Source organism: Bradyrhizobium australafricanum (assembly GCF_020329495.1).
Lineage (GTDB): Bacteria > Pseudomonadota > Alphaproteobacteria > Rhizobiales > Xanthobacteraceae > Bradyrhizobium > Bradyrhizobium australafricanum.
This window is the reverse complement of sequence record NZ_JAGKJL010000046.1, coordinates 1-54,991: the sequence shown is the minus strand read 5'-3', so window position 1 is coordinate 54,991 and position 54,991 is coordinate 1. Positions and strand designations below refer to the sequence as shown.

57 protein-coding genes and 2 tRNA genes (1 of these 59 cut by a window edge) are annotated in these 54,991 nt (G+C 64.8%); 37 read left to right on the top strand and 22 right to left on the bottom strand.

Annotated features, from left to right (window positions below; genetic code table 11):
- On the bottom strand, positions 1-494 hold the 5' end (the start) of the coding sequence (gene livM / locus J6525_RS32270; protein ID WP_092088592.1) for a high-affinity branched-chain amino acid ABC transporter permease LivM. It extends 832 nt beyond the left edge of the window; 494 of the gene's 1,326 nt are visible here — the first part of the coding sequence; its start codon is at positions 492-494; its stop codon lies beyond the left edge, outside the window.
- 10 nt (positions 495-504) lie between these two features.
- The gene (locus J6525_RS32265) at positions 505-1,422 is read right to left on the bottom strand and encodes an ABC transporter permease subunit (protein ID WP_028339921.1); all 918 of its coding nucleotides are present in this window, start codon (positions 1,420-1,422) and stop codon (positions 505-507) included.
- 369 nt (positions 1,423-1,791) lie between these two features.
- Between J6525_RS32265 and J6525_RS32260 the strand changes: the two genes are divergently transcribed.
- Positions 1,792-1,938: a hypothetical protein gene (locus J6525_RS32260; protein WP_162832451.1), complete on the top strand. Its 147-nt coding sequence runs from the start codon at positions 1,792-1,794 to the stop codon at positions 1,936-1,938.
- Between the two features lie 94 nt (positions 1,939-2,032).
- Here J6525_RS32260 and J6525_RS32255 read toward each other — a convergent pair whose 3' ends face one another.
- Complete coding sequence (locus J6525_RS32255; protein WP_225647752.1) at positions 2,033-2,467, bottom strand: hypothetical protein; 435 nt, start codon at positions 2,465-2,467, stop codon at positions 2,033-2,035.
- Positions 2,468-2,513: 46 nt separating this feature from the next.
- Complete coding sequence (locus tag J6525_RS32250; protein WP_225647751.1) at positions 2,514-2,735, bottom strand: hypothetical protein; 222 nt, start codon at positions 2,733-2,735, stop codon at positions 2,514-2,516.
- Positions 2,736-2,984: 249 nt separating this feature from the next.
- Here J6525_RS32250 and J6525_RS32245 point away from each other — a divergent pair, with 249 nt between their 5' ends.
- On the top strand, positions 2,985-3,518 hold the full coding sequence (locus J6525_RS32245; RefSeq protein ID WP_092090101.1) for a hypothetical protein: 534 nt from the start codon (positions 2,985-2,987) through the stop codon (positions 3,516-3,518).
- A gap of 74 nt (positions 3,519-3,592) precedes the next feature.
- On the opposite strand, the gene J6525_RS32240 is transcribed toward J6525_RS32245, so the two are convergent.
- From J6525_RS32240 to J6525_RS32230, 3 genes are all read right to left on the bottom strand, one after another.
- Positions 3,593-3,976: a carboxymuconolactone decarboxylase family protein gene (locus tag J6525_RS32240; protein ID WP_092090102.1), complete on the bottom strand. Its 384-nt coding sequence runs from the start codon at positions 3,974-3,976 to the stop codon at positions 3,593-3,595.
- A 110-nt stretch (positions 3,977-4,086) separates the two neighbouring features.
- Positions 4,087-4,869, bottom strand: a complete 783-nt coding sequence (gene pcaD / locus J6525_RS32235; RefSeq protein ID WP_092090128.1) for a 3-oxoadipate enol-lactonase — start codon at positions 4,867-4,869, stop codon at positions 4,087-4,089.
- Between the two features lie 83 nt (positions 4,870-4,952).
- On the bottom strand, positions 4,953-6,308 hold the full coding sequence (locus J6525_RS32230) for a 3-carboxy-cis,cis-muconate cycloisomerase (RefSeq protein WP_225647750.1): 1,356 nt from the start codon (positions 6,306-6,308) through the stop codon (positions 4,953-4,955).
- Between the two features lie 210 nt (positions 6,309-6,518).
- Between J6525_RS32230 and J6525_RS32225 the strand changes: the two genes are divergently transcribed.
- The 9 genes from J6525_RS32225 to J6525_RS32185 all read left to right on the top strand — a co-directional run bounded on the left by J6525_RS32225 (position 6,519) and on the right by J6525_RS32185 (position 14,010).
- The gene (locus J6525_RS32225) at positions 6,519-6,965 is read left to right on the top strand and encodes an SRPBCC family protein (protein ID WP_016840413.1); all 447 of its coding nucleotides are present in this window, start codon (positions 6,519-6,521) and stop codon (positions 6,963-6,965) included.
- A gap of 155 nt (positions 6,966-7,120) precedes the next feature.
- Complete coding sequence (locus J6525_RS32220; RefSeq protein WP_028336799.1) at positions 7,121-7,606, top strand: (2Fe-2S)-binding protein; 486 nt, start codon at positions 7,121-7,123, stop codon at positions 7,604-7,606.
- Positions 7,607-7,642: 36 nt separating this feature from the next.
- On the top strand, positions 7,643-8,449 hold the full coding sequence (locus J6525_RS32215; protein WP_050383296.1) for an FAD binding domain-containing protein: 807 nt from the start codon (positions 7,643-7,645) through the stop codon (positions 8,447-8,449).
- 48 nt (positions 8,450-8,497) lie between these two features.
- Complete coding sequence (locus J6525_RS32210) at positions 8,498-9,403, top strand: AAA family ATPase (RefSeq protein ID WP_225647749.1); 906 nt, start codon at positions 8,498-8,500, stop codon at positions 9,401-9,403.
- Positions 9,404-9,508: 105 nt separating this feature from the next.
- Positions 9,509-10,711 (top strand): vWA domain-containing protein, encoded by a 1,203-nt coding sequence (locus J6525_RS32205; RefSeq protein WP_225163162.1) that lies wholly within the window; start codon positions 9,509-9,511, stop codon positions 10,709-10,711.
- 28 nt (positions 10,712-10,739) lie between these two features.
- Positions 10,740-11,063, top strand: a complete 324-nt coding sequence (locus J6525_RS32200; RefSeq protein ID WP_018272401.1) for an XdhC family protein — start codon at positions 10,740-10,742, stop codon at positions 11,061-11,063.
- Positions 11,064-11,065: 2 nt separating this feature from the next.
- Positions 11,066-11,767, top strand: coding sequence for an XdhC family protein (locus J6525_RS32195; protein WP_225163161.1), 702 nt, complete (start codon positions 11,066-11,068; stop codon positions 11,765-11,767).
- Entirely contained in the window at positions 11,764-13,368 is a 1,605-nt protein-coding gene (locus tag J6525_RS32190) for an NTP transferase domain-containing protein (protein ID WP_018272400.1), read from the top strand. The genes J6525_RS32195 and J6525_RS32190 overlap by 4 nt, the downstream gene beginning before the upstream one ends.
- 285 nt (positions 13,369-13,653) lie before the next feature.
- The gene (locus tag J6525_RS32185; protein ID WP_225647761.1) at positions 13,654-14,010 is read left to right on the top strand and encodes a DUF4189 domain-containing protein; all 357 of its coding nucleotides are present in this window, start codon (positions 13,654-13,656) and stop codon (positions 14,008-14,010) included.
- A gap of 45 nt (positions 14,011-14,055) precedes the next feature.
- Here J6525_RS32185 and J6525_RS32180 read toward each other — a convergent pair whose 3' ends face one another.
- On the bottom strand, positions 14,056-15,273 hold the full coding sequence (locus J6525_RS32180; protein WP_225647748.1) for an NAD(P)/FAD-dependent oxidoreductase: 1,218 nt from the start codon (positions 15,271-15,273) through the stop codon (positions 14,056-14,058).
- Positions 15,274-15,566: 293 nt separating this feature from the next.
- On the opposite strand from J6525_RS32180, the gene J6525_RS32175 reads away from it, so the two are divergent.
- The gene (locus tag J6525_RS32175; RefSeq protein ID WP_225647747.1) at positions 15,567-15,977 is read left to right on the top strand and encodes a DUF2000 family protein; all 411 of its coding nucleotides are present in this window, start codon (positions 15,567-15,569) and stop codon (positions 15,975-15,977) included.
- 29 nt (positions 15,978-16,006) lie between these two features.
- Here the strand turns inward: J6525_RS32175 and J6525_RS32170 are convergent, their stop codons facing one another.
- A complete protein-coding gene (locus J6525_RS32170; protein WP_225647746.1) occupies positions 16,007-17,026 on the bottom strand; it encodes a bestrophin-like domain in 1,020 nt (339 codons plus the stop codon).
- 122 nt (positions 17,027-17,148) lie between these two features.
- Between J6525_RS32170 and J6525_RS32165 the strand changes: the two genes are divergently transcribed.
- The 6 genes from J6525_RS32165 (at position 17,149) to J6525_RS32140 (ending at position 23,311) form a co-directional block, all read left to right on the top strand.
- Positions 17,149-17,883 (top strand): TetR/AcrR family transcriptional regulator, encoded by a 735-nt coding sequence (locus tag J6525_RS32165; protein ID WP_225647745.1) that lies wholly within the window; start codon positions 17,149-17,151, stop codon positions 17,881-17,883.
- Complete coding sequence (locus tag J6525_RS32160) at positions 17,880-18,665, top strand: HlyD family secretion protein (protein WP_225647744.1); 786 nt, start codon at positions 17,880-17,882, stop codon at positions 18,663-18,665. The genes J6525_RS32165 and J6525_RS32160 overlap by 4 nt, the downstream gene beginning before the upstream one ends.
- The gene (locus J6525_RS32155; RefSeq protein ID WP_225647743.1) at positions 18,662-19,621 is read left to right on the top strand and encodes an ABC transporter ATP-binding protein; all 960 of its coding nucleotides are present in this window, start codon (positions 18,662-18,664) and stop codon (positions 19,619-19,621) included. The genes J6525_RS32160 and J6525_RS32155 overlap by 4 nt, the downstream gene beginning before the upstream one ends.
- Positions 19,622-19,639: 18 nt before the next feature.
- A complete protein-coding gene (locus tag J6525_RS32150) occupies positions 19,640-20,803 on the top strand; it encodes an ABC transporter permease (protein ID WP_141339985.1) in 1,164 nt (387 codons plus the stop codon).
- Positions 20,804-20,915: 112 nt separating this feature from the next.
- Positions 20,916-22,229 carry an adenylate/guanylate cyclase domain-containing protein gene (locus J6525_RS32145; protein ID WP_225647742.1) on the top strand — a complete coding sequence of 438 codons (1,314 nt, stop codon included), beginning with the start codon at positions 20,916-20,918 and terminating at the stop codon, positions 22,227-22,229.
- Positions 22,230-22,393: 164 nt separating this feature from the next.
- Complete coding sequence (locus tag J6525_RS32140; protein ID WP_225647741.1) at positions 22,394-23,311, top strand: PhzF family protein; 918 nt, start codon at positions 22,394-22,396, stop codon at positions 23,309-23,311.
- Here J6525_RS32140 and J6525_RS32135 read toward each other — a convergent pair.
- Together J6525_RS32135 and J6525_RS32130 are read right to left on the bottom strand one after the other, a co-directional pair.
- Positions 23,308-23,769: a DUF488 domain-containing protein gene (locus tag J6525_RS32135; protein ID WP_225647740.1), complete on the bottom strand. Its 462-nt coding sequence runs from the start codon at positions 23,767-23,769 to the stop codon at positions 23,308-23,310. The genes J6525_RS32140 and J6525_RS32135 overlap by 4 nt on opposite strands.
- A 10-nt stretch (positions 23,770-23,779) precedes the next feature.
- Complete coding sequence (locus J6525_RS32130) at positions 23,780-24,628, bottom strand: DUF72 domain-containing protein (RefSeq protein ID WP_225163757.1); 849 nt, start codon at positions 24,626-24,628, stop codon at positions 23,780-23,782.
- Positions 24,629-24,767: 139 nt separating this feature from the next.
- On the opposite strand from J6525_RS32130, the gene J6525_RS32125 reads away from it, so the two are divergent.
- From J6525_RS32125 to J6525_RS32095, 7 genes are all read left to right on the top strand, one after another.
- Positions 24,768-25,139: a hypothetical protein gene (locus tag J6525_RS32125; RefSeq protein ID WP_028339943.1), complete on the top strand. Its 372-nt coding sequence runs from the start codon at positions 24,768-24,770 to the stop codon at positions 25,137-25,139.
- A gap of 66 nt (positions 25,140-25,205) precedes the next feature.
- A complete protein-coding gene (locus J6525_RS32120; protein ID WP_028336817.1) occupies positions 25,206-25,412 on the top strand; it encodes a hypothetical protein in 207 nt (68 codons plus the stop codon).
- Positions 25,413-25,660: 248 nt separating this feature from the next.
- Entirely contained in the window at positions 25,661-26,794 is a 1,134-nt protein-coding gene (locus tag J6525_RS32115) for a glycosyltransferase (RefSeq protein WP_225647739.1), read from the top strand.
- Between the two features lie 7 nt (positions 26,795-26,801).
- Positions 26,802-28,304 (top strand): glycosyltransferase family 39 protein, encoded by a 1,503-nt coding sequence (locus tag J6525_RS32110; protein WP_225647738.1) that lies wholly within the window; start codon positions 26,802-26,804, stop codon positions 28,302-28,304.
- Positions 28,305-28,383: 79 nt separating this feature from the next.
- Positions 28,384-29,079 (top strand): DUF899 family protein, encoded by a 696-nt coding sequence (locus J6525_RS32105; protein ID WP_225647737.1) that lies wholly within the window; start codon positions 28,384-28,386, stop codon positions 29,077-29,079.
- Between the two features lie 329 nt (positions 29,080-29,408).
- Positions 29,409-30,647, top strand: a complete 1,239-nt coding sequence (locus tag J6525_RS32100; RefSeq protein WP_249796243.1) for a tlde1 domain-containing protein — start codon at positions 29,409-29,411, stop codon at positions 30,645-30,647.
- A gap of 123 nt (positions 30,648-30,770) precedes the next feature.
- Complete coding sequence (locus J6525_RS32095; RefSeq protein WP_225647736.1) at positions 30,771-32,267, top strand: AMP nucleosidase; 1,497 nt, start codon at positions 30,771-30,773, stop codon at positions 32,265-32,267.
- 23 nt (positions 32,268-32,290) lie between these two features.
- On the opposite strand, the gene J6525_RS32090 is transcribed toward J6525_RS32095, so the two are convergent.
- A complete protein-coding gene (locus tag J6525_RS32090; RefSeq protein WP_225647735.1) occupies positions 32,291-32,884 on the bottom strand; it encodes a cysteine hydrolase family protein in 594 nt (197 codons plus the stop codon).
- Between the two features lie 123 nt (positions 32,885-33,007).
- On the opposite strand from J6525_RS32090, the gene J6525_RS32085 reads away from it, so the two are divergent.
- From J6525_RS32085 to J6525_RS32060, 6 genes are all read left to right on the top strand, one after another.
- The gene (locus J6525_RS32085; protein WP_225647734.1) at positions 33,008-33,847 is read left to right on the top strand and encodes a LysR family transcriptional regulator; all 840 of its coding nucleotides are present in this window, start codon (positions 33,008-33,010) and stop codon (positions 33,845-33,847) included.
- 204 nt (positions 33,848-34,051) lie between these two features.
- Positions 34,052-34,123 (top strand) — tRNA-Phe (locus J6525_RS32080).
- Positions 34,124-34,125: 2 nt separating this feature from the next.
- Positions 34,126-34,192, top strand: a tRNA-Ile gene (locus J6525_RS32075).
- 337 nt (positions 34,193-34,529) lie between these two features.
- Complete coding sequence (locus J6525_RS32070; RefSeq protein WP_225647733.1) at positions 34,530-35,681, top strand: slipin family protein; 1,152 nt, start codon at positions 34,530-34,532, stop codon at positions 35,679-35,681.
- 225 nt (positions 35,682-35,906) lie between these two features.
- Positions 35,907-39,269 carry an adenylate/guanylate cyclase domain-containing protein gene (locus J6525_RS32065; RefSeq protein ID WP_225647732.1) on the top strand — a complete coding sequence of 1,121 codons (3,363 nt, stop codon included), beginning with the start codon at positions 35,907-35,909 and terminating at the stop codon, positions 39,267-39,269.
- A gap of 281 nt (positions 39,270-39,550) precedes the next feature.
- On the top strand, positions 39,551-40,345 hold the full coding sequence (locus J6525_RS32060) for a Crp/Fnr family transcriptional regulator (protein ID WP_225647759.1): 795 nt from the start codon (positions 39,551-39,553) through the stop codon (positions 40,343-40,345).
- Between the two features lie 18 nt (positions 40,346-40,363).
- Here the strand turns inward: J6525_RS32060 and J6525_RS32055 are convergent, their stop codons facing one another.
- The 4 genes from J6525_RS32055 to J6525_RS32040 form a co-directional block, all read right to left on the bottom strand.
- Positions 40,364-40,561 carry a hypothetical protein gene (locus J6525_RS32055; protein WP_092090126.1) on the bottom strand — a complete coding sequence of 66 codons (198 nt, stop codon included), beginning with the start codon at positions 40,559-40,561 and terminating at the stop codon, positions 40,364-40,366.
- 40 nt (positions 40,562-40,601) lie between these two features.
- Positions 40,602-40,817, bottom strand: coding sequence for a hypothetical protein (locus J6525_RS32050; protein ID WP_092090127.1), 216 nt, complete (start codon positions 40,815-40,817; stop codon positions 40,602-40,604).
- A 724-nt stretch (positions 40,818-41,541) separates the two neighbouring features.
- A complete protein-coding gene (gene groL, locus J6525_RS32045) occupies positions 41,542-43,182 on the bottom strand; it encodes a chaperonin GroEL (protein WP_157343304.1) in 1,641 nt (546 codons plus the stop codon).
- Between the two features lie 44 nt (positions 43,183-43,226).
- Positions 43,227-43,541 (bottom strand): co-chaperone GroES, encoded by a 315-nt coding sequence (locus J6525_RS32040; RefSeq protein WP_018272373.1) that lies wholly within the window; start codon positions 43,539-43,541, stop codon positions 43,227-43,229.
- Between the two features lie 394 nt (positions 43,542-43,935).
- On the opposite strand from J6525_RS32040, the gene J6525_RS32035 reads away from it, so the two are divergent.
- On the top strand, positions 43,936-44,226 hold the full coding sequence (locus J6525_RS32035) for an usg protein (RefSeq protein ID WP_026192965.1): 291 nt from the start codon (positions 43,936-43,938) through the stop codon (positions 44,224-44,226).
- Between the two features lie 99 nt (positions 44,227-44,325).
- A complete protein-coding gene (locus J6525_RS32030) occupies positions 44,326-44,892 on the top strand; it encodes a cupin domain-containing protein (RefSeq protein WP_225163768.1) in 567 nt (188 codons plus the stop codon).
- Between the two features lie 685 nt (positions 44,893-45,577).
- Here J6525_RS32030 and J6525_RS32025 read toward each other — a convergent pair.
- Together J6525_RS32025 and J6525_RS32020 are read right to left on the bottom strand one after the other, a co-directional pair.
- Positions 45,578-45,754, bottom strand: a complete 177-nt coding sequence (locus J6525_RS32025; protein WP_225163769.1) for a hypothetical protein — start codon at positions 45,752-45,754, stop codon at positions 45,578-45,580.
- Between the two features lie 201 nt (positions 45,755-45,955).
- Complete coding sequence (locus tag J6525_RS32020; protein ID WP_092089695.1) at positions 45,956-46,192, bottom strand: DUF6894 family protein; 237 nt, start codon at positions 46,190-46,192, stop codon at positions 45,956-45,958.
- Positions 46,193-47,221: 1,029 nt separating this feature from the next.
- On the opposite strand from J6525_RS32020, the gene J6525_RS47555 reads away from it, so the two are divergent.
- Complete coding sequence (locus J6525_RS47555) at positions 47,222-47,452, top strand: MGMT family protein (RefSeq protein ID WP_225647730.1); 231 nt, start codon at positions 47,222-47,224, stop codon at positions 47,450-47,452.
- A gap of 107 nt (positions 47,453-47,559) precedes the next feature.
- On the opposite strand, the gene J6525_RS32005 is transcribed toward J6525_RS47555, so the two are convergent.
- Positions 47,560-48,816, bottom strand: coding sequence for a NupC/NupG family nucleoside CNT transporter (locus J6525_RS32005; protein ID WP_092089685.1), 1,257 nt, complete (start codon positions 48,814-48,816; stop codon positions 47,560-47,562).
- A gap of 116 nt (positions 48,817-48,932) precedes the next feature.
- Here J6525_RS32005 and J6525_RS32000 point away from each other — a divergent pair, with 116 nt between their 5' ends.
- On the top strand, positions 48,933-50,156 hold the full coding sequence (locus J6525_RS32000) for an MFS transporter (protein ID WP_092089684.1): 1,224 nt from the start codon (positions 48,933-48,935) through the stop codon (positions 50,154-50,156).
- Between the two features lie 371 nt (positions 50,157-50,527).
- Here the strand turns inward: J6525_RS32000 and J6525_RS31995 are convergent, their stop codons facing one another.
- Positions 50,528-51,289, bottom strand: a complete 762-nt coding sequence (locus J6525_RS31995; protein ID WP_225647729.1) for an SDR family oxidoreductase — start codon at positions 51,287-51,289, stop codon at positions 50,528-50,530.
- Positions 51,290-51,301: 12 nt separating this feature from the next.
- Positions 51,302-52,063, bottom strand: coding sequence for a proteasome-type protease (locus J6525_RS31990; protein ID WP_057019101.1), 762 nt, complete (start codon positions 52,061-52,063; stop codon positions 51,302-51,304).
- Between the two features lie 286 nt (positions 52,064-52,349).
- Here J6525_RS31990 and J6525_RS31985 point away from each other — a divergent pair, with 286 nt between their 5' ends.
- A complete protein-coding gene (locus J6525_RS31985) occupies positions 52,350-53,945 on the top strand; it encodes an ABC transporter substrate-binding protein (protein WP_225647728.1) in 1,596 nt (531 codons plus the stop codon).
- Positions 53,946-54,134: 189 nt separating this feature from the next.
- Here the strand turns inward: J6525_RS31985 and J6525_RS31980 are convergent, their stop codons facing one another.
- Positions 54,135-54,428, bottom strand: a complete 294-nt coding sequence (locus J6525_RS31980) for a GYD domain-containing protein (protein WP_026192964.1) — start codon at positions 54,426-54,428, stop codon at positions 54,135-54,137.
- Positions 54,429-54,773: 345 nt separating this feature from the next.
- Between J6525_RS31980 and J6525_RS31975 the strand changes: the two genes are divergently transcribed.
- Positions 54,774-54,991: helix-turn-helix domain-containing protein (locus J6525_RS31975; protein WP_225647727.1), on the top strand; the 218-nt coding region annotated here is incomplete at its 3' end.

The following is a 54,991-nucleotide window of genomic DNA, read 5'->3' as shown; positions in this document are numbered from 1 at the left end:
GCGCCGACCGCGTAGAAGGCGACATAGCCGAGGTCGAGCAGGCCGGCGAGGCCGACCACGACGTTCAATCCCCATCCCAGCATCACATAGGTCAGGACCAGGATCGACAGGTCGAGAATATAGCGCTGGTTGTAGAAGATCACAGGCACGAGGAAGGTGAACACCAGGAGCGCCGGCGCCAGCCAGCGGCCGGCGAACGACATCGCCGATTGCACCGGCTTCGGCACGATGCGGTCCTTGTCGACCGGCCCCCACCATTGCCGCAGCAACTCGACGACGATGCTGCCGCCGAACACCGCGCCGACAAGGGCGGCGAGATCGCCGAACCGCGTCCAGTAGATCAGGCCGCCCTGCGGCCCGGCTTCGGTGCGAATGCCGATCATCAGCGAGAACAGCACCAGCGCGACAAGGGCGCTGATCAGGGCTTTCTTGAGAATGAAGGCGCTGCCCGAGGGCTGCGCGGCGTGCGAGGGGCGGGCTGAGGTCGCGCTCACGAAGTGCCTGTCAGACTTTTTCGACTTCGGGACGGCCGAGCAGGCCGGTCGGCATGAAGATCAGCACCACGATCAGGATCGAGAACGCGGCGACGTCCTTGTACTCCACCGAGAAATAGGCCGACCAGAACGTCTCGATCAGGCCGATCGCGAGCCCGCCGAGCATCGCGCCCGGCAGCGAGCCGATGCCGCCGAGCACAGCGGCGGTGAACGCCTTGATGCCGGCGACGAAGCCCATGAAGAAATCGACCAGGCCGTAATACAAGAGATACATCATGCCTGCGACCGCGGCGAGCGCGGCGCCGATCACGAAGGTCATCGAGATGGTGCGGTCGACGTCGACGCCGAGCAGCGCGGCCATGGTCTGGTCCTGCTCGCAGGCGCGCATGTCGCGTCCGAGCCGGGTGCGCGAGACCAGCCAGGTGAACAGCGCCAGCACGACGATGGTGGCCAGCACGACCATGATCTGGATGTTGGAGAGCTGCACGGCGAAGCCCGACGAGCCTTCATGCAGCGTGTAGCCGCCGGTGATGATCGGCGGCACCGGCTTCACCCGCGCGCCCTGCGACACCTGTGAGAAATTGGTCAGCACGAACGACATGCCGATCGCCGAGAGCATCGGCGCCAGGCGGAACGAATGTCGCAGCGGCCGGTAGGCGATGCGCTCGATGGTCCAGCCGTAGAGCGCGGTGATCGCCATCGAGACCAGCAGCACGATCAGCAGGATCAGGGGGATCGCGGTGAGGCCGAGCGACACCAGCACCAGGAACGAGATCAGCGCGATGAAGCCGCCGATCATGAAGATGTCGCCATGGGCGAAGTTGATCATGCCGACGATGCCGTAGACCATCGTGTAGCCGATGGCGATCAGGCCGTAGATCGAACCGAGCACGAGGCCGTTGATCAGTTGCTGGGCGAAATAATCCATGCGCTGCCGTCAGAGCCCGTTCGGTTGAGAACCGACAAGGCTCTCGTGTTGATCTGGACGCGCTTTCTTCACGCGAACCGGTTCCCACTTCGCTCGAAAACGCTACGTCGAGGGTGACGCGGCGAGGGCCCCGGCAGCCTGATCCGTCGCGTCGTGTCGTTTTCTAACAGTGGAACCCCGGGCGCGGCAACAGCGTGGCAGCAGTAGAAAGGGCTTGTACATAACTAGTTTGGCGGATGCGGTTCCGATGTCACAGGGCCGACATGGCCTTGCCTTGCAATGATCACGCCGGAACCCGTGTTCCCCGAGCAACCGCGCTTCCGACGCACGCGTTGTCCCCAGCTTGATGAAAGCAAAGGGAGTAGCTGAATGAGCAACCCAAATCAGAATCCGGGACAGCCGAACCAGAACCCCAATCAGAAGCCCGGCCAGCAGCAGCAGGGCGGCGGCCAGAAGCCCGGCCAGCAACAGCAGGATCCGGGCCGGCAGGGCCAGAAGCCCAATCCGGAGCGCTAATTCGGACAATTGAGCCGAACTAGCAGGGAGGCCTCGCCGAAAGGCGAGGCCTCCCTTGTTCAGGCTTAGACCCTTTTCGCTTGGGCTGTCTTGTTCAGGCCAACTGGTCGGCGAAGCGGCCGCGGAAGGCGTACGAACCGAAATGCGTGAGCTCGCTTCGAAGGTCGAGCCAGATTTCGCCACCGAGATCGATCCAGCGTCGGCAGAACGCGTAATCTTCGGACAAATACTCGCCGGTCGTCTTGTCGATCATGCATTCGAACAGCGACACGCGGTCGAGGTCGGCGCGGACCAGGTCGCCGGTGTTCAAGTCGTTGGACTTGTGGTTCGCCCGATATTTGAGTTCGGGATGGGCGTCGCACAGCCTGACGAGGGCGGATCGCTTCATCATGAGAAAGCCGGTTCCGGCATATCGGACCTTGGCGAAGCCGTCGCCGCGAGATGTGATCTGGTCGCCCTCCCATGTGACGACATAGTCCAGCGAGGATGACGCGAGGTTCTTGCGCTTGGCGTCCGCAGCCCGCTGCACCTTTGCCCAATCGATGTGCTTGAGCGGATAGGCCGCGGCCGAAACATCAGTGCCGCAATCCAGCAACCGGAAGACGGACTCGGGTTCGAACCCCGATATCGGCATCGATGAACAGGAGATGGCTGGCGCCGGATGCAAGGAATTGGTGGGCCAGTTCGTTCCGGGCGCGGACGATCAGCGATTCGTTTCCGATCAGATGAAACTGGATGTCGATGCCCCGGGCGGTGGCCGCAGCCTGAAGCTTCAGGGCGGACAACACATAGGCCATCTTCAGATCGCCGCCGTAGCAGGGCGTTGCGACGAAAACGCGCGTTCTTTCGGTCATTTTACCCCCTTTATCCCCGGCCGGCGCCGATCTTGCGCAGATCCCGGCCGGGCCCGATCGCATCGATCCGGAACCATCGCATCGCGCTTAACCCTAACAAAGGGTTTAAATTGCTGTCGGCAATTGATCGGCGTTAGCTCGCGCCCTGAACCGTCGCCGGTCTGAAAGGCGCGGGATGCACGGGAAGCGGCAATGTCGAACAACTGGCGGATCAGCTCCTTCAACGGCGCGCTGCTTGCGGCCTATTTCATTCCGGTCTGGACCATCATCGCCTTCAGCATCATGGTGTCGCCGATCCACGGCCTCTATGAGCGGCCGAGCGTATCGATCGCGTTCTATGCCAGCGACTATCTGCACCTCGGCAAGATGGCGACTGTGCGCCTCGCGTGGCTGCTCGCGCTGGCGCGGATCACCGTGGTGGCGTTCTTCACAGTCTTCCTCGCGATGGCCGCCTTCTCGCCGCTGCGCAGGAGCAGCAGTGGCGCCGACGAGGCACTTGCGGTGGCGCTCTGCCTTGGCAGTGTGCTGAGCTTCGCTAGCATGATGATGGCCTCCAAGGTCGGCGAGGTCGAAGCGATGCGCATGCATGCGTCCGAGCTCCTGATGCTGCTCGGGACCGCGATCGTGATGCTGTTCGAGACCTCGCCGAAGCGAGCTCAACCGTCTGCCAATGCAGCAACGACCACCGAAACGCCCGCAGGCCAGCTATCCGTTCAGCAGCCCTAAAGCGCGATAGTCTTCGCGCTTTAGTCGTTTTTTGCGCATGATCTTTTCGGAAAACCGCTTCGCACTTTTCCGGATCATGCTCCTAGCTCGGCAATGATCGCGCCGGCTTCCTTGACGGCGTGGTTGGCCGCTGGCACGCCGCAATAGATCGCCTGCTGCAGCAGGATCTCCTTGATGTCGTCGGGCGTGAAGCCGCCCTCGGCGAGCGCGGCGCGCACATGCAGACGGAATTCGTCCCACTGGCCGAGCGCGACCATGGTGCCGATCACAAGCACGCGGCGGGTGCGGTGATCGAAATGCGGCCGGGTCCAGATGTCGCCCCACGCATAGCGCGTGATCAGGTCCTGGAAGTCGGTGTTGAACGCGTTGCGGTTCTTGATCGACTTGTCGACCCATTCATTGCCGAGCACCTTGCGGCGCTGCGTCATGCCGTCGTCGCGGCGCTGATTGTCGTCCATGGATGTCTCCTTCCGTCATTGCGAGCGAAGCGAAGCAATCCATCTCACCGATTGCCGAGGCATGGATTGCTTCGTCGCTTTGCTCCTCGCAATGACGTCTGTGGTTGTGATTACCGCTGCGTCAGGAAGCCGACCACGGCTTCGGTGAAGGCGTGCGACTGCTCGACATTGGAAATGTGCGCGGCATCGAGCAGCGTCATGCTGGCGCCGGGAATGCCGCTGCGGATCATTTCGCCTGCCGACACCGGCGTTGCCATGTCCTGCTTTCCCGCGATCACCAGGGTCGGGCTCTTTATCTTCGGCAGCAGGGCGCGTTGGTCGAGTGTCGACAGCGCCTCGCAGCAGGCGAGATAGCCTTCGACCGGCGAGGCAATCAGCATCGCCTTCATGCGCGCCGCGGTCTCCGGCTCGCGCTCGCGGAAATCTGCGGTCAGCCAGCCGGCGATCACGGCGTCGGCGACCGCGGCGATGCCGCCTTCCTTCACCGCCTTGATGCGGTTCAGCCAGTTGGTCGGATCGGGATAGTAGCAGGCGGTGTTGGCGAGGATGATCTTGCCGAATCTCTCGGGGGCATTCGCTCCCAGCCACTGTCCGACCATGCCGCCCATCGACAGCCCGCACCAGTGCACCTTCTCGATGTTGAGGTCGTCGAGGATCGCCAGCACGTCGCGGCCGAACCGCTCCATGGAGTAGGGGCCCGCCGGCACGCCGGATTTGCCGTGACCGCGGCGGTCGTAGCGGATGACGCGGAACAGCTGCGTTAGTGCCCGCATCTGCGGCTCCCACATCTGCAAGGTGCAGCCGAGCGAGTTCGACAGCATCAAGGTCGGCCCGCCGTCGCGGCCGTCCACCTGGACGTTGAGCAGGCACCCGTCGGCGTTGATCATCGGCATCGTCTTGTCCCTCCCGTTATGCGCTTGCCGGGTCACCTGCGCGAAGACGCGCTTCGCGCTTTTGCCCGGCAATGACGTCGTCGCTATTTGTCATCCAGTGAAGCCAGCAGGCGGTCGATCAGCGCTTGCGAGGCGCCCTGATAGGCCATCGGCTCGAACAGCTCCGCGATTCGTTTCGCGTCGAGATGCGCGGTGACCTTGGCATCCGCCGACAGCACCTCGCGCAGATGCTTCTTCTCCGCGACCGCGCGCTTGCTGGCGGCTTCGATCAGATGATGGGCGTCGCTCTTGCCGATCTTGTCGGCGAGGGCAACGGTGACGGCTTCCGCCATGATCAACCCCTGAGTCGCATCGAGATTGACGCGCATCCGCGCCGGATCGACCTCGAGCCCTTCGGCGAGATCGACGATGGCGGCAAGCGCGCCCGAGGTCACCAGCATCAGGCCCGGCAAGGTCGGCCATTCCGCATGCCACGGACCGGCGCTTCGCTCATGGTCCTGCACCTGCGCGGCGAAGATCGTGGCGGCAAGATTCGGCGCCATGGTCGCAGCCCCCAGCGCGCTCGCGGCAGCGACCGGATTGCGCTTGTGCGGCATGGTGGAGGAGCCGCCGCGGCCGGCGCCGGCCGGCTCGAAGGCCTCGCCGACATCGGTCTGCATCATCAGCGACACGTCGCGCGCGATCTTGCCGCAGCTGCCGGCGAGGATGGCGAACACCGACGCGGCCTCGGCGATGCGGTCGCGATGGGTATGCCAGGGCGCATCCGGCAGCGGCAGATTGAGCTCTCGCGCAAGGGCGGCGGCGACCGCCAGCCCCTTATCGCCGAGCGCGGCGAGCGTCCCGGCGGCGCCGCCGAATTGCAGCGCCAGCGTCTCGCGGCGCAGGCGCAGCAAGCGCTTGCGGGAGCGATGCAGCGCCGCGGCATATTCGGCGAGTTTCAGGGCGAACGGCATCGGCAGCGCATGCTGCAGCCAGGTCCGCGCCACCACGGCGGTGTCGCGATGGGCGCGCGCAAGCTTGGCGAAGCCGGCGACGGCGCGGTCGAGGTCGGTCAGCAGCGCGTCGATCCCCGCGCGCAGCGACAGCATGGTCGCGGTGTCGATGACGTCCTGGCTGGTCGCGCCCCAATGCACGTAGCGCGCCGCCTCGGCGTCCGCCTTGGCGACATTGGCGGTCAGGGCCTTCACCAGCGGGATCGCCAGATTGCCGGACCGCGTCGCGGCGTCGGCCAGCGCGGCCAGGTCGAATGATTCGGCCTTGCAGGCGGCGCCGATTGGTCCTGCGCCAGCTGCGGGAATCACCCCGCAGGCCACCTCGGCGCGGGCCAGCGCGGCCTCGAAATCCAGCATGTTCTGCAGCGTGGCGGCGTCGTCGCACACCGTGCGCATCGCGGCGCTCGACAGCATCGGCGCAAGCAGGGGAGAGAGGGCTGTGCTCATGGCCGGCGACCTAACCACTGTCGCGCGTCGATGCCAATGCCCCGGGGCTGCCTGCATTTTCAACAACGGGGATTGCGCGATTTCGTGAACGATCGGCTTGGCTTGCTGCGGTTGCGAATATGCATCGCTCATCCTCCGAAGGTGCCCTTTCCTTTGTGTCCCGGCTGCTTTACTTGGGGGAAAAGGTTCTAGCGATCGAGGAGGTCCCCCATGGCCATGACAATGACCGGCGAAGTCCAGCTTGCAGCGCCGCGCCAGGCTGTGTGGGACAAGCTCAACGATCCCGAAGTGTTGAAGGCCTGCATTCCCGGCTGCGAAGAGCTGGAGAAGACCGACGAGGGCGGCTTCCGCGCCACCGCCAAGATGAAGGTCGGCCCGGTCTCCGCCCGCTTCAAGGGCAAGGTCACATTGAGCGATCTCGACCCGCCGAACGGCTACAAGATCTCAGGCGAAGGCGAGGGCGGGGTCGCCGGCTTCGCCAAGGGCGGCGCCACAGTTGGCCTTGCAGACAAGGATGGCGGCACGCTTCTGAGCTACAATGTGGAGGCGCAGATCGGCGGCAAGCTCGCCCAGCTCGGCCAGCGCCTGATCAACGGCGCCGCCAAGAAGCTGGCCGATGAATTCTTTGCAAATTTCGCCAAGGCGGTGCAGGGTTAGCCCCGCCTTTCGGCTGGATTATTCAGGTCCGGCCATGTCCTGGATGGGTGGCTCGAAAGGTTGCCCATCGCGGGGCGCGCCCATATTATGCCGTCTGGAATGATTTAAAACCGCCTGCTTCGCCGATATGCGGTGGCGCAGATAAGAGAGTGCTGATGGCCAAGATTTCAATGATCGTGAACGGCAACCCCGTGAACGCGAATGTCGACCCCCGTACCCTTCTGGTCCAGTTTCTGCGCGAAAACCTGCGGCTGACAGGCACCCATGTCGGCTGCGACACCTCGCAGTGCGGCGCCTGCGTCGTGCATCTGGACGGCAGGGCGGTGAAGTCCTGCACGACGCTTGCGGTGATGGCCGACGGTCATGAGGTCAAGACCATCGAGGGGCTGGCGGCCGATGGCGCGCCGCTGCATCCGATGCAGGAGGCCTTCCGCGAGCATCACGGCCTGCAGTGCGGCTTCTGCACGCCGGGCATGATCATGACCGCGGTCGATCTGGTCCATCGCAAGGGCCACGAGCTCTCCGACGAGGTGATCCGCGAGGAGCTGGAAGGCAATCTGTGCCGCTGCACCGGCTACCAGAATATCGTTGCTTCGATCGCCGCCGGCGCCAAGGCGATGGCGAAGTCGGACCTCGCTTAATCCGCAATTCATCGCGAGCGCGATCAGGACATTCCAATGTACGAATTCAAATATCACCGTCCCGGCACCGTGCGGCAGGCCGCCAACCTCCTGGTGAAGAACGAGGACGCCAAGCTGATCGCCGGCGGTCACACGCTGGTGCCGGTCATGAAGCAACGGCTCGCCAGCCCGCCGCATCTGGTTGACCTCTCCCACATCGAAGGTCTCGACACGATCGAGATGAAAGGCCGCTCGCTGGTGATCGGCGCCACCGCAAAGCATGCCGAAGTCGCGAACTCCGCAGTCGTGGGCGAGGCGATCCCGGCGCTGGCCGAGCTTGCCGGCCTGATCGGCGATCCCGCCGTGCGCCACCGCGGCACCATCGGCGGCTCGCTCGCCAACAACGACCCGACCGCCGACTATCCGGCCGCGGTGCTGGCGCTGGGCGCGACCATCGTCACCAACAAGCGCCGCCTCAAGGCCGAGGAGTATTTCCAGGGCCTGTTCTCGACCGCGCTGGAGGCCGACGAGATCATCACCAAGGTGATGTTCCCGGTGCCGAAGAAGGCGGCCTACGTCAAGTTCCGCAACCAGGCCTCGCGTTATGCGTTGGTCGGGGTGTTCGTGGCCAAGCGTCCGTCCGACGTGCGCGTCGCGGTCACCGGTGCGGGCTCCGACGGCGTCTTCCGCGTCACCGCGTTCGAGGACGCCCTGAAGAAGCGCTTCTCGCACAAGGTGCTCGACGGCATCGCGGTTTCGGCCGACGGGCTGAATAGCGACCTGCACGGCAGTGCGGAATACCGCGCGCATTTGATCGGCGTTTTGACGCGCCGGGCGGTGGAAGCCGCGAACGCCAAGGACTAAGTACCAGGGCGTGACTTTGCTGACCTCTGTTCGAAGACTGGCTGTTCCATGAGTGCATCGGCGTTACCCACTTCCGTCGATGCGCTCGAGGATCTCCTGACCTCGCGCGGCTACCTCGCCGAGCGGTCGCTCGCGACCGTGACCTATCTCGCGCTGCGGATGGGCCGGCCGCTGTTCCTCGAAGGCGAGGCCGGTGTCGGCAAGACCGAGATCGCAAAGGTGTTGTCGGCGGCGCTCGGGCGTAAGCTGATCCGCCTGCAATGTTATGAAGGCCTCGATGTCGCCTCCGCGGTCTACGAGTGGAGCAGTGCGGCGCAGATGATCGCGATCCGCCTGGCGGAGGCTTCCGGCGATACCGATCGCGACCAGCTCGCCAGCGACATTTTCGCCGAACGCTTCCTGATCAAGCGGCCGCTGCTGCAGGCGCTCGAGCCCGATGTCGCGGGCCCTCCGGTGCTGCTGATCGACGAGCTCGACCGCGCCGACGAGGCGTTCGAGGCGTATCTGCTGGAAATCCTCAGCGACTTCCAGGTCACGATTCCCGAGCTCGGCACCGTGAAGGCGCCGGCGTCGCCGATTGTGATCATCACCTCGAACCGCACCCGCGAGATCCACGACGCGCTGAAGCGGCGCTGTCTCTATCACTGGGTGGATTATCCCACAGCCGAGCGCGAGCTCGCGATCGTCAAATCGCGGGTGCCAAACATTTCCGCAAAGCTGTCGCAGCAGGTCGTCCGCTTCGTGCAGGCGCTGCGCAACCAGGATTTCTACAAGTCGCCGGGCGTCGCCGAGACCATCGACTGGGCGACCGCGCTGTCCGAGCTCGACGCCCGCTCGCTGACGCCGCAGGTCGTCGGCGACACGCTGGGCGCGCTCTTGAAGTATCAGGACGACATCGCGCGCATGCAGGGCGATGCGCTGCAGAAGACATTGAAGGAAGCGACGAGCGACTAGCCGTCATTCCGGGGCACGCGATGCGTGAACCCGGAATCTCGCGCCGCAATCTCCAGATTCCGGATCCGCACTTCGTGCGGTCCGGAATGACGAGGCTAAACAACAATGGCGATCAACCACCTCGCGCCTCCGACCGGCCACATGGCCGACAACGTGATCGGCTTTGCCCGCGCGCTGCGGGCGGCCGGACTCCCGGTCGGGCCGGGCTCGGTGATCGATGCGCTGGATGCGCTGCAGCTGATCGAGGTCGGCCATCGCGCCGATTTCTACGCCACGCTGGAAGCGATCTTCGTCAAGCGCCACGAGCACGCGCTGATCTTCCGCCAGGCCTTTATGCTGTTCTTCCGCGCCGCCGAGGAGTGGAAGAGCATGCTGGATTCGGTGCCGCTGCCGGATCACGCCAGAAAGAAGCCGCCGCCGGCCTCGCGCCGCGTCCAGGAGGCGATGGCGCAGCCGGCGCGGAGCGAGGAGCGGCCGCAGGCCCAGGAGCAGGAGCTGAAGCTCTCGGTCTCCGACAAGGAGATCCTGCAGAAGAAGGATTTTGCGCAGATGACCGCGGCGGAGATCGCCGAGGTGACGCGCGAGATCGCCAAGATGCGGCTGCCGCAGGCCGAGCTCGTGACCCGCCGCTATCAGCCGGATGCGCGCGGCTTGCGGCTCGACATGCGCCGCACCGTGCGCAACTCGCTGCGCACCGGCGGCGAGATCATCGACATCCGAAAGCTCGGCCGGATCGAGAAGCCGGCGCCGATCGTGGCGCTGCTCGATATCTCCGGCTCGATGAGCGAGTACACCCGCCTGTTCCTGCATTTCCTGCATGCCATCACCGACTACCGCAAGCGGGTCTCGGTATTCCTGTTCGGCACCCGCCTGACCAATGTGACGCGGGCGTTACGGGCCCGTGACCCCGACGAGGCGCTGGCGAGCTGCTCGTCCTCGGTCGAGGACTGGGCCGGCGGGACGCGGATCGCGACCTCGCTGCACAGCTTCAACCAGCTCTGGGCCCGCCGGGTGCTCGGGCAGGGCGCCATCGTCCTCCTTATATCCGATGGACTAGAACGGGAGGCGGATGCCAAACTGGCCTTCGAGATGGACCGATTGCACCGTTCCTGCCGCCGCCTGATCTGGCTCAATCCGCTGCTGCGCTACTCCGGCTTCGAGGCCAAGGCGCAGGGCATCAAAATGATGTTGCCCCACGTTGACGAATTTCGCCCGGTGCATAACTTGACGTCCATCAAGGGCTTGATCGGGGCGCTGTCATCCCCGCCGCCGGCGCACCACCGCAGCCTGATCCGCTCTGTAGCCTAAGAAGCATCCGATTTCACAGGAGGCCGCCATGCTGAACCGCGACGAAGACATCCTGCAGGCCGCCGAGACCTGGCAGAAAGAGGGCCATGGCGTGGCGCTTGCCACCGTGGTCGAGACCTGGGGCTCGGCGCCGCGCCCGGCCGGCTCGAGCCTCGTCATCAATGACGACGGCACGTTCCTCGGCTCGGTCTCCGGCGGTTGCGTCGAGGGCGCTGTGGTGACGGAAGCGCTCGACGTCATCGCCAGCGGCCAGCCAAAAATGCTCGAATTCGGCGTTGCCGACGAGACCGCCTGGAATGTCGGCCTGTCCTGCGGCGGCACCATCCGCGTGTTCGTCGAGAAGGTTGGTTAGCCGTGAAGCTCGAGATCCTGAAAGAGCTGAACGCCGAGCGCGCCGCGCGCCGCCCGGTCATCATCGTCACCGACACCGCCAATGGCGATCAGCGCCTGGTCAAGGCCGCAGACATCGCCGCCGATCCGCTGCGCGCCGAGCTCGCAAAGCAGCTCAGGATGGGCAAGAGCGGCAATGTCGAGGTATCAGGCAAAAAACTGTTCCTCAACGTCTACGCGCCGACCGCAAAGCTCGTGATCATCGGCGCGGTCCATATCAGCCAGGCGCTGGCGCCGCTGGCGCGCTCGCTCGACTATGACGTCACGGTGGTCGATCCGCGCACCGCGTTTGCGAGCCCGGAGCGCTTCCCCGACGTGCCGCTGGTCGCCGAATGGCCCGACGTCGCGCTGCCGCCGCTCAACGTCGATCACTACACCGCCTTCGTCGCGGTGACGCATGATCCGAAGATCGACGATCCGGCGCTGCTGCACGCCTTCGACCGCGACTGCTTCTATATCGGCGCGCTGGGCTCGCGGAAGACCCACGCCAAGCGCGCCGAGCGGCTACGCGCGCAGGGCGCCAAAGACAGCGACATCGCGCGCATCCACGCGCCGATCGGTCTCGACATTGGCGCGGTGTCGCCGTCGGAGATCGCGGTCGCGATCATGGCCGAGATCACCGCGCAGCTGCGCCTGCCTCCCAAGCAAAAAGAAGAAGCGGCATGAAATTCGGTCCCGCCAGTCCGGCCGACGCGATTGGCGGCGTCACCGTGCATACCCTCCGCCAGGGTGCGCTGGTGCTCAAGAAGGGCACCACGATCGGCCCCGCCGAGGTCGAGGCGCTGACCAAGGCCGGCGTCGACGAGATCGTCGTGGTGCGGCTCGACGAGGGCGACGTCTCCGAGGACGCCGCGGCGGCCAGCATCGCGCAGGCGGTGGCCGGCGAGGGCGTCAATGTCGAGCGCGCCTTCACCGGTCGCGCCAATCTGTTCGCGGCGCGCCCCGGCGTGCTGGTGATCGATCGCGCCGCGGTCGACCGCATCAACGACGTCGACGAGGCCATCACCTTCGCAACCCTCGCCGCGTTCAAGCCGGTGGTCGAAGGCGAGATGATCGCGACCGTCAAGCTGATCCCGTTCGGCGTCGAGGGGCGCTTGCGCGATGCCGCCGTCGCGGTTGCCGGCAAGGATACGCTGCGGATCGCGCCCTATGTGATCCGGAAGGTCGGCGTGGTCTCGACGCTGCTGCCGGGCCTCGCGCCGAAGGTGATCGACAAGACGCTGCGCGTCACCGCCGAACGGCTCGCGCCGGCCGGCGCCACCATCATCGCCGAGCGCCGCGTGCCGCATGACGAGACGGTGCTCGCCGCCTCGATCAAGGAATTGCTCGGCTTAGGGGCCGAGCTCGTCATCGTGTTCGGGGCGTCCGCGATCGCCGACCGCCGCGATGTCATTCCCGCTGCGATCACCGAGATCGGCGGCGCCGTCGAGCATTTCGGCATGCCGGTCGATCCGGGCAATCTGCTGCTGATCGGCAGCGCCGGCGGCGTGCCGGTGCTGGGCGCGCCGGGCTGCGCGCGCTCGCCGGTCGAGAACGGCTTTGACTGGGTCTTGATGCGGCTGCTCGCCGGCATCAAGGTGAAGCGGTCGGATCTCACCGGCATGGGCGTCGGCGGCCTGTTGATGGAGATCGTGACGCGGCCGCAGCCGCGCACGGTGCCGGACACCGAAGGCAATCGCAACGTCGCCGCGATCGTGCTTGCCGCCGGTCGCTCGACCCGGATGGGCGGCCCGAACAAGCTGCTCGCCGAGCTCGACGGCAAGAAGCTCGCGCGCATCGTCGCCGAGCAGGCGCTGGCGTCGAAGGCTTCCGAGGTGATCGTCGTCACCGGGCATCAGGCCGAGCTGGTCGAGCAGGCGCTCGATGGCCTCAAGGTCAAGTTCGTCCGCAACCCGGATTTCGCCGGCGGCCTCGCCAGCTCGGTGAAGGCGGGCATTGCGGCGGTGTCCGACAGCGCCGACGGCGCGATCGTCTGTCTCGGTGACATGCCGCTGATCGATGCGAAGCTGATCGACCGTTTGATCGAGACCTTCGCGCCCGACCGCGGCCATCTGATCGCGGTCCCCGTCAGTGAGGGCCGCCGCGGCAATCCGGTGCTGTGGTCGCGGCGCTTCTTCAAGGAGCTGATGACGCTCGACGGCGACATCGGCGCGCGTCACTTGATCACCAAGCATGCCGAGGTGGTCGCCGAGGTCCCGGTCGAAGGCGACAGCGCCTTCCTCGACATCGACACCCCGCAGGCGCTGGAAGCCGCGCGGCGCGGGTAGGCTTTATCCGCTGTCGTCCCGGCCAAGCGAAGCGCGAGCCGGGACCCATAACCACAGGATGCAGTTGTTGTGCGACGCTGGGGCTCCAGCGAACTCCATCGCACAAGGCGGTGGTTATGGGTCCCGGCTTTCGCCGGGACGACGGGTGGTTAGAGTTGCGCCCCTCAACCCGTCATTCACCATCTGGAAACGACCCCTGCGTACAGTCCGCGCCGGGCTTTGGGGGATTTCCGCTTGATCATTTCGACCGCCGCCGCGCAGCGTCGCGCGTTGACGATTCTCGTCCTGACATTGCAGCTCGGCGCCACGCGTTTCTCGGTGGAAACCTTCGTGCCCAAAGCGCGCGCGGCCGGCGCGTTCGCGGTCGGCAAGTGCGGAGCGTATGGCCAGGCCTACGACTATCCGGCGGAAGGCGCGGCGCGCGCCGCCGCGCTGAAGCAGTGCAAGGGCGATTGCACCACCGTCACCATGAAGCGCGCCCGCGCCGCGCTTTCGATCGACATGAAGAATCCCTGCGGCGCCCATGGCTATGCCGTGGCGCCGAAGATCTCGAGCTCGCTCAATGCCGCGACCAAGAAGTGCTACGACTATGGCGGCAAGGAATGCGTGATCCGCGCCTGGGCCTGCGACGCCAAGGGGTAAGGCAGTCGCCGCAATCCGCCTGGTGGGCAAAGCGCGCTGCCGCGCTCAGACGGCGCCATAGAAGTGTCGGTATTGCCAGGCGGCGTCGCGCTCCAATTGGTCTTCGGACCACGATTGGTCTTTGAACCGCATGACCGACATCGGCGATAGATCGATGGGCGGCTTGCCGTCCACGATCCAGGCCGCAAGCGCCTCGCCGACGGTTGGCGAGATCGACAGACCGGCGACGTTGCACCCGCTCGCAAAATAGAAGCCGGCCACGCCAATGGCCGGGCCAAGAATATGATGGCCGTCGGCGGTCATCGTCGGAATGCCGCCGCGAAACTCCCGCACCTTGGCGGTTTGCAGGAACGGGAGCTGGTCCTTGACCTCATCGGCGGCGGCATGAAGCACGCCGATATCGAGCGGCATGTCCTTGACGTCGAAGCCGGCCCCAAGCGATTGCATATCGAAGAAGCGCGGCGTTTCCTCGTAGACACCCCACAGGAAACCACCCTGACACGGGCGGGCATACACCGCAGCATCCATGATGCGGATCATCGGCAGGTCGGCACGGACGCCATCCAAAGGCTCGGTGACGATCAATTGCTGCCGGGTCGGCACCAGCGGCACGCGAATCCCGCTCGCCTCCGCGACCTGCCGCGTCCACGCACCGGCCGCATCGACGACAACCGGACTTTCAATGACGCCGTTCGCGGTGGTCAAGCCGATCACGGTGCCGCCGACGATGTTAACGGCGCGCACGTCAGTCTTCGGCAGCAAGGTTGCACCGTTGGCCGCGGCGGCTGTGGCGAAACCGACGGCAACCTGCGCCGGGTCGAAATACCGGTCGTCGCCGATCCGCATCGCCGCAACGACGCCCGCCGGCTGCAAGAACGGATTGAGACCGCTCGCCTCTTCCGGAGAGATCAGCTCGACGTCGAGGCCGGTGCGGCGTCCGCGCTCGAAATCTTCCTCGATCACTTCGGCGTCCTGTGGCCGACGCGCAATCTTGAGGCTGCCCGAATGCACCCAGTCGAGTGGCTGGCCGGTTTCTTCCGTGAACGCCTCGATCTTGCGGCATGCGTCCTTGATGAGGCCAATCATCAAGTCGCTCTTGCGCGCGCAACTCACCATGCCTGCAGCGCGGGGGGAGGTTTGCGATCCGATCTCATGCTTGTCGACAAGGGCGACGCTGAGACCTCCACGCTTGCTCAGGTAATAGGCTGTGGCCGCGCCCAATCCGCCCGAACCAATAACAACAACATCGGCCTTGCTGATCATGATGCAATGCCCTGAAATATGCTGATGGTCATCGAACGCCCGAAGCCTACTACGCGGCGCAGGAGCTGACTATCGCTTTCCGTCGCGGCACGGATCGGGCCTTTGCGACGTCGCCCTGTTGCCAATGATAAGACTTCATCACAAGTCCTTCTCGTCGGCGCGGAATGGCAGGTTCAGGTCGGCAGGCTGCGCCGGCGGGTCTCCCGGGAATCTAACGTCAGCGCCTCGCTGGCAGATGTGGTCTGCACCTGTAGAACTGGCGTTCGCCGCCTGCCTGCCGCTAGACTTGCATCATGCAGTTCAACACCAAGATCGCGGTCGTGATCCGCACCGACCTGGAAGTCTGGCAGAAGCTCAACGTGGCGTCGTTTCTTGCCGGCGGCATCGCGGCTTCCTTTCCCGAATGTATCGGCGAGAATTACGAGGACGGCTCGGGGACCAGATATCTCTCTTTGATCGGCCAACCGATCCTGATCTACGGCGCCGACGGGTCTGCGCTGTCGCGGGCGCTGGAGCGCGCGCTGGCGCGCAACGTGCAGCCGGCGCTTTACACCGAGGACATGTTCAAGACCACGCATGACGCCGCCAACCGCGAGGTGGTGAAGGCGGTCGTGCGCAGCGAGCTCAACCTGGTCGGCCTCGCCATTCGCGCCGACCGCAAGGTGGTCGACAAAATCCTCGATGGGCTGAAGTTTCACACGTAGCGGACAGCGCGCGTAGTGCGGTCCGGCGCTTATCGGCTCGCCTCCTTGTCCGGCATGATCTGCAACAACGGGGTCGGCGCAATCGATATCTGGCCGGTGAATGGTCGATCATGCGCGGCAATCAGCAGAACCGATGTGGCCACGCCGGTCGCGAACAGTCCCATCGCGATGGCGGATCCCAACCGGTTGTCGCAGTGAACAAGGGCAATGACCAATAGCTCGCAGATGGCCTGAAGGTAGAGGCACCACCATTTGATCGAGTCGACCTCGGTCTGACTGACGATGATCCGTTGTCGTCGCGCATCGAGTGCCGAATTCAGATTGGTGATGATCTCGTGCTGCGTCGTCTGCTGGCCCGGGTTTTGCGCGGGCGTCGATACGACAAGCCGCAACGCCGCGGTCAGCGCGGGAGGAGCTGCCTTGAGCGATGCAGCCTGGCGCGCCATCATCGGCCATTCCACGGCGACCGTTTCCTCGACGTAGTCGCGAACGAGGCCGCGCAGGCGCGCCTCCTGATCCGGCGGCAGGCCGCCGGCGAGCAAGATGACCGCCCGCAACGAGCTGGCTTCGCGGCTCACCGCCGCGGTGGCGCGATCACTGTCACTCCAGACCTGTGCCGCGGTGAACGCGACAAACAGGCCGAAAAGGATGCCGAGCACCGGCAACATGCCGGGCGAGATCGATTTGAAGGACGTTGCGCGCGCCTTGGTCGACAGGATCGCAACGCCTGCGAAAATGAGAACGGCAACAAGATAGGTGAAGCCGAAGACGATGAAGGCCATCCACGGCACAGAAAGGTTGTGTAACCAATCGCTCATAGGTGTTTCCCCCAGCCGATCGCTTGTATCAAAATCCCCCCGATCTTGCCGGGGAGAGCACGAAGTGAGCCGTAGCCCATCGCGCAGGGAAAGCCGGATTGCTCCGGTTACACCTGTGGTGCCACCCCTGCGCCTCTTTGTTGCACGGGGCCCGTGGATGCGATCGGCACCCGGCTTTCCCTGCGCCCACTGTTCCCCATAGGGGCGAAAATAAGCAGCAAATTCGGGCATTTGCGCCGCGAGATCGAGAATCTATGCGCACCCTGAGGACCCGGGAAGGCCGACAGGAACGCTTCCGGCCGGCAGGCGTTTTCTTTGAACACGTTGACAATGACTGACTGGTCAGTCATATTATGGCCATGACAAAGCGCATCCAAGAAGCGAACCGCTCCCGGCCTGCCAGGCGCCGGACCGCCACGATCCGGGCTGCCGCGGCGAGGATCCCGAAGGTGGCCTCGGCAAAGCTGCCCGAGGCCAAGCCTGCCGCGAACCGCGCCGAGAAATCCGCGGAGCGGCGCGCTGCGATCGTTGAGGCGGCGATGGATGAGTTCATTGCGCGCGGCTTTGCCGCGACGCGGCTCGACGATGTCGCCAAGCGGGCGGGCGTCGCCAAGGGCACGCTCTATCTGTACTTCAAGGACAAGGAGTCGATGTTCGAGGAGCTCATCCGCACCGCCGTCGTGCCCTTGGTCAATCGCATGGCCGCGCCGCCGACCATCACCGGCCCGGTGCGCGATGCGGTGGAGAGATTCGCCGAGACCTTCATCCGCGAGGTCGTGTCGACCCGGCGCGGCGACATCATCCGCCTGATCGTCTCCGAAGGGCCGCGCTTCCCGGCGATCGCCGACTTCTATTTCCGCGAGGTGGTGTCGAAGGGGATGGCTGCGATGCAGGCGCTGATCCAGCTCGCGATCACGCGCGGCGAGATCAGGCAGCGCCAGCTCGCGCAGTTTCCCCAACTCGTCGTGGCGCCCGCGATCGTCGCGGTGATCTGGCAGAGCCTGTTTGCCCGGCACGCGCCGCTCGATGCCCTCGCGATGTTCAAGGTTCATCTCGATCTGATCTTCGGCGAACGGAGCAAGCCATGACCGTCTCGCGCATGATGAAGCTCGTGACGACAGTCGTGCTGGCGGCGGCGCTGGCCGGTTGCCAGGAGAAGCGTGATCCCGGCTTCCAGGGCTGGGTCGAGGCCGACATGATCTTCGTCAGTCCCGATGAATCCGGCCGCGTCATCAAGCTCAATGTGCGCGAGGGCGACGAGGTCAAGCCCGGCGATCTGCTTTACTCGGTCGACGACGACCTGCAGCGCGCCGATCTCAACCAGAACGACGCGACCCTCGCCAACGCGCGGCAGAGCTATGACCGCGCCGCCTCGCTGCGCGGCACCGGCGCCGGCACCCAGGCCAATCTGGATTCCGCGGTCTCGGCGCTGCGCGTCGCGGAGGCGCGGGTCAACACCTCGCAGACCCGGCTCGACCGTCGCAAGGGCTTTGCGCCGATCGCGGGCTCGATCCAGCAGATCTATTTCCGCGAGGGCGAGATGGTGCAGGCGCAGCGCCCGGTGCTGTCGATCATGCCGCCCGGCAACATGAAGCTGCGCTTCTTCGTGCCGGAGGCCGAGCTGCCGAAGCTCGCGCTCGGCGACGAGGTGAGGGTGACCTGCGACAATTGCGCCGCCGACCTCACCGCGAAGATCTACTTCATCGCCACCACGGCGGAATACACGCCGCCGGTCATCTACAGTCTCGATGAGCGCAACAAGCTGGTCTATCTGATCCAGGCGCGGCCGAGCCGGCCCGATGTGCTGCGCGTCGGTCAGCCGATCAGCATCTATCTCAATCCCAAGACGCCGGTGGCGGAGCGCAGATGAACGGCGGCTCCACCAGCGCGCGGTCCAACGCACCCTCCGTCGCCATCGATGTGAAGGGCCTGACCAAATCGTTTAGCGGACGCGAGGTCGTCCATGACCTGTCGATGCAGGTCAAGCGCGGCTCGATCTACGGCTTCCTCGGTCCCAACGGCAGCGGCAAGACGACGACCATCCGCATCCTGTGCGGCCTGCTGACGCCCGACAGCGGCGAGGGCACCTGCCTCGGCTACGACATCCGGCGCGATGCCGACAAGATCAAGCGCAAGGTCGGCTACATGACGCAGCGCTTCAGCCTCTACCAGGATCTGTCGGTGCGCGAGAATCTCGAATTCGTGGCGCGGCTCTATGGCATGCCGGACGCGCGCGGCGCCGCGGCCGACATGATCGCGCGGATCGGGCTGAAGGGCCGCGAGGAGCAGCTCGCCGCCAACCTTTCCGGCGGCTGGAAGCAGCGGCTGGCGCTCGGCGCCTGCACGCTGCCCAATCCGCAATTGCTGTTGCTGGACGAGCCGACCGCCGGCGTCGATCCCAAGGCGCGGCGCGATTTCTGGAACGAGATCCACGCGCTCGCCGCCGAAGGCCTCACCGTGCTGGTCTCGACCCATTACATGGACGAGGCCGAGCGCTGTCACGAGATCGCCTACATCGCCTACGGCCATCTGTTGGCCCACGGCACGGTGGACGAGGTGATCGCCGCCTCCGCGCTGTCGACCTGGACGGTGACGGGCGAGGACTTCAACGGCCTGATGGCCGAACTCACGGACAAGCCCGGCGTCGACATGGTGGCGCCGTTCGGCACCAGCCTGCACGTCTCCGGCCGCGACAAGGCGGCGCTCGAGGCCGCGATCGCGCCCTATCGGGACAATTCGAAATGGCATTGGCAGGCCAGCGAGCCGTCGCTCGAAGACGTCTTCATCGACCTGATGGGGCGTTCCAAGGATAACTTTCAAGGATAATTTCCAGGGATAATTGCGATGAGCGCAACGGAAACGATCCAGAACAGCGAGGCGAGGGAGCCGGCATTCGGCTTCTGGCGGCGCAGCTACGCGATGCTGGTCAAGGAGTTCATCCAGCTTCGCCGCGACCGCGTCTCGTTCGCCATGATCATCATGCTGCCGGTGATGCAGCTGACGTTGTTCGGCTACGCCATCAACACCACGCCGCGCAATCTGCCGACCGCGGTGCTGACCCAGGAGGACAGCGATCTCGGCCGTTCGATCCTGAAGGCGATGGAGAACACCGCCTATTTCCATTTTGTCCGCGAGGTCCACACCGTCGAGGAGTTCGACGAGCTGCTGCAATCCGGCAAGGTGCTGTTCGGCGTCGAGATCCCGCGCGGCTTCGAGCGCGCGGTGCGGCGCGGCGACAGGCCGGCGCTGCTGGTCGCGGCCGATGCCACCGACCCGGTCGCGTCGGGCTCGGCGCTCGGCGCGCTCGGGCCGCTGGTGCAATCGGCGCTGGCGCATGATCTGCACGTCGGCGATCCCCCGGACATGCCGTTCGAAATCCGCGCCCACGCCCGCTATAACCCGGCGGCGGATTCGCGCCTCAATATCGTGCCCGGCCTGGTCGGCACCATCCTGACCATGACCATGCTGATCTTCACCGCGCTCTCGGTGACGCGCGAGATCGAGCGCGGCACCATGGAGAGCCTGCTCTCGATGCCGATCAAGCCGGTCGAGGTGATGTTCGGCAAGATCATCCCCTATGTGCTGGTCGGCTTCATCCAGGCCACGCTGATCATCGCCATCGGCATTTTGCTGTTCGGCGTGCCGGTCCTCGGCAGCCTTACGCTGCTGGCGCTGCTCACCACGCTGTTCATCACCACCAACCTGTCGATCGGCTACACGTTCTCGACCATCGTGCAGAACCAGCTGCAGGCGATGCAGCTCTCGATGATGTTCTTCCTGCCGAGCATCCTGCTGTCCGGCTTCATGTTTCCGTTCGCGGGCATGCCGGTCTGGGCGCAATATATCGGCGAGGGGCTGCCGCTGACCCATTTCGTGCGCATCGTCCGGGCCATCATGCTGAAGGGGGCGGCGATGCAGAACCTGCAATACGACACTGCCGCATTGGTCGCCCTGATGCTGTTCGCCATGACGATCGCGGTGACGCGCTTCCGCCGCACGCTCGATTGAGGCTATGATGGATGCCATCAATGATCGTCATTCCGGGGCGATGCGAAGCATCGAACCCGGAATCTCGAGATTCCGGGTTCGCTTCGCGCCCCGGAATGACGGGGTGGGAGGCATGGCGGAATCTTCGGACAAAAACAGCGCAGCGGAAGACACAACCGTATCCGCCGACTTCCATCACGCCCTGATGCGCGAGGTGATGACCACCGAGTTGCTCCGCATCAAGGTGCTGATCGCTACCGCCGCTGCCCTCGCGGCGATCAGTCTGCTGGTGTATTTCTTCGCGCCCGAGGCGGTCAGCCGCGTCTGGCACGGCAACCTCAGCCCCGTCTACGTCTTCTACGTCACCATTCCGCTGATACTGTTCGAGCTCTGGGTGCACGGGGCGATCAGCTGGCACATGCGCAAGGGGCGCGACCTGCCGGTGATCCGGCGCTACATCGGCGTGCTGGTCGAGACGTCGCTGCCGACCGTCGTGCTGGCGCTGCACATGAACAGCATGGGGCCGCAGGAGGCGCTCGGCTTCGTGGCGCCGCTGATCTATTTCGTCTTCATCATCCTGTCGACGCTGCGGCTCGACTTCTGGCTCTCGACCTTCACCGGCTTCGTCGCGGCGGTCGAGCTGTTCTACATGGCGGTGTTCTTCCATCCCTCGGGCGGCGGCGCGGCCGAGACCAGCATCTACTATCACGCCGCGCGGAGCTCGATCATCCTGATCTGCGGCATGCTGGCCGGCGCGGTCGGCATGCAGCTGCGCCGGCAGTTCGCGGCCAGCATCGCGGCCGCCACCGCGCGCGATCGCATCACCAATCTGTTCGGCCAGCACGTCTCGCCGCAGGTGGTCGAACGTCTGATGACGGAGGGTGCCGGCACCGGCAGCGACATCCGCCGTGTTGCGGTGATGTTCGTGGATTTCCGCAGCTTCACGGCCGGTGCGCGCACCCGCTCGCCGCAGGAGGTGGTGGACAGGCTCGACGGCGCCTTTGCCGTGCTGGTCGATATCCTCGATCGCCATGGCGGCATCGTGAACAAGTTTCTCGGCGACGGCTTTCTCGCGCTGTTCGGTGCCCCGTTTGAGACCGGCGACGCCGCGCATCAGGCGGTCGCCGCCGCGCGTGAAATGCTCGCGGCGAACGAGCGCACCAACGCGGCGACGAGCTGGCCGCTGCGCATCGGCATCGGCATCCACATCGGCGAGGTCGTCGCCGGCAATATCGGCTCGCCCCGGCGCAAGGAATACACCGTGATCGGCGACACCGTGAATTTCGCCGCGCGGCTCGAGGCGCTGAACAAGGAGCTCGGCTCGCAATTCCTGATTTCCTCGGAGGTGCGCGAGGCACTCGGCGACGACTGCAAGGACGCGGTGTCGCGCGGCGAGATCCCGGTGCGGGGCTACGAGCACCCGGTGCACGTCTGGCAGCTGGGGTAGGCGGCAACGCTCACATGATCCGAGGCAATCACGCACGTCTCCTCAAGCCGCGCGAGCTGCCTGCATGTGACTTGCCCGCGATTGTACCGAGTGCTCTGAAGGGCATCGCGCGGGCCGTGCTACGGTGACGTCATCGGAATGACCGGAGCACGAGGACAAGCAAGATGCAGCGGCGCTATATCACCGTCGACGTTTTCACCGACCGCGCCTTCGGCGGCAACCCGCTCGCCGTGGTGCTCGACGCCGAAGGGCTGTCGACCGAAGCGATGCAGGCGATCGCGACCGAGTTCAACTATTCCGAGACGACCTTCGTGCTGCCGCCGCACGACAAGGCCAACGACGCCCAGGTTCGCATCTTTACGGTGCGCTCGGAAATTCCGTTCGCCGGCCATCCCAATGTCGGCACCGCGTTCGTGCTGGCGAGCCGGACCGCGAAGGCGCCGGCGCGCTTGAGGTTCGAGGAGAAGGCGGGCCTCGTGCCGGTCGAGATCCTGTCCGACAGCGGCAATGTGATCGGGGCCGAGCTGACCGCGCCGCAGGCGTTGCAGCGGACCAATGAGGTGAGCGCGGCCGATGCCGCCGCGTGCCTGTCGCTGACGGCGGATGACGTGAAGACCGATCGGCATGTCCCGCAGGTCGTCTCGGTCGGGCTGCCGTTCCTGGTGGTCGAGATCGCCTCGCGCGAGGCGCTGAAGCGCGCCAGGCCCGATGCTGCGGCGTTCGCCAGGACGCTGGCCGAGATCGGCCGCGACGTCGTCTATTTCTACACCCGCGACGTGCCGGCGAGCGAGCAGCCGCTCGACCTGCAGGCGCGCATGTTCCATCCGGGCGCCAGCGGCCTGTCCGAGGATCCCGCCACCGGCAGCGCGACCGCGGCTTGCGCGGCGCTGCTCGCCGATATCGATCCCGCGCGCGATGGCGAATTGCGGCTGCGGATTGGGCAGGGCGTCGACATGGGCCGGCCGAGCCTCTTGCTGACGAGGGTGCGCAAGCAGGCCGGCGCGATCAAATCGGTGCATGTCGGCGGCGGCTGCGTGACGATGATGGAGGGAACGCTGAACGTGCCGGGCGAGGCAGGCTAGACCTGCGGCGCCGCCAGGTTCTCGATCTTGACGTTATCGCGCTCCTCGATGATCTCGGCGATCCAGCGACGGTGGCAGTGTTCGTGGTCGCGCTCGTAGCAGAGGATGCAGACCGGGCCGGACTGCTTGACCAGCGCCGACAGCTCGTCGAGCTCTTCCTTGGCCTGTGCCGTCTTCAGGTGCGCCGAATAGATCTTGTGCAGCAGCGCATATTGCCCGCTGCGCGCCGCCTCCCGTCCGCTCTTCGGGGTGCCGAGGCCGCGCAAATGGACGTAGGCGATGCCGCGCTCGTCGAGGCCCGCCGCGAGCTGGGTCTTGGAGAAGCCGGGCCGGCGCGAGGAGGCGATGGCGCGGACGTCGACCAGCAGCTTGACGCCGGCCTGCTCGAGCTCGTCGAGCACCGCCTTGGACGGCGTCTGCTCGTAGCCGATGGTGAACAGCTTCCTGGCCTTCGCCATCGGTTCTCGCTCACTTCACCCGTTCGATCAGCTCCATCGCGCCGGCGGGCGCGCGGATCTTGCCCTCGTGGATCACATAGGCGAACACGTCGCGCGGCGCCTTCTTGGGCGCGGCCTTCTCGACCTTCGGCAGGTCGTCGGGCTCGCTGCCGCCGGCCCAGTCCTGAAACCGCCTGGCCCAGGCGTCGAGCTGCTTCGGCGGATAGCAGGTCTTCAATTCGTCATTGCCCTTCTGCAGCCGGGCATAGACGAAGTCGCTCGCGACGTCGGCGATCGCCGGATATTTGCCGTGCTCGGCGAACACCACCGGTACCTCGTGCTCGCGAATCAGGGCGACGAATTCGGGCACGCAAAAACTGTCGTGGCGGACCTCGACGACGTGGCGCAGCGCGCGGCCGTCGAGCTTGCGCGGCAGCAGCTCGAGGAACTTGCCGAAATCGGCGCCGTCGAACTTCTTGGTCGGCGCGAACTGCCAGAGCACCGGCCCGAGCCGGTCCTTCAGCTCCAGCACGCCCGAATCATAGAACCGCTTCACCGAATCGCCGGCCTCGGCGAGCACGCGGCGGTTGGTGGCGAAGCGCGGTCCCTTCAGCGAGAAGATGAAGCCGTCGGGCACTTCGCTGGCCCATTTGCGAAAGCTCTCCGGCTTCTGCGAGCCGTAATAGGTGCCGTTGATCTCGATCGAGGTCAGCTTGGAGGCGGCGTAGGACAGCTCCTTCGCTTGCGCGAGCTTCTCCGGATAGAACACCCCGCGCCACGGCTCGAAGGTCCAGCCGCCGATGCCGATATAGATGTTGCCTGCGTCGGTCTTGGTTGCCTTGGTGTCTGTCTTGGTCGCCTTGGTGGGAGCTTTGGCCACGACTGCACTCATCGTGAGGGAGGGAACAGGAAGCAAGACTAGTCAAAATAATCGTGATTGGCCAGTTTGCCAGATCGGCGCGGCGGTGCTTATCGTCGCTGTCGCGCTTCGCTACGATGCGCCAAAATGGAGAACAACAATGCGCATGCTGGTTGCGGCCGCCCTCTTGATCATGTCCTCCGCCGCCATATCGTCCGCTGCAATGGCCGATGAGGTCGACGATGCGCACAAGCTCGCGATCACCGGCCGCGATGCCTACTGGAATTGTCTCGCCCGCGAATATCCCCGCGACAGCAACAAGGCGATGTCCGACCAGGAATTCACCTCGCTGATCGCCAATGTCTGTCCGTCGGAGCGGCAGAACTTCCGGGTGTCGCTGATCGACTTCCTGTCGCTGCAATTTCCGAAGCAGGACGCCGACGCGAATCTGACGACCGCCAACCGCGCGATCGAGCTCGCGCAGAAGGACATCGTGACCGCCTTCACCCGGCGCAGGGCCGCGGCCAAATAGGTTCCCAAATCCTGTTGCGGCCGGCCGATTTTTGATATCAATCCGTGCAGGCGAGGGATGATCGGCATGGGCTCACAATCGACGGCAGGCTTTCTGGGCGCACTGGTCGCAGCCATCGCGCTGGCGGCGGCGTTCATCTATGGGCCGTCGCCGAGCCAGCTCCGTAACCCGACCCGGTCCGCCGCACAGCCGCAGGCGGCTCCAGCTGCCGAGGCCGCGCCGGCAGCCCCGGCGCCACGCGGCCCGGTGATCCGGGAAGTCCCGAACAACTAGCGCCTCCTGCGCCCCTTGCGGACCGCCTGGGGCCTTCCTATCTTGCTTCCAACGGCGACGTTGCAGCTTCAGGGCTCCGGCGCCGGACGACCACGACATTGATTGGCTGCGCCGGATGTACGCGCGCCCCTTGTTCGTGGTCGTTGGCATTTTCAGGGGTGTTTTGCCCCGTTTTCCCGCTTTCCGAGCTTGCGTTTGGGTCGGCCTGCCTTGGCAGCGGGAGAGGCTGCGGCTATACGCTGGCGCTCATGAACCAAGCCATCAAGCCGAGCCCCGAAACCTCATCGCAGGCAGCAAGCTTGCCGCTGCTTTCGGTGGTCGTCCCGACCTTCAACGAACGCGACAATGTCACGGTGCTGTACCGCCGGCTCGACGCGATCCTGAAGGACGTGTCCTGGGAAGTCATCTTCGTCGACGACAATTCGCCCGACGGAACCTGGGACGTGGTGCGCGCGCTGGCGCGGAAGGATTCCCGCGTGCGCTGCATCCGCCGGATCGGCCGGCGCGGCCTGTCCGGCGCCTGCATCGAGGGCATCCTGGCCTCGAGCGCGTCCTATGCCGCGGTGATGGACGCCGACCTGCAGCATGACGAGACCCAGCTGCCGAAGATGGTGGCGCTGCTGCAGAGCGGCGAGGCCGAGCTCGTGGTCGGCAGCCGCTATATCGAGGGCTACAAGGCCGACGGCTTCAACAAGCAGCGCGCCGGTGCCAGCGCGTTCGCCACCGAGATCGCGCGCCGCGCGCTGAAGGTCGAGATCGCCGACCCCATGAGCGGCTTCTTCATGATCCGCCGCGACCGTTTCGAGCAGCTCGCGCCGCAGCTGTCGACGCAGGGCTTCAAGATTCTGCTCGACATCGTGGCGACTGCGGAGGGCAAGCTGCGCGCGGTCGAGATTCCCTACACCTTCGGTGCCCGCCAGCATGGCGAGAGCAAGCTCGACTCCATGGTCGCGCTCGACTTCCTCGGCTTGGTGCTGGCGAAGCTGACCAATGATCTGATCTCGCTGCGCTTCATTCTGTTCGCAGCCGTCGGCGGGCTCGGCCTGGTGGTGCACCTCACCGTGCTGTTCATCGCGCTTGAACTGTTCAAGGCGCCATTCCCGGAGGCCCAGGCCGCCGGTGCGATCGTCGCCATGACCAGCAACTTCATCCTCAACAATTTCCTGACCTACCGCGACCAGCGGCTGAAGGGCTTTGGCATCCTGCGCGGCCTGCTGCTGTTTTATCTGGTCTGCAGCGTCGGCCTGCTCGCCAATGTCGGCGTCGCGTTCTCCGTCTACGACCAGGAGCCGATCTGGTGGCTGGCGGGCGCGGCCGGCGCACTGATGGGCGTGGTGTGGAATTACGCGATGTCCGGGCTGTTCGTCTGGCGCAAGCGATGACGGTGGCATGAACGCGAACGAGGCGCGGCTGGCCCGAAACACCGCGCTTGCGGTGTGCGCGCTGGTCGTGCTGCGGCTGGCCGCCGCCGCATGGACGCCGCTGACTTTCGACGAAGCCTATTACTGGATGTGGTCGAAGTCGCTCGCCGGCGGCTATTACGACCATCCGCCGATGGTGGCGGTCGTGATCCGGCTCGGCACCATGATCGCGGGCGATACGCCCTTCGGCGTGCGGCTGGTGTCGATCCTGCTCGCACTGCCGATGAGCTGGGCGATCTACCGGGCGGCCGAGATCCTGTTCGGCGGCCGGCGCATCGCCGCGAGCGCAACGATCCTGCTCAATGTGACGCTGATGGCCGCCGTCGGCACGCTGATCGTGACACCAGATGCGCCGCTGCTGGTCGCTGCCAGCCTCCTGCTGTACGCGCTGGCAAAGGTGCTGGAGAGCGGTCGCGGCGAATGGTGGCTTGCGGTCGGCGCCGGCGCCGGCGCGGCGCTGCTGTCGAAATACTCGGCGCTGTTCTTTGGTCCGGCGATCCTGATCTGGCTTGCGATGGTGCCGAAGCTGCGGCGCTGGTTTCTCTCGCCCTGGCTCTATCTCGGCGGTCTGGTCGCCCTCGGCCTGTTCAGCCCGGTCATCCGCTGGAATGCCGATCACCACTGGGTGTCCTTCATCAAGCAGATGGGCCGGGCGCGGATCGAGGATTTCCGCCCGACCTACATCGCCGAGCTGATCCCGACCCAGTTTGCGTTCGCAACGCCATTGGTCTTCATTCTCGGCGTGATGGGCCTCTACGCGCTCTATCGGCGCCGCGCCGGCGCGCTGGAGGCGCGCGTGCTGGTCAATACGATGTTCTGGACCATCGTGGTCTACTTCACCTGGCACGCATTGCATGCACGGGTCGAGGCCAACTGGTTCGCGCCGGTCTATCCCGCCTTTGCCGTGGCGGCCGCGGTCGCGGCAGTCCAGGTGCAGTGGGCGCCGCGCGAGCAGCGCACGATCGATTTCTGCCGCCGCTGGGCCGCGCCCGTCGGCGTCGTGCTGTTCGCGCTGCTGATCGTGCAGGCCAACACCGGTTTGCTCTCGGGCTACCGCCGCGACGCCACCGTGCGCAGCGTCGGTGTCGGCTGGCAGGAGCTAGCGGACGAGATCGAGGCGACCCGCGTGCGGACCGGCGCGAGCTGCGTGCTGGCGGCGGATTACGGCACCACGGGCTGGCTCGCCTTCTATCTCCCCAAGGGCACCTGCGTCGCCCAGCAGGGCCAGCGCATTCGCTGGGTCAACATGCAAGAGCCGAGCCCGGCGCAACTGGCTGGCAAGCTGCTCTATGTGCATGAGGTCGAGCAGGCGATGCCGGCCTCGCTGCGCGACAATTTCGCCCGTGTCGAAACGGTGGCCGAGGCCAAACGCATGCGGGGGCCGTTGACCATCGAGACCTACGCGCTCGACCTGCTGGAAGGTGCAAAGGGCGAGATCCTCGACCGTTCCCCGCCGCCGGAACTCCAATAAAATCCTCGCCGTTGAGTGTCGGATCGTCCGGGGCCGGCTCGTCTTCCAGACAGCCCGTCAACCACGCGAGGTTCCAACCATGACCAGTTCCGTCCTCAAGCCCGCCACCGAGCTCGCCACGACCAATGTCAGGCGCTTTCCCAATGAGAGCGCCGAGTATCGAAGCGCCCGCCAGGAATTGCTTGTCGAAGAGATCGAGCTGCGCCGGCATATCGAGCGCGTCGCCGCGCTGCGCCGCGCATTGCCGCCGGGCGGCGAGGTGACCAAGCCCTATGAGTTCACCGGCGAGTCCGGCGCGGCATCGCTCGCCGATCTGTTCGGCAACAAGCCGACACTCATCATCTACAGCTACATGTACGGCCCGCAGCGCGAGAAGCCGTGTCCGATGTGCACGTCGTTCATGAGCACGTGGGAGGAGAAGCTGCCCGATATCGAGCAGCGCGTGTCGTTCGTGTTCGTGGCGCGCTCGCCGATCGCACGCCTGATCGAGGCGAAGAAGGCGCGCGGCTGGACGCGTCACAGGATCTACTCGGATGCATCGGGCGATTACACGCGCGACTATGTCAACAAGGATGACAGCGACCTGCCGGGCTACAATGTCTTCACACGCCACAACGGCACGATCCGTCATTTCTGGGCCGGCGAAATGGGGGCGGGCACGATGGACCCCGGCCAGGACCCGCGCGGCGCGCCGGACATGGATCCGCTGTGGACCTTGCTCGACACGACGCCTGAAGGACGCGGCAAGGACTGGTATCCGAAGCTCAGCTACTGAGAGATGGTTTTTGCTCGATCCCCGCGCGATTACGGGCGATCGGCAAGGAAATTCTCCCCTGAATATATTCCGGTATGCCGCGCTGGAGCGGCATACCGGAATGTCCCATGATGGGACAGAAAAGCCGCTTTGGCGGTCCAATGTCATCTTAAAAAAGCCCTACGCCACAGGCACTTCCCGCGCCGCAGGGGATCGCATCCGGTTAAGTCGCATTTAACTAAAAGTCGCCTTAATGGCCGTCTGTGCCCCCGCGCGACGTTGAGCCGAACACCCGTTCGACCCCGCGTCGAGTGAGGGACAAAGGTGGACCTGTTTTGAGCGCCGGGCGTATGGGTACGAGTGCGAGTGCGTATGTTCTTGGGGCGCCAAGCCGCAAGAAATCCTCCCGAAAAATTCTCCCACAGCATTTCCTCGGCAGCGCCGCGGTGGCGGGGCTGGTGCTTGGCTGCGCCTGGACCGTCTACGCCAACATTTTTGCGGCGAGCGTCTATCCGTCGGTAGGTAGTGCGTCGTTCGATGCGCCGGTGGTGAAGCGGCCCGTCGCGGTCGCTGCGCGGCCGACGCCTGCCTTCAACGAGGTGTTCGCGTCCCTGACGCCGGCACCGGCGGCGCCCGCGAAGACCGAGGTCGCGAAGTCGGAAGCCCCGGCATCGTCGCTTATGTTTAACGATCGGTTTGCGGCCGCCTCGCCCGAGGGCGTCGCATCCAGCGTCGTGGCTGACGCCGCATCGCAGATCGACCCGATCAAGCAGGCCGCTGCGCCCAAGGTCGCCGAAGCGGCGAGGGCGGTCGCCTCCGCGGAGCTTGCCGAGACATCGAAGGCGTTGCCGGCGCCGAAGTCGGTCGAGACCGCCAAGAAGCAGGCCGCCGCCAATCTGAAGGTGGCGCTCAACGATCCCGCTGCGGACGTTCAGCCCAAGGGTGCCGATAAGGCGTCCGAGGCGAAGCCTGCCGAGGCCAAGCAGGCTGCGAAATCCGGCGGCGTTCGCGACATGGCCGCGCGCGCCAAGGCCGCGGTGATGTCGATCGCATCGAACGAGCGGCAGACCATGGTCGAAAAACTGTGGGGCAAGCGGGAGTCGAGCGGTGGACTGCTCTCCTTCGCTTCAGCCGATGCGAACGTGACCGGCAGCATCCCCTCGACGTTGGACCAGAACCCGATGCTCGGCGGCTCGCCGCCCTATGACCGTCAGACCGCGGTCTACGACATCTCGGCCAAGACCGTGTACCTGCCCGACGGCACGCGCCTCGAGGCGCATTCGGGCCTCGGCTCCAGGCTCGACGACCCCAGGTCCTCGCATCTGAAGATGGTCGGCGTGACGCCGCCGCACATTTACGAGCTCAAGCCGCGCGAGGCGCTGTTCCACGGCGTGCCGGCACTGCGGCTCAATCCGATCGGCGGCGAGGGCAAGATCTTCAACCGCGACGGCTTGCTCGCGCACACCTTCATGCTCGGTCCGAACGGCGACTCCAACGGCTGCGTCTCGTTCAAGGACTATTACGCGTTCCTCGACGCCTACCGTAACAAGGGCATCCGCCGTCTCGCGGTGCTCGCGCGGATTCAGTAGTCAGAGCGGGCAGCGGCCCACCGCTGCGGCCTGATCGACGTCTGGAACTGGATGCCATAGTCGCTATACTGCACTGATCCAGAGCGAGTCCAAGCTCGGCAACGGATCTGGTGCAACGCGAACATGTCTCCCACACCCTCCATCGAAACCCCGCCGCCGATCACGACCGAAGCGTTCGTCGATGCCGCAGCCGCCGTTGTCCGCCTCGAAGAGATCTACGAGCGCAACACCGGCTTCCTGCGCAATCGTTTCGAGGCCTATGTCAACGGCGTGCCGTTCACGACGCGGGTGCGGGCGCATTATCCGTTCGTCCGCATCACGACCTCGTCGCACGCGCGGCTCGACTCGCGGCTTGCCTACGGCTTCGTCGCAGGACCCGGTGTCCACGAGACCAGCATCACGCGGCCGGATATCTTCCGGACCTATCTCACCGAGCAGATCGGGCTCCTGATCAAGAACCATGGCGTGGCGGTCGAGATCGGCGAGTCGAACGAACCGATCCCGATCCATTTCGCCTACCGCCGCGACATCAATATCGAGGCGGCGCTGACCATCGCCGACAGTTCGGCGTTCACAAGGTCGCTGCGCGACATCTTCGATACGCCCGATCTCGCGGCGATGGACGATGCGATCGCCGACGGGACCTTTGAGCTGACGCCGGGCGTGCCGGAGCCGCTGGCGCTGTTCCGCGCGGCGCGGGTCGATTACTCGCTGCGCCGGCTCTACCACTACACCGGGACCGACCCGGAGCACTTCCAGAATTTCGTGATCTTCACGAACTACCAGTTCTATGTCGATGCCTTCGTGCAGCTCTCGCAGCAGCGGCTTGCGTCGGGCGAGGCGGGTCTCGAGGCCTTCGTCGCACCCGGCAATGTGATCATGCACAATGCGCGGCTCGGCGGCGGCACCACCGGGACGCCGTCCGAACGTGTCCCGCAGATGCCGGCCTTTCATCTGGTCCGGCCCGGCTATCGCGGCATCACCCTGATCAATATCGGCATCGGTCCGTCCAATGCGCGCAACATCACCGACCACGTCGCGGTGCTGCGGCCGCATGCCTGGCTGATGATCGGGCACTGTGCTGGCTTACGCAACACGCAGCGGCTCGGCGATTATGTGCTCGCCCACGGCTATGTGCGCGAGGACCACGTGCTCGACCACGAGCTGCCGCTCTGGGTGCCGATCCCGGCGCTTGCGGAGATGCAGGTCGCGCTCGAGGAAGCCGTCGGCGAGGTGACCGGGCTCACCGGGTTCGAGCTCAAGCGGCTGATGCGCACCGGCACGGTCGCCAGCGTCGACAACCGCAACTGGGAGATCAGCGGGCCGCAGGTGATCCGGCGCATGTCGCAGTCGCGCGCGGTCGCGCTCGACATGGAATCGGCGGCGATCGCCGCCAACGGCTATCGCTTCCGCGTACCCTACGGCACGCTGCTGTGCGTCTCCGACAAGCCGCTGCACGGCGAGATCAAGCTCGCAGGCATGGCCAGCGAATTCTACCGCCAGCGCGTCGGCCAGCACCTTGAGATCGGTCTCAAGGCGCTGGAGCGGCTCAAGCAGCAGGAATCCGAACGGCTGCATTCGCGCAAGCTGCGCAGCTTCGCCGAGGTCGCGTTTCAGTAGCGCAACGCCGGGCGGAGCGGCCCTCAGGCGAGCGCGTTGCCGCGGGCGATGATCGCGAAGCGGTCGGACAGTTCGGCGAGCGCGACGTCGTGAATGAGCCTTGCGGCAATCGTGCCGCCGACGCCGTCGGGCAGGTCGCGGGTGGCGCAGCTGTCGGCGTCGATCGTGGTGCGGAAGCCGAGATCGAGCGCGGCGCGGGCCGTCGAGCTCACGCACATATGCGTCATGAAGCCGGCGAGCACCAGCTCCTTGCGGCCGGTCGCGGCAAGCTGCGCGTTGAGGTCGGTGCCGGCGAACGCGTTCGGCAATTGCTTCTCGATCACGATCTCGCCCGGCCGCGGCGCCAGCGGCGCGACGATCGCGCCACGCTCCGCGGTGCGGTCGAACAGGCTGCCCGGCTGGCCCTTGTGCGCGATGTGGATGATCGCGGCGCCGCTTTCCCGGGCGCGCGCGAGCAAATTGGCGGCGCGCGCAATCGCCGGGTTGGCGTCGGGCAAGGCCAAGGGACCTGCAAGATATTCGTTCTGGATATCGATCAGCACCAGGCAGCTGTCGCCGAGGCGGGGCGGGGTGAGGTCGATACCGGCAAGCTGCATCAATGTCTTGGCTGACGTCATGGTCGTTCTCCAGCGGATGTATCGCCGAAAACATAGCCCGGGATTGGCCTGCCGTTATGCAGGGATATTGCAGCCGGTGGCTGCGTTATTGCAGGTGGCCGCCGCAGGGTGTAGCCTGCCACCATGAACTGGGACGATCTTCGCATCATCGCGGCCGTCAGGGATGAGGGCACTTACGCGGGCGCCAGCGCGCGGCTGCGCATCGACGAGACCACGGTCGGGCGCAGGCTGGCGCGGATCGAGCGCGCGCTCGGCCTGCGCCTGTTCGAGGCCGTCGATGGCGTCCGCAAGCCGACCGGGCAGTGCGACATGGTACTCGCGCACATCCAGGCGATGGCCGCGCATGCCGAGGAGATCGGCCGGATCGGCGAAAGCCTGCCTGGTCCGGTCGGGCGGCTGCGCATCGCCTCCACGAGTGCGATCGCGGAGGAGGTGCTGGCGCCGCGGGCAAGCGAATTCCTGCGCGCCCATCCGGGCCTGACGCTGCAGTTTCTGACGTCGAGCGACAATGTAAAATTCTCGCGCTGGGAGGCCGATCTCGCGATCCGCTTGCGCAAGCCCGACAAGGGCGACTTTGCGATCTCGAAGCTCGCCGAGGTTCGCTCGTATTTCTTCGAGCCGGCCGCGACGACAGCGGGCGAAGCGATGCTGTGCGCCTATCCCGACGAGCTCGGAGGGATTCCGGAGATGCAGTTCCTGCGCGCGAAGCGGCTTCGCGCGCGCTGCGTCACCGACAATGTGCGGATCATCCACACGCTGATCCAGTCGCATCACGCGGTCGGCGTGTTGCCGGAGCACAGCTGTGCCGGCCTGCTGACCGACCGCCGTCTGCGCGCCACGCTGCTGCCGAAGCGACGCGACGTCTGGCTCCTGGTGCAAAACCATCTCAAGCGCGACGCGGCGACGCGCGTCACCATCGACTGGCTGCGCGCCTGCTTCCAGGATGCCACGCAGAGGGGGTGAGGTGCCCTCGCAATGACGGGACGTGCTGCGACGCGTGGTTCACAGAATCGCCCCGTCATGAAAAAATCATGCGCAATCCTCTTGCAACCTGAACGCGCTTCGTCTATTAGCCCGCTCCTTCGCTTCGGCCATGGGTTCGGGCTCGTTGAGATCCCGACTGGCGCGAGCCGCTTTGCGGTGTCGTGTTCCGCCGAAATGAAGATCGCGAGATGAAGCTCATGGTCGAGCGTCGGGGGTGAAATCCCGAAGGTATCGGTTCGAATCCGGTCTCTCACAAAGGATAGCTCAGTTGGTTAGAGCAGGTGAATGATACTCATCGGGTCGCGGGTTCGATTCCCGCTCCAAGCGCTCCGTTTCAGCCTGTAAAGCTGATACCTCTGAAGGGGACCGGACGCGCGCTTCAGTCGCAGTCCGGCCGTCCTGCCGCAAGGCATTTCGTCCGAACATCGACACTGTGAGACCGGCTCTGCGCCGCGGTGGATACCGCTTGCGCTGATGCCGGGTGGCTCCGCTCGGCCGCGCGACATTCGTCGCGCGAACGCGCGCGTGCGCCCGTCATCCCGCAAGCCTTAAGCCACGGCCCGCTTGGCTGACAGGAAGCCGCGTTCGCGTCCTCACGTCCTTTGAAAAATGCAACCCGCTCTTCGGCCCATGGGCCTGAGAGCAACAATGGAGGCGTGCCATGACCTGGCATTTCCTGACGACCAATTTGACGGTGAAGGATGGCGAGCGCGCGTTGCTGACGCGCAACGGCCGGCTCGAGCAGGTGCTCGCGCCCGGACGTCACCGCCTGTTCGATCCCCTGCATCAGCTCAAGGCCGAGCTGTTCAGCGTCGTGCGGACCGAATTCCCCGCGGATCGCTTCGCGGTGATCAAGGCCGCGCGGCCTGATCTGGCCGAACAGCTGTTCGAGGCGATCGAGACCCGCGCGAACGAGATCGCGATCGTCAGCCTCGACGGCCGTCCCGTGCAACTGATGACGCCCTGGCAGACGCGCGTGTACTGGAAGGTCGCGACCTCGGTCGAGGTCGAGCGCATCGACGTCACCAGCGATCCCAGGGTCACGGCACGCCACCTCGCGATGATCCAGCCCAACCGGGCCGGTGTCATCACCGAGGCGGTGGTCGAGAACCACGAGGCCGGTCTGCTCACGGTCGAGGGCAAGCTGGTCGAGCGGCTCGCGCCCGGCCGGCACGCGTTCTGGATCGCGGGCCGCAAGATCGAGGTCAAGCGCCTCGATTTGCGTCCCCAGGCGGTCGAGATCACGGCGCAGGAGATGCTGACCAAGGATCGCATCGCGCTGCGCGTGACGCTGACCGCGTTCCGCCGGATCGTCGATCCCGAGCGGGTCGTGGCTGTTGTGCCCGACGTGGATGCGTGGCTGTACCGCCTGGTGCAGTTCGCGATCCGCGAGGCGGTGGCCGGCCGCACGCTGGACGAGGTGCTGTCCGCGAAGACGGCGCTCGATACGGAGCTTCGCGACTTCGTCCGCGACCGTGTCGCGGACAGCGGCGTCGAGGTCACCGAGCTCGGCGTGAAGGACGTGATCCTGCCCGGCGAGATCCGCGAGCTGGTCAACAAGGTGGTGGAGGCGGAGCGGGTGGCGAAGGCCAACCTGATCCGCCGCCAGGAGGAGACCGCGGCGACGCGTTCGCTCCTGAACACCGCCAGGCTGATGGAGGAGAACCCTCTGCTGCTGCGGCTCAAGGAGCTGGAGTCGCTCGAGCGTCTGGTCGAAAAGGTCGGCCGCATCGACCTGCATGCGGGCGAGGGCCAGGGCCTCGATGCGCTGCTGACCAAGCTCGTGCGTCTCAAGGCGCCCGAGAGCGCGTAAGACAGGAAGGGCCGCCCACGGGCGGCCCTTCGATTTTTTCGCCGGGACGGACCGCCGGCACTCGTACGAATGTTAGCGTGCAGACGGCTGTAACCGGGCACCGCCACGGCCCAATTCGCATGTCCGGCTCCGGGCCGCAAAACGGAGGTGCCACTCCGGTCAGATTGCGATAACGTTCATGCACCGTGGTCCATTCGGCCAGCCGTCAACCCGTCGGTGAAGCCAGTGCAGCAGATTGCGGAATGGCTCGAGAAGCTGGGACTTGGGCAATACGCGCTGCGTTTTGCCGAGAACGGGATCGACCTCGGCGTTCTTCCCGAGTTGACTGATGAAGACTTCGACAGGCTCGGCGTCCTGCTCGGCCATCGCCGCAAGATGCTGCGCGCGATCGCCGATCTCAATCAAGCCGAACTGATCGCCGCGCCGGTTTCACCGCACGATGCCGAGCGCCGCCACCTCACCGTGATGTTCTGCGATCTGGTCGGCTCGACGGCCTTATCGGCACGTCTCGATCCCGAGGACATGTGGGAGGTGATCCGCGCCTATCGCGCAGCCTGTGCGCAGGTGATCACGACATACGACGGCGCCGTTGCCAGATTTATCGGCGACGGGATCCTTGCCTATTTCGGTTATCCCCGTGCCCACGAGGATGATGCGGAGCGCGCGGTGCGGGCCGGCCTCGACGTCATCGCCGCAATCGGCAAGCTCGAGACCCGGGCGGAAGAGGGCGTTGCGGTACGGATAGCGATCGCGAGCGGGCTCGTCGTGGTCGGCGACCTCGTCTCCGGCGGCGCGTCGGAGGAGCAGGCGCTGGTCGGCGATGCGCCGAACATCGCGGCGCGGCTGCAGAGCCTGGCGGAGCCGGGCGTGGTCGTCGTGGCGGCCTCGACCCGCCGGCTGCTCGGCAATCTGTTCACGCTGCGCAACCTCGGCCGCCGCGAGGTCAAGGGCATCTCCGAGCCGATCGCGGTGTGGGCCGTCGAAGGCGAGCCGGCATCGGAAAGCCGTTTCGAGGCGGTGCGCACCGCGCGCTCGATCGGCTTCGTCGGCCGCAAGGCGGAGATCGAATTTGCGTTGTCGCGCCAGCAACTGGCGTGGCAGGGCCAGGGCCAGGCGGTGCTGATATCGGGCGAAGCGGGTATCGGCAAATCGCGCATCGTGGCGATGCTCTCCGACAGCCTGGCGCCCGGAACACACCGCCGTGTGCGGTATCAATGCTCGCCCTATCACACCAACAGCGCGCTGCACCCCTTTGTCGCCCAGCTCGAGCGTGCCGCCGGCATCAGGTCGGAAGATGCGCCGGAGCAGAAGCTGGACAAGCTCGAAGCCATGCTGGCGCTCGGCACGCAGCATGTGCCCACCGTGACACCGCTGATCGCAGCGCTGCTGTCGATCCCGACCGGCGACCGCTATCCGCCGCTCGGCCTCAGCCCGGCGCAGCAGCGGCGGCAGACATTCGCAGCGCTGCTCGACCAGCTCGAGGGCCTCGCCCGGCAGCAGCCGGTGCTTGTCGTCTGCGAAGACGTGCATTGGGCCGATGCCACGTCGCTCGAGCTGCTCGACCTCGCGGTCGACCGGATCAGGGGACTGCCGATCCTGATGCTCATGACGTTCAGGCCGGAGTTCGAGCCGCCATGGGCAGGGCTCGCCAATGTCAGCCTGCTGCGGCTCGATCGGCTCGACCGGCAGGATACGCGCGCGCTGATCGAGCAGGTGACCGTCGGCCGGTTGCTGCCCGGCGAGATGATGGCGCAGATCATCGAGCGGACGGATGGTGTCCCGCTGTTCGTCGAGGAGCTGACCAAGATGGTCATGGAGTCGGGGCTGCTGGTCGAGAATGCCGGGCGCTATCGCCTCGACAATCCGCTGCCGCCGCTGGCGATCCCGGCAACGCTGCAGGACTCGCTGATGGCACGGCTCGACCGGCTGGCGCCCGTCAAGGAGGTGGCGCAGATCGGTGCCGCGATCGGCCGTGAGTTCTCATATGCGCTGCTGCGCAGCGTGGCCGGGCGCGATGATCTGACGCTTGCCGCGGCGCTTGCCCAGCTCGAAGAGGCCGAGCTGCTGCTGCGCCGGGGCGTGCCGCCGGACGCAAGCTACAGCTTCAAGCACGCGTTGGTCCAGGAAGCGGCTTACGAGAGCTTGCTCAAGAGCCGCCGGCAATTGCTTCACAAGCATATTGGCGATGTGTTGCGCGACAAGTTTGCCGAGATGGCCGAGATCGAGCCGGAAGTCGTCGCCTACCATTTCACCGAGGCAGGGCTCGGCGAGACCGCGCTGGCGTGGTGGCGCAAGGCCGGTCAGCAGGCGCTGAAGCGCTCGGCCTATTGCGAGGCGATCGCGCATCTCGGCAAGGCGGTCGCCATCGCCGATGAACTGCCCGACGAGCCGGATCGGATGATCGGCCGGCTCCATCTGCAAATCGCCTACGGGCGCGCGCTGCGGGGTAGTCTCGGGCACAGCGCCCCCGAGACGGTCGCCGCCTGGACGCGCGCCCGGCAGTTCGCCTCCGACATCGATGATCCGATCGAAATGGCGCCGATCCAGTCGGGCCTCTTCAACGCCTGCCTGACCCACGGCGAGCTCGCGCCGATGCGGGAGCTGGCGGATGCGATCATGGGCGCAGCGGAGCGGCACCCGCAGTCGCCGGTGGCGACCATCGTCGCGCGCTGGACCAGCGGGGTAACCTGCTGGTTCGTGGGCGAGTACGTGAACGCGGGCATCCATCTCGAGCAGGCCTTCGCGGCCTATGCGACCGAGCCGGATCCGGCGACCTTCAAGGCGTCGACGCTCGACTTGCCGTTCGTCATCATGAGATTTCTCGCCCTGGTGCTTTGGCCGCGTGGCGAGATCGATCGGGCGCGGCAGCTCGCGGGCGCCGCGGTGGACGTCGCCGGAAAACAGCGCGCGCTCGCGCGCGCCAATGCGCTGGTTCACAAGGCGGTCTTCGACGGGTTGTGCGGCAGCAGGTTGCGCCAGACCGACACGATCCTGGCCCTCGGCCTGGCGCGCGATCACACGATGCCGTTGTATGTCGCCGCCGGCACCTATCTCAATGGTCTGGAGAAGTGGCGTGCCGGCGACCGCGCCGCAGGTCTCGCGGAGATGCAACGTGGCTGGTCGTTGCTTCACGAGAACGACTGCTACCTCTGTGAACCGTTCTGGGGATTGCAGATTGCCGTGGCGAATGCGGAGGCCGGGCATGTCGATGCCGGGCTCGACATCATCAATGAGTTGATCGAGGCGACGGAGCAGTCCGGGCAGCACTGGCTGGATGCCGAACTCTACCGCGTGCAGGGTGGGCTGCTGTCGCGTCGTCACAGCCCTGACATGTCCGGCGCCGAGGATGCCTTCCATCGCGCCCTCGAGATCGCGCGAAGGCAGCAGACCAGGATGTTCGAGTTGCGCAGCGCGCTGGGACTTGCACGTCTTTACAGCCGCAGCGGCCGGGCAGAGGAGATATCGCAATTGCTGGCGCCGGTGCTCGCCGGTTTCGATCCGGCGCTCGATCTTGCCGAGATCAAGGACGCGCAGGAACTGCTCACGCAGGCGCATCGGTGGCCGGACCGCCACTCGCACGCGTCTTGACGGGTGCCGCAGCGAGCGGTCACACCGCGTCCGCCACCTTCCCGCGCCCGCGCGGGTGGTGAAAGAGCAGGTTCGGATGTCGCGCGCGGCGCCAGCGATGTGAAACTGGAACTGTTGGGTTCCCGAAGTTCTACGGTGTAACGATGCGCATTTTGCTATTGCGTCCGGCGGCGCATTTGCATCTAACTTTAAGGACGCCGCCGCGGAGAATTCCGCCTTGCGGTCAAGCGTTTGGAATATGTTTTTTGATCCCGTGTTCGAGTGAGTATGCTGTGCGACCCTTGACGTTCCCGCAGGTGAGCAATTCCGGTGGAACTTGTAATCGCCTTCTGGCGACATTGTCGCCGGCGGATCTGGACCTCCTGAGACCCGAACTTGAGACCGTTGCGCTCGAGCAGGATGCAGTCCTGGCGCGCGCCGGTGACGAGATCGACTACGTCTTCTTTCCTCACAGCGGCGCGATCCTGTTGATGATCGACATGGCGGATGGGCAGACGGTCGCGACCGGCGTGGTCGGATGCGAAGGGGCCGTGGGCAGTCTTTCGGTGCTCGGAGCCTCGCCGTCAGGCATTACCGCCGTCGTTCGTGCGGCTGGTACCGCCTCGCGGGTTCCGGCGGCGCGCTTTCATGCCGCTTTCGGGCGCAGTCCCGGCATTCGGCAGGCAATCCAGAAGCACGTCAGATCGATGCTGATCCAGTTTCAGCTCGGCTCCGCTTGCAATGCGCTCCACCCGGTCGAGGCGCGGATGGCGCGCTGGCTGCTTCAGCTTCGCGACCGCGTCGACAGCGACGTCCTCCCGCTGACCCAGCAAGCGCTGTCGCAAATCCTCGGCGTACGACGAACGACAGTGACCTTGCTGATGGGCAATCTGCGCAAGCGCGGTGCGATCAGGTCGGATCAACGAGGCCAGATCGAGATCGACCGGGCGCGGCTATTGGCGGCGGCGTGCGAATGCCATCGCGTCATGCGTCTCGAGGCCGAGGAGATCTTCTCGGGCGACAAGGTTCGAACGCGAGGAATGGTGCCGGCCAACGATCCGCGCATCCCGGAAATCGAGGCTGACGACGCCGTGTGAGCGCGTTCCCTGCTGCGATCAGCGTCCTGGCCGCCGATCAAGCTCCCGTGTCGGGGAGGATACCCTTTCGAGCTCCGCAATCTCGCGCAGCACCTTTGCGGTCTCGCGCAACTCATTGCGCTTCGGACCGGGCTTCAGCCGTCGTGCCTCATCGAGAAAGTCCTTGGCCTGCAGCAGCCAGACAGACGTTTCCGTCGTGATCTGCACCTGCGCCATGGTGTCCCTCCATCGCGGTCGTCAAAAGTGGTGGGCATTTTCAGGCCGGTGAACCGCCGCCGCGGCGTCGCCGCACGCGGATGCTCGGCTCATCGACCCAGGCGTCCCGCGCAAACCAGGCGTGATCCGCGCGGCAAAATGGACAGGCCGTGCGCGAGAAGAACACGGTACTGCGTCGAAAGCTCTCGCGATCGGTTTTGATTCCGGTGGAAATCGCGTGCCCGGTTTGCGGACATCTGACCATCACCATGCCCATGAGCGCCTCCCTCCCATATTGCCTTTTGCTTTTTGCCTTTTGCCTTTTGCCTTTTGCCTTGCAGAATAGTCCGGCCGGTTGGATTGGCCCCAGGTCGGTGCGCGGGGTAGTTGGGGGGGCATCGCGCACCTGCGGCGGTTGACGGAGCATCGGGCAGTGGGGGCTGCATGCTCTCGTCACTGGGCTTCTTCCAACCGGCCAGGTCCCTCCTTGAACGAATCCTCGATGTGACTTCAACGCCGCTTCTTCAGGCGGCTCGGCTGAGAACCTTGTCGCTCACTGCACTGCCTCCCTCGCAAGTGAAAGCATTCTCCGCAACGCTTGCCCGCGTCACGGGAGCTGACGCTCCGTGCTCAATTCAGATTGTTGAGAGTGAACTTCGATCTTGTCCCAAGCCTACTGTGCGGGACGAAGATGACGCTGTCGGTTCGGTTTGCGACTCTCGCACGAAATTTTTTTTGAAATTGTCAACTCAGACCAACGTATATTTACGGAGAGTGTTGTGCATAACGTGCATGCTGTGAGCAGCGTAAGGCTCCTGCACCAGCGTGAGGTTGTGGACGTATTCGCACTGGCCGCGCTGCGGTAAGTCGCCCGGCGAGCCTGCCCCAAACAAAAACCCCGGCATCGCTGCCGGGGTTTTGCGTTTCGTTGTCGTTGAGCGAGATCCCGGCTCTGCGGTGCACCGCTTCGCGCTGCACCGCGTCCGGGACGACTTCGTCGCTTAGAAGTCCATGCCGCCCATGCCGCCGCCCGGAGGCATCGCGGGGCCGCCGGCGTTCTTCTTCGGCAGCTCGGCAACCATCGCTTCCGTGGTGATCAGGAGCGCGGCAACCGAGGCAGCGTTCTGGATCGCGGTGCGCACGACCTTGGTCGGGTCGATGATGCCCTTCTTGACGAGGTCGGCATAGTCGCCGGTCTGGGAGTCGAAGCCGTAGTTGTAGGTCTTGTTCTCCAGGATCTTGCCGACGATGACCGAACCGTCTTCACCGGCGTTGATCGCGATCTGGCGAGCGGGAGCCGACAGCGCCTTGCGCACGATCTCGACGCCGGTCTTCTGGTCGTCGTTCTTGGTGCGCAGGCCCTTGAGCTGCTCGGAGGCACGGAGCAGGGCGACGCCGCCGCCCGGGACAATGCCTTCCTCGACAGCCGCACGGGTCGCGTGCATCGCGTCATCAACGCGATCCTTGCGCTCCTTCACCTCGACCTCGGTCGCGCCGCCGACGCGGATCACCGCGACGCCGCCTGCGAGCTTGGCGAGACGCTCCTGCAGCTTCTCACGGTCGTAGTCCGAGGTGGTCTCCTCGATCTGCGCCTTGATCTGGGCAACGCGGGCGTCGATGTCGGCCTTCTTGCCGGCGCCGTTGACGATCGTGGTGTTTTCCTTGTCGATCATCACCTTCTTGGCGCGGCCGAGCATCTGAAGCGTGACGTTCTCGAGCTTGATGCCGAGATCTTCCGAGATGGCCTGGCCGCCGGTCAGGATCGCGATGTCCTGCAGCATGGCCTTGCGGCGATCGCCGAAGCCCGGAGCCTTGACGGCCGCGACCTTCAGGCCGCCACGCAGGCGGTTGACGACGAGGGTGGCGAGGGCTTCGCCTTCGACGTCTTCAGCGACGATGACCAGCGGCTTGCCGGTCTGCACCACGGCCTCGAGCAGCGGCAGCAGCTCGTTCAGCGAGGAGAGCTTCTTCTCGTTGATGAGGATGTAGGCGTCGTCCATCTCAACGCGCATCTTGTCGGCGTTGGTGACGAAGTAGGGCGAGATGTAGCCGCGGTCGAACTGCATGCCCTCGACGACGTCGAGTTCGGTCTCGAGCGACTTGGCTTCCTCGACCGTGATCACGCCCTCATTGCCGACCTTCTTCATGGCGTCGGAGAGGAACTTGCCGATCTCGGCATCGCCGTTGGCCGAAATGGTACCGACCTGGGCGATCTCCTCGTTCGAGGTGACCTTCTTCGAGTTCTTCTGGAGGTCGGCCACGACGGCCTCGACCGCGAGGTCGATACCGCGCTTCAGGTCCATCGGGTTCATGCCGGCGGCGACTGACTTCGCGCCTTCCTTCACGATCGCGGCCGCGAGCACCGTCGCCGTGGTGGTGCCGTCGCCGGCCGCGTCAGCGGACTTGGAGGCGACTTCGCGCACCATCTGGGCGCCCATGTTCTCGAACTTGTCCTCGAGCTCGATCTCCTTGGCGACGGTGACGCCGTCCTTGGTGATGCGGGGAGCGCCGAACGACTTCTCGAGCACGACGTTGCGGCCCTTCGGACCGAGGGTGACCTTCACCGCATTGGCGAGGATGTCGACGCCGCGCAGCATCTTGTCGCGCGCCTCGACGGAGAATTTGACTTCTTTAGCTGCCATCTGAGTTTTTCCTTGAGAGATTTAACCTGGGAGGGAGGAGGCGCTTAGGCCGCCTTCTTCTTGGAAGCGGGGACGTCGAGGACGCCCATGATGTCGCTTTCCTTCATGATCAGCAGGTCTTCACCGTCGATCTTGACCTCGGTGCCGGACCACTTGCCGAACAGCACGCGGTCGCCGACCTTGAGGTCGATCGGGATCAGCTTGCCGGCTTCGTCGCGGCCGCCCGGGCCAACGGCGATGACTTCGCCCTGCGAGGGCTTTTCCTTGGCACTGTCCGGAATGATGATGCCGCCAGCAGTCTTCTCTTCGGCGTCGATACGCTTGACCACGACGCGGTCGTGAAGCGGACGGAATTTCATGCAGTCCTCCTAAACATTTGTAGATGCTGTAGATTTTTGGAGAGTTAGCAGTCCAGCCCAGCGAGTGCCAGACTGGTTGGGCAGGAGATAGGCCAAGCCTTGACGGCGGGCAAGTGCCTCTAGCAGAAAAATTGGCACTCGTGAGTGCGGTCTGCCAAGAGGATGCCGAGATCATTTCGGCATCCTTAATGCCGCCCAAGAGGGGCGCCGGGGCTATTAGCAGATGCGGTAAGCTGCTGCCAACGCAAGAAATTTCAACAACCTATTAAACATTTAGGCTTGAGATGGGTTAGTCGCGTGCGTCACATTTCTCTCATGTGAGCGCATCCATTGCCGGTGGTCCGGCGGGGGAGGTCGGCCACCACGTGAATGCGCTCCGTCACAGGAGGTTGGCATGGTCTCGCGAGTTGGTGGGGTTGTTTCCGACGATTTCCGGAAGCAGTTGCTGGGGTACGGGCTGACGACGGCGCAAATCCTCTATCGGATGCCGGATCACCCCTCGTTGCTGCAGACCTATGTCTGGCAGAACTACGACCTGTTTCCGAAATTTCCGGCGCTGCAGGATTTCCTCGCGTTCTGGCAGGCGAAGCTCGAAGGCCCGCTGTTTTCGGTGACGGTGGCGCATTCCAAGCTGGTCAAGCCGGCCGAGCTGCGTGCCGTCGACGGCGTGTTCCGGCTGCATTAGCGGGCAAGGGAGCAAAAGCGCGCTGTGCGCCTTTGCTCGCCTCGCGGCGCGCGACTTGTGTTAGCCTCTCTCCGTCACAAAAAGACGGGAGGCGAAACAATGGCCAAGAAGACGGCATCAAGATCGGCAGCCAAGACCGCGGTGAAGAAGAAATGGTCGGGGCTTGGCGCAGGCGCCAAGAAGACGTCCGCGAAATCGTCCGCGCGCAAGACCATCAAGTCGAAAGGCCGCGTCTCGGCGGCCAAGAAGAGCGCGCCGAAAGCTGCAGCCAAGGCGCGGCCGAAGCAGCGCGTCGCGATCAGCCATCACCGCGAAGAGGACTTCAAGGCCGACGGGCTGCGCGCCTATGCCAAGTATCGCGACCTCGGCATCGCCGCCGCCTCGCATGGCCTCGCGCAGGCACACGTCATCCGGCTGCAGGGACCGTGCAATCCCGATGAAGTGTCGAAGCTGCACTTCCACGATGTCGACTTCCAGATGGTCTATGTGCTCAAGGGCTGGGTGAAGACCTACATGGAAGGCGAGGGCGAGACGCTGATGCAGCAAGGCAGCGCCTGGACCCAGCCGCCGCGCATCCGGCACATGATCCTGGACTACTCCGACGACGTCGAACTGCTGGAGGTGATCCTGCCGGCCGAGTTCAAGACGGTGGAGCTGAAGGCGTAGGCTTCTCGCGGCCGTCATGGCCGGGCTTGACCCGGCCATCCATCCTGCTTCGAAAGACTCTCCTTGGCTGATGGATGACCGGGTCAAGCCCGGGCATGACGATTTTCCAGGCCGTGTACCCATAAAACCGTCGGCGTGACTCTACGTCCGCTTTGCCCCGATACCGACCAAGTTCGTGCGGCAACGCAAGATGTCGCGATGGGCCAAGAAGAGACATGGCTTAGCACATGGCCGGGCTAGATAACGGGCATCACCTGAGACATTCGTCCAACTCAGACGGCAGCTCCGGCCAGCAAGAAAGCGCCGCCAAGCGCGACCATCACAAGTCCAGGCCAATTCGATTTGATGCCGAAGCCGCTACCCGGTCTTTCAGGTTCCAGCGTGTCACGCCCGGAGCGAAGCCACCTTCCACCGCTGAATCGGCCTCGCCAGATTGGCTGATACGCCATCTGGAGCACGCCGCCGAAAACAAGGAGCACACCAAGCCATATGAGGGTCATGCTCTCCTCCTGCACCAGTGAACGCCAACAGGTTGCTCCGCCGGCAACCGTGGTCCGGTCAAACTCTGCCCGCGGCTCTCGGAATTAGAACGACCTTGAAAGCCGCCGGACGCGCCAGCGCGCCGCACGTAGGCTGGGGATCACGCTCTCCGAAGCTCAGGCTACGTCAATCATACGCATCCTGTTCAGTCTTCGTCCGGCTCGCGCACGACCGGCGGTTCGTCGGGTCGGTTCTCTTCGTCGTCTTGCTCTTCGTCCTCTTCGTCGTCATTAGGATCTCGGGGGGGCATCGTGTTGCCCATGATCGCGAAGACACGCCGGTCGATCCTGGTGGGAACTACCTCGGGGATTTGTAGGGTCATGTTGTCGCTCCTCAGATGTGACCCTGAAGCATTTTACCCCTTTTTCGGAGGGGCAGACACGGAATTGGCGGCCGGCGCGGACGAGGTCCGGTTTATCCCTGTCAGATGCCCTGAGATAAGTGTCCGAGTTCGTCGGATTCGGGCCAAGAGGCGACATGGCATCGCATCGATAAATGAAAGAGACCGCCAACTGAGGCGGCCTCAATGCTTTGTGCCATTTTTTCGATAGATCACGGAGACGCAGAACAGTCGCTCGGTTGTGGAGCGAACCTCAATCGCCATATCGGGCCGTTCGTTTACAAAGATTGAGTCTTTGGTCATCTCAATGAGCGTTTGCATCGCTTCGATCTCGGCGGACTTTTGATCGGGCAAATTCAGCCCTTCTTCGTCCGCAAAGAACTCACGGCCGCTTTGGATGTCGAAGAAATAGAGGGCCATGTTGAGCGCTCCCTTCCGTGAAGGCGGGAGCGCATAGAAACTCTCAGCCACCAGCGCCCGAAAGGTCTCGTGCTGGTGATCTTCTACAACGAAGCACATCAGGGGATAGTTGCTATCTGGGGGGCCTCAACCCAGGTGACATCAGCCACTCGGTCAAATGGGCAGCGACCTCATCATGCCGCGCCTTCCTCAGCAGGGCTTCTTTCTCTGCGCATGGGGGAAGCGTCTTGGCTTCCTCGCGCAAGCTTTTGGCCTCTTCCGCGAGCCGTTCTTCCAATGATTGCGTCTGGGTGAAACGCCGTCGCCTCTTCATGGCGTTGCTCCCTGCTGGTGTTGGGCGGGAGCGTCAACTGGGCGATCTCATCACCGATAAAAGCCACGGGTCGTGCGGTGATAATTGTCAATACGCCCGGAATTTGATGGTTCCTAGTCAATTCGGAACTCGCGGCCGAATAAGGGAACATTTGGCCGTCAACAGGAACCGATTGGGCCAGAACATCTAATGGGCCTGTTTCAGTAGTCCTACCGAGAACATCGGCCAAGCCGTGGTTTCTGTTCGATTAATCCAAAACAGGCCACTCCGAAAATCAGACTTAGGCCACCAGGCCAGCACCTGCCGTCCGGTGCTGTCCGAATAGGACAGTCGCTCTGCCAAAGTAGGACAGGACGCAGCGCGAGATCGCTCAGAAACTTGAGCGAACTGAGGCTTCGGTGAGCGCCAGGCCGGCTGTAATCAGAATCAGAAAGCGGCTCGCTGACAAGAAGTAGGATGAGTCCCTTAGTCATTCACGTCGAATCGCATCGGGCGGAGCCGCCGCGATGTCCGCAATGCTCCGTTTGCGTCCACGCCGGCACTGCGCGGCAAACGACGCTAGGGGCCAACAGCTGCCCACAATGTTAAGACGGCGGCGCGCACTTCGAAACTAACACCGGCACGTCCGGTCGAATCTTCCGTGCCAACGCGACGCGCTCGTTCCAACCGAAAGTAATAAGGCGAAAACCTTCTGAGAAGCGTGCTACACTCGGCCTATGAAAACCTTTTCAGATAAGGTCCGCGACATCGTGCGCAAGATCCCAAAGGGGAAGGCCATGACGTACAAAGCTGTCGCTGCCAAAGCCGGCAATCCGAAGGCTGCACGCGCGGTTGGTGCCATAATGCGCACGAATTACGACCCATCGATCCCCTGTCATCGCGTTATTGCAAGCGACGGCTCAATGCGCGGCTACGTGCGTCAGCGCCGCCGGCCGGCCCAACAATGATCCGCTTGACAGGGAGCTTCATCGCGTCGGCACCGCCCCGGATTGCGCGGAGCCTGTCATCGGGCGCGCGTTCGCGCAACCCGTTGGCTCCATCCGGGCTACTGCGTCTACGGCTGCGTCAGCATCCCCACGATCGCGCCCATCAGGCAGGTCGTCAGCGTGCCTGAGACGATCGACTTCAACCCGAGCGCGTTGATCTCGTCGCGTCGCTCGGGCGCCATGATGCCGAGGCCGCCGATCATGATGCCGAGGCTCGCGAAGTTGGCAAAGCCGCACATCGCGTAGAGCATGATCAGCCGTGAGCGCGGATCGAGCGCGTCGGGGCCGAGCTTCGACAGGTCGACATAGGCGATCAGCTCGTTCAGCACGGTCTTGGTGCCCATCAGGCTTCCCGCCGTGATCGCCTGCGGCCAGGGCAGGCCCATCAGCCAGCACACCGGCGCCATGACGTAGCCGAGCAGGCGCTGCAGCGAAATCTTCGCGCCGCCGATCTCCGGCAGCAGGCCGATGATCGCGTTCGCCAGATAGACCAGCGCGACCAGCACCAGCAGCATCGCGATGATGTTCATCAAGAGTTCGAGCCCGGCGGCCGTGCCCTTCACGATGGCGTCCATCGTCGACGACACCTGGATATCGGGATTGTCGAGCGATCCGCCGGTGCGCTTGTCCGAAGTCTCCGGCACCATGATCAGGCTCACCAAAATTGCGGCCGGCGCGCCGAGCACCGAGGCGATGACGAAATGCGCGGCCGCATCCGGGATCAGCGGCGCGAGCAGCGTGGCATACAGCACCAGCACCGTGCCGGCGATCCCGGCCATGCCGCCGGTCATCACCAGAAACAATTCGGAGCGCGTCAGCTGTGCGAGATAGGGGCGGATGAAGAGCGGCGCTTCCACCATGCCGAGGAAGATATTGGCCGCGGTCGAGAGCCCGACCGCGCCGCCGACGCCGAGCGTGCGCTCGAGCAGCCAGGCCATGCCGCGCACAACAGGCGGCAGCACGCGCCAATAGAACAGCAGCGTCGTCAGCACGCTCATGACCAGCACGATCGGCAGCGCCTGGAAGGCGAGGATGAAATCCGAGCCGGGCGCCTTGGGATCGAACGGCGCCGGGCCGCCGCCGACATAGCCGAATACGAAGGCGGTGCCGGCGCGCGTCGCGGCGGCGATGGTGCCGACGGCGTCATTGATCGCGCCGAAGGCCTGCGTCACCAACGGCACCTTGATCAGCACCAGCGCCGTGACGATCGTGACGACGAGCCCAATCGCCGCCTGGCGCAGCGATACTTTCAGGCGATTCTCGCTCAGCGCCCAGGCGATCAAGAGCAACGCCACCACGCCGAACGCCGATTGCAACTGCAGCATCACGCCCCCAAGAACCCTCGCGGGATTATGGGCAGGGGCCTCGCGCAGCGCAATGCTGTTGCGCGTTCATCTCGTATCCATTGACAAGTTGCAGGCGCTCGGTCACGCAATCATCTATGTCCTCCGCCACGCCGGCCGGCGCCCGCGATCTGCTCGGCCACAGACCGTTCCTGTTCTTCTTGTCGTCGCGCAGCCTGTCGCGCTTCTCCAGCCAGATCGGCGCGGTGGCGATCGGCTGGCAGATCTATGACCTGACCGGCAGCGCGTTCGACCTCGGCATGGTCGGCCTGGTGCAGTTCCTGCCGACGGCGCTCCTGGTGTTCGTCGCCGGCCACGCCGCCGACCGCTTCGAGCGCAAGCGCGTGGTGCAGGCCTGCCAGATCGCGGAGGCGCTGACCGCATTGTTTCTCGCCGGAAGCACTTTTGCCGGCACCATCTCCGAGATCCAGATCTTCGTCGCGACCTTCGTGCTCGGGATCGCCGGCGCGTTCGAGAGTCCGGCGACCGCCGCGCTGTTGCCGCTGATCGCACCGCAAGGCTCGCTGCAGCGGGCGACCGCGATCTCGAGCGGCGCGGCCCAGGTCGCGACCATCACCGGACCCGCGCTCGGCGGCTTCGCCTATGCCCTGATGCCGAGCGCGCCCTACGGCATCATGATGGTGTTCTGGCTGTTCGGCGCACTGCTGACCGGCGGCATCGGCCGGCTGCAGCAGGCACCGGTAAAGAACGACGGGTCGTCGGACGACCTGTTTGCCGGCGTCACCTTCGTTCGCAGCAATCCGGCGATCCTCGGCACCATCTCGCTCGATCTGTTCGCGGTGCTGTTCGGCGGCGTCACCGCGCTGCTGCCGATCTATGCACGCGATATCCTGCAAGCCGGTCCGCTCGGCCTCGGCATCCTGCGCGCCGCGCCCGCGGTCGGTGCGTTGTTGATGACGATGGTGCTGGCGCGGCACACCATCAACCGCCGCGTCGGCATGCGCATGTTCCAGGCGGTGATCGTGTTCGGCGTCGCGACGGTGGTGTTCGCGCTGTCACACTGGATGTGGCTGTCGGCGCTGGCGCTCGCGGTGCTCGGCGCCGCGGACACGATCAGCGTCGTGATCCGCTTCTCGCTGGTGCAGCTCGCCACCCCCGACGAGATGCGCGGCCGTGTAGGCGCAGTGAACTTCCTGTTCATCAACGCGTCGAACCAGCTTGGCCAATTCGAGAGCGGCGTCACCGCGGCGCTGCTCGGCACCGTGCCGTCGGCCGTGCTCGGCGGCGTCGCCACGGTCGCGGTCGCGCTGCTCTGGATGAAGCTGTTCCCGACGCTGCGGGACGTCGAGAAGCTGGAGTAGGGAGCCTCCCTTACCTCGCCCCGCTTGCGGGGAGAGGTCGAATTGCGCAGCAATCCGGGTGAGGGGGACTCTCCGCGCGTTTGTCTCTCACCGTCCTTGTGGAGACTCCCCCTCATCCCGACCTTCTCCCCGCGCGCGGGGAGAAGGGGAAGATGAGCCCCGGGGCAAGCTTTTCATGATTTCGGAATAATGGAAAAATATCGCTGATTTGCCCGACGTGTCAAGTTGCCGTGTCGAACGCCAGCAGCTGCCGGCCACTTTGCATGGGGTTGTTTTCGATATTTTGGCGGCGGGCCCCCGCGACGGCATGGCCGGGACAAGCCCGGCCGGCCGTCGTGATAGTCCTGCCGCAAGCAGGGAGAAGGAGCAGATCAGCCGCGGCCGACGAACGGCATCTTGGTCGCCATCACAGTCATGAACAGCACGTTGGCGTCGAGCGGCAGGCCGGCCATGTAGGCCACCGCGTCGCCGACCGCCTTGGCGTCCATGCGCGGCTCGTGCTTGGTGGTGCCGTCCGGCTGCAGCACGCCGGGGCCGTTGACCATGCGGTCGGTCATCGGGGTCGCGGCATTGCCGATATCGACCTGGCCGACCGCGATGTCATACATGCGGCCGTCGAGGTTGGAGGCTTTTGTCAGGCCGGTGATGGCGTGCTTGGTCGAGGTGTAGGCCGCCGAGAACGGCCGCGGCGCATGCGCCGAGATCGAGCCGTTGTTGATGATGCGGCCGCCGCGCGGCGTCTGGTCCTTCATGATGCGGAAGGCGTGCTGGGTGCACAGGAACGGCGCGGTGAGGTTGGTGTTGACGACCGCCTGCCACTGCTCGAGCGGCAGATCCTCGAAGTTCACCGGCGGCGCGCCCATGCCGGCATTGTTGAACAGCACATCGAGCCGGCCGTAGGTCGCCTTCACCTTGTCGAACAGTGCTGCGATCGCGGCCGGGTTGGCCATGTCAGCCGACACGCACAGGCTCTTGCCGGCGGGACCGAGCTTGGCGGTCTCCTCCAGCATTTCCATGCGGCGCCCGGCGAGCACCACGGTGTAGCCCTTGTCCATTAAAGCGAGCGACGCGGCGCGGCCGACGCCGGTGCCGGCGCCGGTCACGAGTGCGATCTTGCTGGTTGCCTCAGTCATCCGAGTTTCCTCTTACTTGGTTTTTGCTTCGGTTTCGTTCTTGTAGGGTGGGCGTGGAATGTTCTGGTGCGCCGCGCGCAGCGCCGCCGACCAGCGCGAGCGCAGGTCATGGAAATAGGGCTCGCCGGCCTCGATGCGGTGGTTGAGATCGGCCTCGCAGGCGTCCGTGCGCACCACCAGCACGTCGATCGGCAGGCCGACGCCGAGGTTGGAGCGCATCGTCGAATCCATCGAGATCAGCCCGGTCTTCAGCGCCTCATAGAGCTCGACGTCGTAATGCATGGCGCGGTCGAGCACCGGCTTGCCGTATTTGTGCTCGCCGATCTGCAGGTACGGCGTGTCGGTGGTGCACTCGATGAAGTTGCCGGCGGTGTAGACCATGAACAGGCGCATCCGCGAGCCCTTGATCTGGCCGCCGAACAGGAACGAGACGTCGAAGGAGATGTCCTCGGCGCGCAGCGCATCGCCCTCGGTCGCGTGCACCGAGCGGATGGCGCGTCCGATCCGCTGCGCCGCCTGGAACATGGTCGGGGCGTTCATCAGCGTCTCGAGCTCGCCGGTGTCCGGATTTTCCATGCCCTCGGTCAGGGTCGACAGCACCGACTGGCTGATCGCGAGATTCCCGGCGCTGGCGATCGCCATGATGCGGTCGCCAGGCTTTTCGAAGATGTGCAGCTTGCGGAAGGTCGAGACGTTGTCGAGGCCGGCATTGGTGCGGGTATCGGCGATCATGACGAGCCCGTCGCGCACCAGAATTCCGCAGCAATAGGTCATTTAAAGCCCTCAGACGGTCCGAGTTTCTCGGCGGGAAACTAGTAGCCAATTTCGGGGATGCATCCAACCCCAATTCCCCGTGACGGGACGCGCGATGGCCGGTCACGTGGGCCGGGCGCCGGTCCGTCCGGGTGCCCTGTTCCGGCCATCGAGGTCGCGAGCATTCCGGTCTCGCTCTGCGTGGCGCGCAGCCGGCAATGATCTTGGCCTCGCGTCGTTGCGAGGGGCGGGGTGTTGTGCTCGACTGCCTGCAACCGACGACAACAAGAAATTTCGGGAGGCGGGAATGTCGTTCAAACTGGCCGCGTGCATTGTGACATTGGGCATCGCGGCGATGGCCGCGAGCCCTGCATCGGCGCAGAAGAAGGGCGGCACGCTGCGGCTCTATCACAACGACAATCCGCCCTCGACCTCGCTGCTCGAGGAATCCACCATCGCCTCGGTGATGCCGTTCGCGGCCGTCTTCAACAACCTCGTGGTGTTCGATCCGGCCAAGGTGCACGAAAGCATCGACACCGTGATCCCCGATCTCGCCGAGAGCTGGTCGTGGGACCAGACCAACACAAAGCTTACCTTCAAGCTGCGGCACGGCGTGAAGTGGCATGACGGTCAGCCGTTCACGGCCAAGGACGTGCAGTGCACCTGGCGGATGCTGATCGGCAAGAGCGAGACTCAGGACTTCAAGCGCAACCCGCGCAAGGTCTGGTACTCGAAGCTCAAGGATGTCAGCATCAACGGCGACGATGAGGCGACGTTCGAGCTGACCGAGCCGCAGCCCGGCCTGCTGGCGCTGCTCGCCAGCGCCTTCTCGGTGGTCTATCCCTGCCACGTGCCGCAGCAGGTGATGCGCACCAAGCCGGTCGGCACCGGGCCGTTCAAGTTCGTCGAGTTCCGACGCGGTGACTCCATCCGTCTGATCCGCAACCCCGATTATTTCAAGAAGGACCGGCCGTATCTCGACGAGATCACGGTGCGCTCGATCGACAGCCGCGCCACCCGCATGCTGGCGTTCGCGACCGGCGATTATGACATCACCTTTCCGTCCGACGTCAGCATTCCCCTGATGAAGGACGTCAAGGTACGGGCGCCGAACGCGATCTGCGAGATGACGTCGACCAATCTGCAGATCAATCTTCTGGTCAACCGCGTCAATCCGCCGTTCGACAATCCGGATATCCGCAAGGCGATGTCGCTGGCGCTGGATCGCAAGGCCTTCAACAGCATCCTGTTCGAAGGCACCGGCCGGCTTGGCGGCGCGATGCAGGCCAAGCCCGAAGGCGAGTGGGCCATGCCGCCGGAGATCCTGTCGACGCTGATGGGTTACGGCCCCGACACCGGGAAGAACCTCGCCGAGGCGCAGGCGATCATGCAGAAGCTCGGCTACAGCGACGCCAAGCCGCTGTCGATCAAGATCCAGACCCGCAATCTGCCGACCTATCGCGACCCGGCGGTGATCCTCGCCGACCAGCTCAAGAAGATCTACATCACAGCTGAGCTCGACATTCTGGATACGCCGCGCTGGTACTCGCGGCTGCAGCGCAAGGACTACACCATCGGCCTCAATGTCACCGGCGTCAGCGTCGACGATCCCGACGGCAATCTGGTGGAGAACTATTCCTGCAACTCCGAGCGCAACTACACCCAGTATTGCAACGCCGAAGTCGACAAGCTGCTGGCGGCGCAGTCGCGCGAGGTCGACAAGGACAAGCGCCGCAAGATCGTGTTCGACATCGAGCACCTGCTGGTCGACGACGCCGCGCGGCCGGTCATCCTGCACTCATCAGCCGGCAATTGCTGGCAGCCTTACGTGAAGAATTTCCATCCGCACGACAACAGCCAGTACAACAATCTGCGCTTCGAGGATGTCTGGCTGGATAAGTAAGACGTGGTGCCCCGCCGGCGACGACGTCCGCCGTCGCCCTCGTGCGCTTCGTATCCTCATTTATTCACACGACCAAAGCGGTGGCTGGTCCTGCGCACGCGCACGCTCCCGCGCCGATCGCCGGGGGCAAGTTTGCAACGGCGCCCGTCAGTCAGGCCGCGTATACATCCATCGGGATATCCGACGTAGCTACGGGAGCTCGGATATCAGCTTGGTCCACTCCGCCTCGGGCCAGGCCCGTGAGGTGCAAGTCCGTATGTTTCCCAGAGAGCTGAGGGCAAGCGCGAGTTTTGTGATGTTGTCGCCGAGCGGTGCTTCGGCGAGGAGAAGGATGTCATGCTCGCCGGAGGTGAGATAGACCTCCTTGATTTCGACACCTAGCGTCTTGGCGAGTTCTTTCGCCGCTCGGCTGCGCTTGGGAGCTTCCTTGACATTACGAATTCCCTGGTCGGTCCAGTCGATCCTCAATATGAATGTCGCCATGTCGTCCTCCAAGGGTTTAGCATGCCCTTGTCTGCCGCGCGCGCGGCAGGCCAACCTGCTTCATGTTGAAGTTGAGGGAGCGCCACATAAGGCAGGCGCTGCTTTCAGACTGCGATGCCTGCCGACGGCCTGACCGCTGCCCGTTCCTTCAAACGGCGACGTCGGCCCGTCCCGTCCAAGGGCAGCTTGCTGTAGATTACGCCATGTCCCTTGCTCGAGAAAGAGGGCTCCCCGCGTTGTGATCGGGACCGCGGTGGCCTCGCGTAAGTGTTTGGTCCCTGCTGATTGGTTTGATGGAATCGGTGTAGAACGAGGCGTGGCCTTTGTCAGGGAGCACCTCGGGTCATGGAACTGAGCTTGCACGCGAACGCCACGACGACGCCGAAGACACGTGCCTACATCCAGCGCAGCCGGAAGTCGGTCGCCCAATTGGCGGCCGAATTGGGGGTCAGCGAGACCACGATTTATCGCTGGCGCAGCCGCACGACGGTCGAAGACCGCTCGCACCGGCCGAAGAACCTCACGACCAGCCTCTCCGCGGTTGAAGAAAGGGCGGTTTGCGA

What these genes read in the sequence shown, in the direction of transcription:
- J6525_RS31995 (WP_225647729.1), bottom strand. Translation starts at nt 51,289, where the DNA reads ATGACTGAGGCAACCAGCAAGATCGCACTCGTGACCGGCGCCGGCACC.
- J6525_RS31985 (WP_225647728.1), top strand. Translation starts at nt 52,350, where the DNA reads ATGTCGTTCAAACTGGCCGCGTGCATTGTGACATTGGGCATCGCGGCG.
- J6525_RS32105 (WP_225647737.1), top strand. Translation starts at nt 28,384, where the DNA reads ATGACCAGTTCCGTCCTCAAGCCCGCCACCGAGCTCGCCACGACCAAT.
- J6525_RS32155 (WP_225647743.1), top strand. Translation starts at nt 18,662, where the DNA reads ATGAACGGCGGCTCCACCAGCGCGCGGTCCAACGCACCCTCCGTCGCC.
- J6525_RS32055 (WP_092090126.1), bottom strand. Translation starts at nt 40,561, where the DNA reads ATGGCGCAGGTGCAGATCACGACGGAAACGTCTGTCTGGCTGCTGCAG.
- J6525_RS32085 (WP_225647734.1), top strand. Translation starts at nt 33,008, where the DNA reads ATGAACTGGGACGATCTTCGCATCATCGCGGCCGTCAGGGATGAGGGC.
- J6525_RS32260 (WP_162832451.1), top strand. Translation starts at nt 1,792, where the DNA reads ATGAGCAACCCAAATCAGAATCCGGGACAGCCGAACCAGAACCCCAAT.
- J6525_RS32140 (WP_225647741.1), top strand. Translation starts at nt 22,394, where the DNA reads ATGCAGCGGCGCTATATCACCGTCGACGTTTTCACCGACCGCGCCTTC.
- J6525_RS32245 (WP_092090101.1), top strand. Translation starts at nt 2,985, where the DNA reads ATGTCGAACAACTGGCGGATCAGCTCCTTCAACGGCGCGCTGCTTGCG.
- J6525_RS32240 (WP_092090102.1), bottom strand. Translation starts at nt 3,976, where the DNA reads ATGGACGACAATCAGCGCCGCGACGACGGCATGACGCAGCGCCGCAAG.
- J6525_RS32120 (WP_028336817.1), top strand. Translation starts at nt 25,206, where the DNA reads ATGGGCTCACAATCGACGGCAGGCTTTCTGGGCGCACTGGTCGCAGCC.
- J6525_RS32190 (WP_018272400.1), top strand. Translation starts at nt 11,764, where the DNA reads ATGAAATTCGGTCCCGCCAGTCCGGCCGACGCGATTGGCGGCGTCACC.
- J6525_RS32210 (WP_225647749.1), top strand. Translation starts at nt 8,498, where the DNA reads ATGAGTGCATCGGCGTTACCCACTTCCGTCGATGCGCTCGAGGATCTC.
- J6525_RS32020 (WP_092089695.1), bottom strand. Translation starts at nt 46,192, where the DNA reads ATGGCCCTCTATTTCTTCGACATCCAAAGCGGCCGTGAGTTCTTTGCG.
- J6525_RS47555 (WP_225647730.1), top strand. Translation starts at nt 47,222, where the DNA reads ATGAAAACCTTTTCAGATAAGGTCCGCGACATCGTGCGCAAGATCCCA.
- J6525_RS32165 (WP_225647745.1), top strand. Translation starts at nt 17,149, where the DNA reads ATGGCCATGACAAAGCGCATCCAAGAAGCGAACCGCTCCCGGCCTGCC.
- J6525_RS32125 (WP_028339943.1), top strand. Translation starts at nt 24,768, where the DNA reads ATGCGCATGCTGGTTGCGGCCGCCCTCTTGATCATGTCCTCCGCCGCC.
- J6525_RS32115 (WP_225647739.1), top strand. Translation starts at nt 25,661, where the DNA reads ATGAACCAAGCCATCAAGCCGAGCCCCGAAACCTCATCGCAGGCAGCA.
- J6525_RS32150 (WP_141339985.1), top strand. Translation starts at nt 19,640, where the DNA reads ATGAGCGCAACGGAAACGATCCAGAACAGCGAGGCGAGGGAGCCGGCA.
- J6525_RS32095 (WP_225647736.1), top strand. Translation starts at nt 30,771, where the DNA reads ATGTCTCCCACACCCTCCATCGAAACCCCGCCGCCGATCACGACCGAA.
- groL (WP_157343304.1), bottom strand. Translation starts at nt 43,182, where the DNA reads ATGGCAGCTAAAGAAGTCAAATTCTCCGTCGAGGCGCGCGACAAGATG.
- J6525_RS31990 (WP_057019101.1), bottom strand. Translation starts at nt 52,063, where the DNA reads ATGACCTATTGCTGCGGAATTCTGGTGCGCGACGGGCTCGTCATGATC.
- J6525_RS32205 (WP_225163162.1), top strand. Translation starts at nt 9,509, where the DNA reads ATGGCGATCAACCACCTCGCGCCTCCGACCGGCCACATGGCCGACAAC.
- J6525_RS31980 (WP_026192964.1), bottom strand. Translation starts at nt 54,428, where the DNA reads ATGGCGACATTCATATTGAGGATCGACTGGACCGACCAGGGAATTCGT.
- J6525_RS32265 (WP_028339921.1), bottom strand. Translation starts at nt 1,422, where the DNA reads ATGGATTATTTCGCCCAGCAACTGATCAACGGCCTCGTGCTCGGTTCG.
- J6525_RS32230 (WP_225647750.1), bottom strand. Translation starts at nt 6,308, where the DNA reads ATGAGCACAGCCCTCTCTCCCCTGCTTGCGCCGATGCTGTCGAGCGCC.
- J6525_RS32050 (WP_092090127.1), bottom strand. Translation starts at nt 40,817, where the DNA reads ATGGGCATGGTGATGGTCAGATGTCCGCAAACCGGGCACGCGATTTCC.
- J6525_RS32070 (WP_225647733.1), top strand. Translation starts at nt 34,530, where the DNA reads ATGACCTGGCATTTCCTGACGACCAATTTGACGGTGAAGGATGGCGAG.
- J6525_RS32030 (WP_225163768.1), top strand. Translation starts at nt 44,326, where the DNA reads ATGGCCAAGAAGACGGCATCAAGATCGGCAGCCAAGACCGCGGTGAAG.
- J6525_RS32160 (WP_225647744.1), top strand. Translation starts at nt 17,880, where the DNA reads ATGACCGTCTCGCGCATGATGAAGCTCGTGACGACAGTCGTGCTGGCG.
- J6525_RS32040 (WP_018272373.1), bottom strand. Translation starts at nt 43,541, where the DNA reads ATGAAATTCCGTCCGCTTCACGACCGCGTCGTGGTCAAGCGTATCGAC.
- J6525_RS32025 (WP_225163769.1), bottom strand. Translation starts at nt 45,754, where the DNA reads ATGACCCTACAAATCCCCGAGGTAGTTCCCACCAGGATCGACCGGCGT.
- J6525_RS32215 (WP_050383296.1), top strand. Translation starts at nt 7,643, where the DNA reads ATGTACGAATTCAAATATCACCGTCCCGGCACCGTGCGGCAGGCCGCC.
- J6525_RS32090 (WP_225647735.1), bottom strand. Translation starts at nt 32,884, where the DNA reads ATGACGTCAGCCAAGACATTGATGCAGCTTGCCGGTATCGACCTCACC.
- J6525_RS32175 (WP_225647747.1), top strand. Translation starts at nt 15,567, where the DNA reads ATGCAGTTCAACACCAAGATCGCGGTCGTGATCCGCACCGACCTGGAA.
- J6525_RS32110 (WP_225647738.1), top strand. Translation starts at nt 26,802, where the DNA reads ATGAACGCGAACGAGGCGCGGCTGGCCCGAAACACCGCGCTTGCGGTG.
- J6525_RS32170 (WP_225647746.1), bottom strand. Translation starts at nt 17,026, where the DNA reads ATGCCCGAATTTGCTGCTTATTTTCGCCCCTATGGGGAACAGTGGGCG.
- J6525_RS32000 (WP_092089684.1), top strand. Translation starts at nt 48,933, where the DNA reads ATGTCCTCCGCCACGCCGGCCGGCGCCCGCGATCTGCTCGGCCACAGA.
- J6525_RS32145 (WP_225647742.1), top strand. Translation starts at nt 20,916, where the DNA reads ATGGCGGAATCTTCGGACAAAAACAGCGCAGCGGAAGACACAACCGTA.
- J6525_RS32250 (WP_225647751.1), bottom strand. Translation starts at nt 2,735, where the DNA reads ATGGCCTATGTGTTGTCCGCCCTGAAGCTTCAGGCTGCGGCCACCGCC.
- J6525_RS32180 (WP_225647748.1), bottom strand. Translation starts at nt 15,273, where the DNA reads ATGATCAGCAAGGCCGATGTTGTTGTTATTGGTTCGGGCGGATTGGGC.
- J6525_RS32225 (WP_016840413.1), top strand. Translation starts at nt 6,519, where the DNA reads ATGGCCATGACAATGACCGGCGAAGTCCAGCTTGCAGCGCCGCGCCAG.
- J6525_RS32135 (WP_225647740.1), bottom strand. Translation starts at nt 23,769, where the DNA reads ATGGCGAAGGCCAGGAAGCTGTTCACCATCGGCTACGAGCAGACGCCG.
- J6525_RS32035 (WP_026192965.1), top strand. Translation starts at nt 43,936, where the DNA reads ATGGTCTCGCGAGTTGGTGGGGTTGTTTCCGACGATTTCCGGAAGCAG.
- J6525_RS32005 (WP_092089685.1), bottom strand. Translation starts at nt 48,816, where the DNA reads ATGCTGCAGTTGCAATCGGCGTTCGGCGTGGTGGCGTTGCTCTTGATC.
- J6525_RS32100 (WP_249796243.1), top strand. Translation starts at nt 29,409, where the DNA reads ATGGGTACGAGTGCGAGTGCGTATGTTCTTGGGGCGCCAAGCCGCAAG.
- pcaD (WP_092090128.1), bottom strand. Translation starts at nt 4,869, where the DNA reads ATGCCGATGATCAACGCCGACGGGTGCCTGCTCAACGTCCAGGTGGAC.
- J6525_RS32200 (WP_018272401.1), top strand. Translation starts at nt 10,740, where the DNA reads ATGCTGAACCGCGACGAAGACATCCTGCAGGCCGCCGAGACCTGGCAG.
- J6525_RS32220 (WP_028336799.1), top strand. Translation starts at nt 7,121, where the DNA reads ATGGCCAAGATTTCAATGATCGTGAACGGCAACCCCGTGAACGCGAAT.